Origin of the sequence: Actinomadura rayongensis (assembly GCF_009831215.1) — a bacterium.
Classification (GTDB): domain Bacteria; phylum Actinomycetota; class Actinomycetes; order Streptosporangiales; family Streptosporangiaceae; genus Spirillospora; species Spirillospora rayongensis.
The window spans coordinates 227,105-284,275 of sequence record NZ_WUTW01000004.1; the positions used below are offsets into that span (position 1 = coordinate 227,105).

51 protein-coding genes (2 of these 51 only partly in view) are annotated in these 57,171 nt (G+C 74.1%); 31 read left to right on the forward strand and 20 right to left on the reverse strand.

What is annotated here, in order from left to right; translation table 11 throughout:
* From GQ466_RS20290 to GQ466_RS20310, 5 genes are all read left to right on the forward strand, one after another.
* Positions 1 to 1,016, forward strand: partial view of an acetyl-CoA C-acyltransferase gene (locus GQ466_RS20290; protein ID WP_161104569.1) — the 3' portion only. The gene continues 187 nt to the left of window position 1, outside the view; 1,016 of the gene's 1,203 nt are visible here — the last part of the coding sequence; its start codon lies beyond the left edge, outside the window; it ends in the stop codon at positions 1,014 to 1,016.
* A complete protein-coding gene (locus GQ466_RS20295; protein WP_161104570.1) occupies positions 1,013 to 3,127 on the forward strand; it encodes a 3-hydroxyacyl-CoA dehydrogenase NAD-binding domain-containing protein in 2,115 nt (704 codons plus the stop codon). Before GQ466_RS20290 ends, GQ466_RS20295 begins: the two co-directional genes overlap by 4 nt.
* Before the next feature lie 171 nt (positions 3,128 to 3,298).
* A complete protein-coding gene (locus GQ466_RS20300; protein WP_161104571.1) occupies positions 3,299 to 4,828 on the forward strand; it encodes an amino acid permease in 1,530 nt (509 codons plus the stop codon).
* A gap of 42 nt (positions 4,829 to 4,870) precedes the next feature.
* Entirely contained in the window at positions 4,871 to 6,220 is a 1,350-nt protein-coding gene (locus GQ466_RS20305) for an FAD-dependent oxidoreductase (protein WP_202420813.1), read from the forward strand.
* Between the two features lie 242 nt (positions 6,221 to 6,462).
* Complete coding sequence (locus GQ466_RS20310) at positions 6,463 to 6,828, forward strand: hypothetical protein (protein ID WP_161104572.1); 366 nt, start codon at positions 6,463 to 6,465, stop codon at positions 6,826 to 6,828.
* A 38-nt stretch (positions 6,829 to 6,866) separates the two neighbouring features.
* On the opposite strand, the gene dxs is transcribed toward GQ466_RS20310, so the two are convergent.
* Positions 6,867 to 8,792, reverse strand: coding sequence for a 1-deoxy-D-xylulose-5-phosphate synthase (dxs, locus tag GQ466_RS20315; RefSeq protein WP_161104573.1), 1,926 nt, complete (start codon positions 8,790 to 8,792; stop codon positions 6,867 to 6,869).
* 153 nt (positions 8,793 to 8,945) lie between these two features.
* Between dxs and idi the strand changes: the two genes are divergently transcribed.
* Positions 8,946 to 9,521, forward strand: a complete 576-nt coding sequence (gene idi, locus GQ466_RS20320; RefSeq protein WP_161104574.1) for an isopentenyl-diphosphate Delta-isomerase — start codon at positions 8,946 to 8,948, stop codon at positions 9,519 to 9,521.
* A 321-nt stretch (positions 9,522 to 9,842) separates the two neighbouring features.
* A complete protein-coding gene (locus GQ466_RS20325) occupies positions 9,843 to 10,283 on the forward strand; it encodes an ASCH domain-containing protein (RefSeq protein ID WP_161104575.1) in 441 nt (146 codons plus the stop codon).
* Here GQ466_RS20325 and GQ466_RS20330 read toward each other — a convergent pair.
* Genes GQ466_RS20330 through GQ466_RS20345 form a run of 4 tightly spaced genes read right to left on the reverse strand, consistent with a single transcriptional unit; the run spans position 10,280 to position 13,203 of the window.
* Positions 10,280 to 10,855, reverse strand: coding sequence for a uracil-DNA glycosylase family protein (locus GQ466_RS20330; RefSeq protein ID WP_161104576.1), 576 nt, complete (start codon positions 10,853 to 10,855; stop codon positions 10,280 to 10,282). The two genes, GQ466_RS20325 and GQ466_RS20330, sit on opposite strands and share 4 nt — an antisense overlap.
* Positions 10,852 to 11,574: a sulfite exporter TauE/SafE family protein gene (locus tag GQ466_RS20335; RefSeq protein WP_161104577.1), complete on the reverse strand. Its 723-nt coding sequence runs from the start codon at positions 11,572 to 11,574 to the stop codon at positions 10,852 to 10,854. Before GQ466_RS20335 ends, GQ466_RS20330 begins: the two co-directional genes overlap by 4 nt.
* A gap of 49 nt (positions 11,575 to 11,623) precedes the next feature.
* Positions 11,624 to 12,562 carry an aldo/keto reductase gene (locus tag GQ466_RS20340; protein ID WP_161104578.1) on the reverse strand — a complete coding sequence of 313 codons (939 nt, stop codon included), beginning with the start codon at positions 12,560 to 12,562 and terminating at the stop codon, positions 11,624 to 11,626.
* Between the two features lie 41 nt (positions 12,563 to 12,603).
* Positions 12,604 to 13,203 carry a TetR/AcrR family transcriptional regulator gene (locus GQ466_RS20345; RefSeq protein WP_161104579.1) on the reverse strand — a complete coding sequence of 200 codons (600 nt, stop codon included), beginning with the start codon at positions 13,201 to 13,203 and terminating at the stop codon, positions 12,604 to 12,606.
* A gap of 78 nt (positions 13,204 to 13,281) precedes the next feature.
* On the opposite strand from GQ466_RS20345, the gene GQ466_RS20350 reads away from it, so the two are divergent.
* The gene (locus GQ466_RS20350) at positions 13,282 to 13,983 is read left to right on the forward strand and encodes an SDR family oxidoreductase (RefSeq protein WP_161104580.1); all 702 of its coding nucleotides are present in this window, start codon (positions 13,282 to 13,284) and stop codon (positions 13,981 to 13,983) included.
* A 55-nt stretch (positions 13,984 to 14,038) separates the two neighbouring features.
* Here GQ466_RS20350 and acnA read toward each other — a convergent pair whose 3' ends face one another.
* Entirely contained in the window at positions 14,039 to 16,804 is a 2,766-nt protein-coding gene (gene acnA / locus GQ466_RS20355; RefSeq protein ID WP_161104581.1) for an aconitate hydratase AcnA, read from the reverse strand.
* Positions 16,805 to 17,159: 355 nt separating this feature from the next.
* Between acnA and GQ466_RS20360 the strand changes: the two genes are divergently transcribed.
* Positions 17,160 to 17,840: a PadR family transcriptional regulator gene (locus GQ466_RS20360; RefSeq protein ID WP_161104582.1), complete on the forward strand. Its 681-nt coding sequence runs from the start codon at positions 17,160 to 17,162 to the stop codon at positions 17,838 to 17,840.
* Entirely contained in the window at positions 17,837 to 18,331 is a 495-nt protein-coding gene (locus GQ466_RS20365) for a DUF1707 domain-containing protein (RefSeq protein ID WP_161104583.1), read from the forward strand. The genes GQ466_RS20360 and GQ466_RS20365 overlap by 4 nt, the downstream gene beginning before the upstream one ends.
* On the opposite strand, the gene GQ466_RS20370 is transcribed toward GQ466_RS20365, so the two are convergent.
* The 4 genes from GQ466_RS20370 to edd form a co-directional block, all read right to left on the reverse strand.
* Positions 18,328 to 18,939: a response regulator transcription factor gene (locus GQ466_RS20370; protein ID WP_161104584.1), complete on the reverse strand. Its 612-nt coding sequence runs from the start codon at positions 18,937 to 18,939 to the stop codon at positions 18,328 to 18,330. The genes GQ466_RS20365 and GQ466_RS20370 overlap by 4 nt on opposite strands.
* Positions 18,940 to 19,004: 65 nt before the next feature.
* A complete protein-coding gene (gene eda / locus GQ466_RS20375; protein WP_161104585.1) occupies positions 19,005 to 19,625 on the reverse strand; it encodes a bifunctional 4-hydroxy-2-oxoglutarate aldolase/2-dehydro-3-deoxy-phosphogluconate aldolase in 621 nt (206 codons plus the stop codon).
* Complete coding sequence (gene glk, locus GQ466_RS20380; RefSeq protein ID WP_161104586.1) at positions 19,622 to 20,578, reverse strand: glucokinase; 957 nt, start codon at positions 20,576 to 20,578, stop codon at positions 19,622 to 19,624. Before glk ends, eda begins: the two co-directional genes overlap by 4 nt.
* Positions 20,575 to 22,389 carry a phosphogluconate dehydratase gene (gene edd / locus GQ466_RS20385; protein ID WP_161104587.1) on the reverse strand — a complete coding sequence of 605 codons (1,815 nt, stop codon included), beginning with the start codon at positions 22,387 to 22,389 and terminating at the stop codon, positions 20,575 to 20,577. The genes glk and edd overlap by 4 nt, the downstream gene beginning before the upstream one ends.
* Before the next feature lie 152 nt (positions 22,390 to 22,541).
* On the opposite strand from edd, the gene GQ466_RS20390 reads away from it, so the two are divergent.
* Positions 22,542 to 23,657 carry an ROK family protein gene (locus GQ466_RS20390; protein ID WP_161104588.1) on the forward strand — a complete coding sequence of 372 codons (1,116 nt, stop codon included), beginning with the start codon at positions 22,542 to 22,544 and terminating at the stop codon, positions 23,655 to 23,657.
* Here GQ466_RS20390 and GQ466_RS20395 read toward each other — a convergent pair.
* Complete coding sequence (locus GQ466_RS20395; protein WP_161104589.1) at positions 23,654 to 24,295, reverse strand: mechanosensitive ion channel domain-containing protein; 642 nt, start codon at positions 24,293 to 24,295, stop codon at positions 23,654 to 23,656. The two genes, GQ466_RS20390 and GQ466_RS20395, sit on opposite strands and share 4 nt — an antisense overlap.
* 175 nt (positions 24,296 to 24,470) lie before the next feature.
* On the opposite strand from GQ466_RS20395, the gene GQ466_RS20400 reads away from it, so the two are divergent.
* Positions 24,471 to 25,556: a baeRF2 domain-containing protein gene (locus GQ466_RS20400; RefSeq protein WP_202420815.1), complete on the forward strand. Its 1,086-nt coding sequence runs from the start codon at positions 24,471 to 24,473 to the stop codon at positions 25,554 to 25,556.
* Between the two features lie 66 nt (positions 25,557 to 25,622).
* Here the strand turns inward: GQ466_RS20400 and GQ466_RS20405 are convergent, their stop codons facing one another.
* The 3 genes from GQ466_RS20405 to GQ466_RS30935 all read right to left on the reverse strand — a co-directional run bounded on the left by GQ466_RS20405 (position 25,623) and on the right by GQ466_RS30935 (position 27,520).
* Entirely contained in the window at positions 25,623 to 25,940 is a 318-nt protein-coding gene (locus GQ466_RS20405) for a hypothetical protein (RefSeq protein ID WP_202420816.1), read from the reverse strand.
* A gap of 156 nt (positions 25,941 to 26,096) precedes the next feature.
* Entirely contained in the window at positions 26,097 to 26,858 is a 762-nt protein-coding gene (locus tag GQ466_RS30930) for a nucleotidyltransferase domain-containing protein (RefSeq protein ID WP_337193554.1), read from the reverse strand.
* Entirely contained in the window at positions 26,855 to 27,520 is a 666-nt protein-coding gene (locus tag GQ466_RS30935; protein ID WP_202420817.1) for a nucleotidyltransferase domain-containing protein, read from the reverse strand. The genes GQ466_RS30930 and GQ466_RS30935 overlap by 4 nt, the downstream gene beginning before the upstream one ends.
* 85 nt (positions 27,521 to 27,605) lie before the next feature.
* Between GQ466_RS30935 and GQ466_RS20415 the strand changes: the two genes are divergently transcribed.
* The 11 genes from GQ466_RS20415 (at position 27,606) to GQ466_RS20465 (ending at position 40,695) form a co-directional block, all read left to right on the forward strand.
* Positions 27,606 to 29,201 (forward strand): glycoside hydrolase family 13 protein, encoded by a 1,596-nt coding sequence (locus tag GQ466_RS20415; protein WP_161104590.1) that lies wholly within the window; start codon positions 27,606 to 27,608, stop codon positions 29,199 to 29,201.
* A gap of 55 nt (positions 29,202 to 29,256) precedes the next feature.
* A complete protein-coding gene (locus tag GQ466_RS20420) occupies positions 29,257 to 30,501 on the forward strand; it encodes an ABC transporter substrate-binding protein (RefSeq protein ID WP_161104591.1) in 1,245 nt (414 codons plus the stop codon).
* The gene (locus GQ466_RS20425; protein WP_161104592.1) at positions 30,501 to 31,388 is read left to right on the forward strand and encodes a carbohydrate ABC transporter permease; all 888 of its coding nucleotides are present in this window, start codon (positions 30,501 to 30,503) and stop codon (positions 31,386 to 31,388) included. The genes GQ466_RS20420 and GQ466_RS20425 overlap by 1 nt, the downstream gene beginning before the upstream one ends.
* Positions 31,385 to 32,209 carry a carbohydrate ABC transporter permease gene (locus GQ466_RS20430; RefSeq protein ID WP_337193555.1) on the forward strand — a complete coding sequence of 275 codons (825 nt, stop codon included), beginning with the start codon at positions 31,385 to 31,387 and terminating at the stop codon, positions 32,207 to 32,209. The genes GQ466_RS20425 and GQ466_RS20430 overlap by 4 nt, the downstream gene beginning before the upstream one ends.
* Positions 32,210 to 32,504: 295 nt before the next feature.
* Positions 32,505 to 32,876 carry a DurN family substrate-assisted peptide maturase gene (locus GQ466_RS20435; RefSeq protein WP_161104593.1) on the forward strand — a complete coding sequence of 124 codons (372 nt, stop codon included), beginning with the start codon at positions 32,505 to 32,507 and terminating at the stop codon, positions 32,874 to 32,876.
* A 39-nt stretch (positions 32,877 to 32,915) separates the two neighbouring features.
* Complete coding sequence (locus GQ466_RS20440) at positions 32,916 to 33,158, forward strand: cinnamycin family lantibiotic (RefSeq protein WP_161104594.1); 243 nt, start codon at positions 32,916 to 32,918, stop codon at positions 33,156 to 33,158.
* A gap of 119 nt (positions 33,159 to 33,277) precedes the next feature.
* The gene (locus tag GQ466_RS20445) at positions 33,278 to 36,502 is read left to right on the forward strand and encodes a type 2 lanthipeptide synthetase LanM (protein WP_161104595.1); all 3,225 of its coding nucleotides are present in this window, start codon (positions 33,278 to 33,280) and stop codon (positions 36,500 to 36,502) included.
* Between the two features lie 4 nt (positions 36,503 to 36,506).
* On the forward strand, positions 36,507 to 37,394 hold the full coding sequence (locus tag GQ466_RS20450) for a Nif11 family protein (RefSeq protein ID WP_161104596.1): 888 nt from the start codon (positions 36,507 to 36,509) through the stop codon (positions 37,392 to 37,394).
* A complete protein-coding gene (locus GQ466_RS31820) occupies positions 37,391 to 39,244 on the forward strand; it encodes an ATP-binding cassette domain-containing protein (RefSeq protein WP_161104597.1) in 1,854 nt (617 codons plus the stop codon). Before GQ466_RS20450 ends, GQ466_RS31820 begins: the two co-directional genes overlap by 4 nt.
* 270 nt (positions 39,245 to 39,514) lie before the next feature.
* Positions 39,515 to 40,348, forward strand: coding sequence for a phosphotransferase family protein (locus tag GQ466_RS20460; RefSeq protein WP_237418185.1), 834 nt, complete (start codon positions 39,515 to 39,517; stop codon positions 40,346 to 40,348).
* Between the two features lie 83 nt (positions 40,349 to 40,431).
* Positions 40,432 to 40,695 carry a TFIIB-type zinc ribbon-containing protein gene (locus tag GQ466_RS20465; protein WP_103565565.1) on the forward strand — a complete coding sequence of 88 codons (264 nt, stop codon included), beginning with the start codon at positions 40,432 to 40,434 and terminating at the stop codon, positions 40,693 to 40,695.
* A 50-nt stretch (positions 40,696 to 40,745) separates the two neighbouring features.
* On the opposite strand, the gene GQ466_RS20470 is transcribed toward GQ466_RS20465, so the two are convergent.
* From GQ466_RS20470 to GQ466_RS20480, 3 genes are read right to left on the reverse strand one after another with little or no spacing between them, the layout of a single operon-like run.
* On the reverse strand, positions 40,746 to 43,286 hold the full coding sequence (locus GQ466_RS20470) for a polynucleotide kinase-phosphatase (RefSeq protein ID WP_161104599.1): 2,541 nt from the start codon (positions 43,284 to 43,286) through the stop codon (positions 40,746 to 40,748).
* Positions 43,283 to 44,656, reverse strand: coding sequence for a 3' terminal RNA ribose 2'-O-methyltransferase Hen1 (locus tag GQ466_RS20475; protein WP_161104600.1), 1,374 nt, complete (start codon positions 44,654 to 44,656; stop codon positions 43,283 to 43,285). Before GQ466_RS20475 ends, GQ466_RS20470 begins: the two co-directional genes overlap by 4 nt.
* Positions 44,657 to 44,702: 46 nt before the next feature.
* The gene (locus tag GQ466_RS20480; protein ID WP_161104601.1) at positions 44,703 to 45,854 is read right to left on the reverse strand and encodes a DUF3152 domain-containing protein; all 1,152 of its coding nucleotides are present in this window, start codon (positions 45,852 to 45,854) and stop codon (positions 44,703 to 44,705) included.
* 107 nt (positions 45,855 to 45,961) lie between these two features.
* Between GQ466_RS20480 and GQ466_RS20485 the strand changes: the two genes are divergently transcribed.
* Positions 45,962 to 46,798 carry a TIGR02452 family protein gene (locus GQ466_RS20485; RefSeq protein WP_161104602.1) on the forward strand — a complete coding sequence of 279 codons (837 nt, stop codon included), beginning with the start codon at positions 45,962 to 45,964 and terminating at the stop codon, positions 46,796 to 46,798.
* Here the strand turns inward: GQ466_RS20485 and GQ466_RS20490 are convergent.
* The gene (locus GQ466_RS20490) at positions 46,786 to 47,508 is read right to left on the reverse strand and encodes a TetR/AcrR family transcriptional regulator (protein WP_161104603.1); all 723 of its coding nucleotides are present in this window, start codon (positions 47,506 to 47,508) and stop codon (positions 46,786 to 46,788) included. The two genes, GQ466_RS20485 and GQ466_RS20490, sit on opposite strands and share 13 nt — an antisense overlap.
* A gap of 187 nt (positions 47,509 to 47,695) precedes the next feature.
* On the opposite strand from GQ466_RS20490, the gene GQ466_RS20495 reads away from it, so the two are divergent.
* The 5 genes from GQ466_RS20495 to GQ466_RS20510 all read left to right on the forward strand — a co-directional run bounded on the left by GQ466_RS20495 (position 47,696) and on the right by GQ466_RS20510 (position 52,909).
* Entirely contained in the window at positions 47,696 to 49,432 is a 1,737-nt protein-coding gene (locus GQ466_RS20495; RefSeq protein ID WP_161104604.1) for an MFS transporter, read from the forward strand.
* 160 nt (positions 49,433 to 49,592) lie between these two features.
* Positions 49,593 to 50,621 carry a DUF1906 domain-containing protein gene (locus GQ466_RS20500; protein ID WP_161104605.1) on the forward strand — a complete coding sequence of 343 codons (1,029 nt, stop codon included), beginning with the start codon at positions 49,593 to 49,595 and terminating at the stop codon, positions 50,619 to 50,621.
* 110 nt (positions 50,622 to 50,731) lie between these two features.
* Positions 50,732 to 50,857 carry a hypothetical protein gene (locus GQ466_RS32435; RefSeq protein ID WP_272918069.1) on the forward strand — a complete coding sequence of 42 codons (126 nt, stop codon included), beginning with the start codon at positions 50,732 to 50,734 and terminating at the stop codon, positions 50,855 to 50,857.
* A 78-nt stretch (positions 50,858 to 50,935) separates the two neighbouring features.
* Positions 50,936 to 51,649, forward strand: a complete 714-nt coding sequence (locus tag GQ466_RS20505) for a CHAP domain-containing protein (RefSeq protein WP_161104606.1) — start codon at positions 50,936 to 50,938, stop codon at positions 51,647 to 51,649.
* A 315-nt stretch (positions 51,650 to 51,964) separates the two neighbouring features.
* Entirely contained in the window at positions 51,965 to 52,909 is a 945-nt protein-coding gene (locus GQ466_RS20510; protein WP_161104607.1) for a hypothetical protein, read from the forward strand.
* Between the two features lie 21 nt (positions 52,910 to 52,930).
* Here GQ466_RS20510 and GQ466_RS20515 read toward each other — a convergent pair whose 3' ends face one another.
* Together GQ466_RS20515 and GQ466_RS20520 are read right to left on the reverse strand one after the other, a co-directional pair.
* The gene (locus tag GQ466_RS20515) at positions 52,931 to 54,268 is read right to left on the reverse strand and encodes a class I SAM-dependent RNA methyltransferase (protein ID WP_337193556.1); all 1,338 of its coding nucleotides are present in this window, start codon (positions 54,266 to 54,268) and stop codon (positions 52,931 to 52,933) included.
* Complete coding sequence (locus GQ466_RS20520) at positions 54,261 to 56,309, reverse strand: amino acid permease (protein WP_161104608.1); 2,049 nt, start codon at positions 56,307 to 56,309, stop codon at positions 54,261 to 54,263. Before GQ466_RS20520 ends, GQ466_RS20515 begins: the two co-directional genes overlap by 8 nt.
* Positions 56,310 to 56,486: 177 nt before the next feature.
* Here GQ466_RS20520 and GQ466_RS20525 point away from each other — a divergent pair, with 177 nt between their 5' ends.
* The gene (locus GQ466_RS20525; protein ID WP_161104609.1) at positions 56,487 to 57,152 is read left to right on the forward strand and encodes an NAD-binding protein; all 666 of its coding nucleotides are present in this window, start codon (positions 56,487 to 56,489) and stop codon (positions 57,150 to 57,152) included.
* Positions 57,152 to 57,171, forward strand: partial view of a potassium channel family protein gene (locus tag GQ466_RS20530; protein WP_161104610.1) — the beginning only. 640 nt of this gene lie beyond the right edge of the window; 20 of the gene's 660 nt are visible here — the first part of the coding sequence; its start codon is at positions 57,152 to 57,154; the stop codon falls past the right edge of the window. Before GQ466_RS20525 ends, GQ466_RS20530 begins: the two co-directional genes overlap by 1 nt.

Genomic DNA, 57,171 nt, shown 5'->3' on the forward strand with positions numbered 1-57,171 from the left:
CCACCCAGACCGGCGACCAGGGCCTGACCATCGGACGGTCCGCCGCCGTCCTCGCCGGGCTGCCCAAGAGCGTGCCCGGCTACGCCATCGACCGCATGTGCGCGGGCGCGATGACGGCCGTCACGACGACCGGGGCCGGGATCTCCTTCGGCTCCTACGACGTCGTGATCGCCGGCGGCGTCGAGCACATGGGACGGCACCCGATGGGCGAGGGCGTCGACCCGAACCCGCGCTTCCTCGCCGACCGGCTCGTGGACCCGTCCGCGCTGGTCATGGGCTCCACCGCCGAGAACCTGCACGACCGGTTCCCCGGCATCACCAAGGAGCGCGCGGACGCCTACGCCGTCCGCAGCCAGCAGAAGGTCGCCGCCGCCTACGCCGCCGGGAAGATCCAGCCGGACCTGGTGCCGACCGCGATCCGCTCGGTGGAGAAGGGCTACGGCCTCGCGACCGCCGACGAGCCGCCGCGTCCGGGCACCACGCTGGAGGACCTGGCCAAGCTCAAGACGCCGTTCCGGCCGCACGGCAACGTCACCGCCGGCAACGCGGCGGGCCTGAACGACGGCGCGACCGCGTGCCTGCTCGCCGCCGAGGACGTCGCCCGCGAACTCGGCCTCGCGCCGAAGATGCGGCTGGTCGACTTCTCCTTCGCGGGCGTCGAGCCCGAGGTCATGGGCGTCGGGCCGGTCCCGGCGACCGAGAAGCTGCTCGCCCGCAACTCACTGACGATGGACGACATCGGCCTCATCGAGATCAACGAGGCGTTCGCCGTCCAGGTGCTCGCGTTCCTGGAGCACTTCAAGATCGCCGACGACGACGCGCGGGTGAACCCGTGGGGCGGCGCGATCGCGCTCGGCCACCCGCTGGCCTCGTCCGGCGTCCGGCTGATGAACCAGCTCGCGCGGCTGTTCGAGGAGCGCACCGACGTCCGGTACGGCCTCACCACCATGTGCGTCGGCATGGGCATGGGCGGGACCGTCCTCTGGGAGAACGTGAACTGGGAGGGCGCGAAGTGAGTACCGTCGAGACGTGGCGCTCGCTGCTGGCGAGCGAGGATCGCAACGCGGACGAAGTCGTTACGCACGCCCGCGTGCGCGACGTCGAACTGCCGTTCGGCGCGGGGACCCTCGCGCTGATCACGCTGGACAACGGCTTCGACCACACCAAGCCGAGCACGTTCGGTCCGCGCGGCCTGCTCGCGCTGAACGACGCCCTCGACCAGATCGAGGCCCGCGACGACCTCGTGGCGGTCGGCGTCACGGGCAAGCCGTTCATCTTCGCCGTCGGCGCCGACCTCAACGGGGTCCCGTCCGTGCGCGACAAGGACGAGGCCCGTCTCGTCGCCCGGCTCGGGCACGACGTGTTCCGGCGGCTGGGCGAGCTGAGCGTCCCGTCGTTCGCGTACTACAACGGCGCGGCGATGGGCGGCGGCGTCGAGATCGGCCTGCACTGCACCTACCGGACGATCTCGGCGGGCGTCCCGGCGTTCGCGCTGCCCGAGGCGTTCCTCGGGCTCGTCCCGGGCTGGGGCGGGACGTACCTGCTGCCGAACCTCGTCGGCGCCGAGAAGGCGATCAAGGTCGTCATCGACAACCCGCTCGCGCAGAACCGCATGCTCCGCGGCAAGCAGGCGTACGAGCTGGGCATCGCGGACGCGATCTTCGAGTCGGCCGACTTCCTGGAGGAGTCGCTGACCTGGACCGCCCGCGTCCTGAAGGGCGAGATCGAGGTCACGCGCCCCGAGGTCGACAAGGGCAAGGCGTGGGACGACGCCGTCGCGCTCGCCCGCTGGAACCTGGACGGCAAGCTGCACGGCGCCGCGCCGTCCTACGTCCGGGCGATCGAGCTGATCGCGGCGGCCAAGGACCGCAGCCGCGACGAGGGCTTCGCCGCCGAGGACGAGGCCCTGGCCGACCTCATCCTGAGCGACGAGCTGCGCGCCGGGCTGTACGCGTTCGACCTGACGCAGAAGCGCGCCAAGAAGCCGGCGGGCGCGCCCGCCAAGGAGCTGGCCCGCAAGGTCACCAAGGTCGGCGTCGTCGGCGCGGGCCTGATGGCGTCCCAGCTCGCGCTGCTGTTCGCGCGGCGGCTTGAGGTCCCGGTCGTCCTGACCGACCTGGACCAGGAGCGGCTGGACAAGGGCGTCGGCTACGCGCACGGCGAGGTCGACAAGCTGCTCGCCAAGGGCCGCGTGTCGGCCGACAAGGCGAACCGGCTGAAGGCCCTCATCACCGGGTCGCTGACGAAGGACGCGTTCGCCGACGCCGACTTCGTCATCGAGGCGGTCTTCGAGGAGATGTCGGTCAAGCAGAAGGTGTTCGCCGAGGTCGAGGAGCACGTCTCCCCCGAGTGCGTCCTCGCGACCAACACCTCGTCGCTGTCGGTGTCGGAGATGGCGTCCAAGCTCGCGCACCCCGAGCGGGTCGTCGGCTTCCACTTCTTCAACCCGGTCGCGGTGCTGCCGCTGCTGGAGATCGTCCGGGGCGAGCGGACCGACGACGCGGCGCTGGCGACGGCGTTCGCGGTCGGAAAGCAGCTCAAGAAGTCGTCGGTGCTGGTCAAGGACGCCCCGGCGTTCGTGGTCAACCGGATCCTGCTGCGCCTGATGGCCGAGATCATCCAGACCGTGGACGAGGGCACGCCGATCGACGTGGCCGAGCGCGCCGCCGCGCCGCTCGGGCTGCCGATGCCGCCGTTCGTCCTCATGGGGCTGGTCGGCCCGGCGATCGCGCTGCACGTCAACGAGACGCTGCACGGGAAGTTCCCCGAGCGGTTCCCGCTGTCGGAGAAGTTCGCCAAGTTCGTCGCGGCGGGCAAGCGCGGCGTGTACCAGCCGGACTTCACGCTGGACCCGGAGGCGGTCGCGCTGTTCGGCGGCGGGACGAACCCGTCCACCGAGGAGCAGGTGCTGGAGCGGGCGCTGAACGGGCTCGCCGAGGAGATCCGGATCATGCTGGACGAGGGCGTCGTCGCGGCGCCCGAGGACATCGACCTGTGCATGATCCTCGGCGCGGGCTGGCCGTTCCACCTCGGCGGCATCACCCCGTACCTGGACCGTGCGGGGATCGCGGAGAAGGCGGCGGGCGGCCGGTTCCTGGAGCCGGGCGTCGCATCGGTTTCGCGATAACGGCCAAAGTGCCATTTAATCGGCGCCGAATTGCGCGAGGAAGAGGCGTTCCGCCATCAGCGGAACGCCTCTTTCCCGTCATATCGCCGCGTTCCGGCCGTGTCGACGTTTGGCCCTCCTTCCTCGGGTGATCAAGACTGCGACGGCGGTCCCCGGACGAAGGAGGGCGCGGTGCAACTCCTGCGCACCAAGACGGTCGAACAGTCGATCCGCGACACCGAGGAGCCCGAGCACCGGCTCCGCCGCGATCTGTCGGCGCTCGACCTGACCGTCTTCGGCGTGGGCGTCATCATCGGCACCGGGATCTTCGTCCTCACCGGCCAGGTCGCCAAGGAGAAGGCCGGGCCCGCCGTCGCGATCTCCTTCATCCTCGCCGCCGTCGTCTGCGGCCTGGCCGCGCTCTGCTACGCCGAGTTCTCCTCGACCGTCCCGGTCGCCGGATCGGCCTACACGTTTTCCTACGCCACGCTCGGCGAGTTCCCCGCCTGGATCATCGGCTGGGACCTCATCCTCGAACTGGCCCTCGGCGCGGCCGTCGTCGCCGTCGGCTGGTCCGGGTACGCCGCGTCGCTGCTGGACACCATCGGGGCGCCGCTGCCCGCCGCGATCAGCCATCCGCCCGGCGAGCACGGCGGCGTCGTCAACGTCCCGGCGATCCTGCTGGTCTTCGCCGTCACGATCCTGCTGGTCACGGGCACGAAGGTGTCCTCGCGGGTCAACGCCGTCGTCGTCGGGATCAAGGTCGCGGTGGTCTTCCTCGTGATCATCGCCGGGCTGTTCTTCGTCAAGGGCGCCAACTACACGCCGTTCATCCCGCCGGAGAAGACCACCGGTTCGGTGTCGGGCGGCGGGGCGCCGCTGATCCAGGTCCTGTTCGGGATCCCGCCGGTCGCGTTCGGCTGGCTCGGGATCTTCGCCGCCGTCGCCGTCGTGTTCTTCGCCTACATCGGGTTCGACGTCGTCGCGACCGCCGCCGAGGAGGCCCGCAACCCCCAGCGCGACGTCCCGATCGGGCTGATCGGCTCGCTCGTCGTCACGGCCGTGCTGTACGCGGTCGTGTCGCTCGTCGTGGTCGGGATGCAGAACTACAAACAGCTCAGCGCGGACGCGCCGCTCGCGGACGCGTTCCGGGCCGTCGGCCACCCCGGGTTCGCGACGGTCATCAGCATCGGCGCGGTCGCGGGCCTCACGACCGTCGTGCTCATCCTGCTGCTCGGGCAGAGCCGGGTGTTCTTCGCGATGAGCCGGGACGGGCTGCTGCCCGCCTGGCTCGCCACCGTCCACCCCCGGTTCGGCACGCCCTACCGCTCCACGATCCTCATGGGCGCGATCGTCGCGGTGCTGTCGGGCTTCATCCCGCTCGCCAAGCTCGCCGAACTCGTCAACATCGGGACGCTGTTCGCGTTCTGCCTGGTGTCGGTGGGCGTGGTGATCCTGCGCCGCACCCGTCCCGACCTGCACCGGGCGTTCCGCGCGCCGTTCGTCCCGGTGGTGCCCGCGCTCGCCATGCTCGGGTGTCTTTTCGTGATGCTCAACCTTCCCCTGGAGACATGGTTGCGGTTCGTGGCCTGGATGGTCCTCGGGACCGTCCTGTATCTCGCGTACGGCTACCGGCACAGCCGTGTGGGGCTTGCGCGCACCCCCGCCGCCACCCCCACCGACCCGCTGAGCGGCACATCTCCCATCGACCCGGTCGGTTGACCCGGGGTGCGGTGACGCTCTGCGCCTGTGCACAATGCCCGCATGGTGGATCCTGTGCGCGTCGCAGTCATCGGGTCGGGCCCGGCTGGGCTCTACTCCGCCGAAGCACTCGTCAAGCAGTCCGGGGGGACGGTCCGCGTCGACGTCATCGACCGGCTCCCGACGCCGTACGGCCTCGTCCGGTACGGCGTCGCCCCCGACCACACCTCGATCAAGTCGATCGCCCGCTACCTCCAGCGCGTCCTGGAGGACAACGCCGTCCGGTTCCTCGGCTGCCTCGAACTCGGCACCGACATCACCCGTGAGGACCTGCTGAGCTGCTACGACGCCGTCGTCTACGCGACCGGCGCGATGGTGGACCGGCGCCTCGGCGTCCCCGGCGAGGACCTGCCCGGCAGCGTCGCCGCCACCGACTTCGTCAACTGGTACTGCGGCCACCCCGACGCCGCCGACCACGCCTTCGACCTCGGCGTCGAGGACGTCGCGGTCATCGGCGTCGGGAACGTCGCCGTGGACGTCGTGCGGATCCTCGCCAAGTCCGCCGACGAGCTGCGCTCCACCGACGTCCCGCAGCAGGTGCTCGACGCCCTGGCCGCCAGCCGCGTCCGGCGCGTCCACCTCATCGGGCGGCGCGGCCCCGCGCAGGCCAAGTTCACCACCAAGGAGGCCCGCGAGCTGGGCGAACTGCCCGGCGCCGGGATCCACGTCGACCCCGCCGACCTCGCGCTCGACCCCGCCGACGCGGCGCACGCCGAGCGGGACCGCAAGGTGCGCGGCAACCTCGCCGTCCTCGCCGGGTGGACCGGCGAGCCGCCGGCGGACCGGCCGCGCCGCATCGACGTGCGGTTCTGGCGCGCGCCCGTCGAGATCGTCGGCACCGGCCGCGTCGAGGCGCTGCGGCTGGAGCGCACCCGCCCCGACGGCGCCGGACGCGTCGTCGGCACCGGGGAGTTCGAGACGCTGCCCGCCGGGCTCGTGCTGCGCTCGGTCGGGTACCAGAGCGTCCCGCTGCCGGGCGTGCCGTTCGACGAGCGGGCGTCGATCGTCCCCAACGACGGCGGGCGCGTCGTCGGCCCGGACGGCGCGCCCGTCCCCCGCGAGTACGTCGCGGGCTGGGTCAAGCGCGGCCCGACCGGCGTCGTCGGCACCAACAAGTCCGACGCGGCCGAGACCGTCGCCCGCCTGCTCGCCGACCTGGAGAAGGAGCGGCCCGCCGCGCCCGTCCGCAGCGTCGAGGACCTGCTCGCCGAGCGCGGCCTCGCCACGGTCGCCTACCGGGACTGGCTGAACCTCGACGCGGCCGAGCAGGAGCTGGCCCGCTCGCTCGGGCGCGGCGAACGCGTGAAGCTCGCCCGCTGGGACGCCATGCGCGCCGCGTGCACCCCGACCTGAGCCCCGTCCGAGCCGCGTGCGGGCCGCAGTCCGAGCCGCAGTCCGAGCGCCGTCCGAGCCGCGCCCGGGCCGCAATTCGAGCGCCGTCCGGGCGGCGGCCGAGGCGCGTTCCGCGCGGGGGACGGCGACACGCCGGTCCCGGCCGTGGATCGGTCGGCCGGACGGGCGCTCCGCCGACCGATCCACGGCGCGCCAGCGGGGAACATGTGACGTGGACCGCACCAGGGCGCTACGGTGCGCGTGTGACCGACGGTCCAGAGCTGCTCGGATTTCCGCCGCCCGCCGCGCTGCCCGACCTGCGCTGGCTCGGCCCGGACTATGTCGCCGTGCTGGTCGGCGACCTGACCCGGGGCCTGCTGCGCCAGGACGCCGGCACGCGCGTCATGGGCGTGCGGTGCGCAGGCGAGCCCGACCTGCGCGCGTCCGTCGACGCGGCCGGGGTGATCCGGTCCCACGACGCCCGCTTCGAGCTGCAGGTGTTCGTCCAGGACGGCGCGGGACGCCCCTGGCGGCTGCGCGGCCACTGGACGTACTCCGGCCGCGACCTCGGCACCGAGGCCGCGTCCGTCACCCACTCCTGGCGGCTCAGCGACGCCGAGGGCGTGTGAGCGGCCCGCGGGACGCGTCCGTCCCGCGGGGCACCGGCTCACTCGTGGGCGGCCGACGCGCGCTCGCTGTCCTCCCCGGTGTCGGCGAGCTGCGTGGCGGCCTCGGTGACGTCCCGGGCGAGGCCCTGCGGGGTCAGCCCGAGGTCGGCGAGGATCTGCGCCCGCGACGCGTGGTCCAGGAACTCCTGCGGGATGCCGAACGTCCGGACGGGCACGTCGTTGCCGCGGTCGCGCAGCAGCCGCGCCACCGCGTCCCCGACGGCGCCGGTGCGGCCGTTGTCCTCCACGACCGCGACGAGCGAGTGCGCGGCGGCCAGCGCGACCAGCGCGTCGTCCAGCGGCTTCACCCAGCGCGGGTCGACGACCGTGACGCCGATGCCCTGCGCGGCGATCAGCTCGGCCGCGGCGACCGCCGTCGTCGCCATCGCGCCCGCCGCGACCAGCAGCACGCGCATCCCGTTGGTGCCGTCGTGCCGGGCGAGGACGTCCAGCGCCCCGATCCGCTCCAGCGCGGGCAGGTCGTCGGCGGCGGCGCCCTTGGGGTACCGGATGGCGGTCGGGCCGTCGGTGACGGCGACGCACTCGCGCAGCAACTCGCGCAGCCGCGCCCCGTCGCGCGGCACCGCGATCCGCAGGCCGGGCACGAGGTTCAGGATCGACAGGTCCCACATGCCGTTGTGGCTGGCGCCGTCGTCGCCGGTCACGCCGGAGCGGTCGAGCGCGAACGTGACGGGCAGGCGGTGCAGCGCGACGTCCATGAGCACCTGGTCGAACGCGCGGTTCAGGAACGTGGCGTACAGCGCGACGACCGGGTGCAGGCCCCCGGCGGCCAGGCCCGCGGCGGACGTGGCGGCGTGCTGCTCGGCGATGCCGACGTCGTACACGCGGTCGGGGTAGGCCTCGGCGAAGGGCGCGAGCCCGACCGGGTGCAGCATCGCGGCGGTGATCGCGACGACATCGGACCGTTCCGCCCCGATTTCCACCATCTCGGCGCCGAACACCGACGTCCAGGACGGCCCGCCGCCCTTGCTGACGGACCGGCCGGTGGCGGGGTCGAACGCGCCGCCGCCGTGCATGCAGTCCTCGGTGTCGTTCTCGGCGGGCGCGTAGCCCCGGCCCTTCTGGGTGATCGCGTGGACGATCACCGGCCGGCCGAAGTCGCGGGCGCGGCGCAGCGCGTCCTCGACGGCCGCCGCGTCGTGGCCGTCGATCGGGCCGACGTACTTCATGCCGAGGTCCTCGAACATCGCCTGCGGCTGCAGGACGTCCTTGAGGCCCTTCTTGATGCCGTGCAGCGCCTCGTAGGCGGCGTGCCCGACGACCGGCGCGCGCGGGACGGTCTTCTTGATCAGGTCCAGGGCCTGCTCGTAGCCCCGGGTGACGCGCAGCCCCGCCAGGTGGCTGGCGAGCCCGCCGATCGTCGGCGAGTAGGAGCGGCCGTTGTCGTTGACGACGATGATCACCGGCCGGTCCACGCCCGCCGCGATGTTGTTCAGCGCCTCCCAGCACATGCCGCCGGTGAGCGCGCCGTCGCCGACGACGGCGACCACGGCCCGGTCGGTCTCGCCGCGGAGCTGGAACGCTTTGGCAAGGCCGTCGGCGTAGGACAGCGCGGTCGAGGCGTGGGAGTTCTCGATCAGGTCGTGCTCGGACTCGGCCCGGCTCGGATAACCCGAAAGGCCGCCGCGCCGACGGAGGTCCGTGAAGTCGTGGCGGCCGGTCAGCATCTTGTGAACGTAGGCCTGGTGACCGGTATCGAAAAGGATCTTGTCGTGCGGCGAGGAGAAGACGCGGTGCAGGGCGATCGTCAGCTCGACGACCCCGAGGTTGGGTCCGAGGTGGCCGCCGGTCCTGGCGACGGCGCTCACCAGGGCCTCCCGTATCTCCGCCGCGAGATGAGGCAGTTGCGTGGCGTCCAGTCGTTTGAGGTCGCGCGGACCTTTGATCGACTCCAGCAGGGTCACGCGTTTCAACTCCTCCAGCAGGGCCTCGTCGGCCTCTGTTCGTCGGGCCGTTTCGAGTTTAGTCCGGTCACGTCCGCGCGGTGTCCCTGGCCACTGGGCCGCCGGGATCACCACACATCATCCGCATAACAACGATGAGGTCGGGGAACGCATATGGATGTAGAAGAAATCGTTCTGCTGAACGAGGCGGACGAAGCGGTCGGAACCGCTCCCAAGCTCGCGAGTCACCATCAGGAGACGCCGTACCATCTGGCGTTCTCGGCCTACGTGACCGACCCGGCGGGCCGCGTCCTCATCACGCGGCGGGCGCTCGGCAAGAAGACCTTCCCCGGCGTCTGGACCGGGAGCTGCTGCGGCCACCCCGCGCCCGGCGAGCGGCTGCGCGCGGCGGTCGCCCGGCGGCTCGGCGAGGAGCTGGGGGTGACCCCGGACACGATCACCCCGGTTCTTCCCGCCTTCCGTTACCGCGCCGTGGCGGAGGACGGGACGGTCGAGTACGAGCGCTGCCCGGTCGTCCGCGTCACCACCGCGGGGACCGGCGTCCGGCCCAACCCCGACGAGGTGGAGGACGCCGAGTGGTGGCCGTGGGACGAGTGCGTCGCGCTGGTCGGCCGTCCCGAGTCGTCGCCGTGGTACCGGCTGCAGATGGCCGAACTCGTCCCGCTCGGCCCGCCCGCGCGGTGGCCCGACCCGGGGACGGAGGGCCTGCCGCCCGCCGTGCTGTGGTGAGCGCGGGCTGAGGAGCGGGGGCCGCGCGCCGTCCGTCCGGGGCGCCGGGCGGACGGCCGGGGCCGTCGGTGAATCGACGGCGGGAGCGGCGGGGCGAAGGGTTTTTCGGCACCGCCCGGCGGACGGCGGCGGGGTGCGCCCTCTTGCCAGGGACGCGTAAGGTGTGAGAAATCATCTTATGCATGATTTGCCGTTCGGAAGTGATTTTCCGACGTGACCTTTCCCAACGGACACACCGTCCCCGCCGGTCGGAGCGTTTTGCCCTACCTTTCCGGCCGAGCGCCCGACGACGGAAGCCCGCCCAGCCCCGGAGGTGACCGCGTGCAGGCGATCAGTGTCCAGCAGCCGTGGGCCTTCGCCATCGCGCGCGGCGGCAAGCCGGTCTCCAACCAGCCGGTGCCGACCGCGTACCGGGGGCCGCTGCTCGTCCACGCGTCCATGCGGGTGGACCTCAAGGCGTGCGACTCGCCGCTCGTGCAGGGCGCGGGCTGGGACCCGCGCGACCCGCTGGCGACGATCGGCGCCGTCATCGCGGTCGCCGAGCTGACCGGCGTCTGCGCCAGCGCGGCGCGGGGGCTCGGCGTCTGCCGGTGCGGGCCGTGGGCCGACGACGACGCCTACCACTGGCAGCTCGGGGACGTCCGTCCGCTCCCCCGGCCGATCGTCGCGCTCGGCCGGACGGACCTCTGGGAGCCGACGGCGACGCTGGTCGCCGAGGTCCGGGCGATGCTCGCGGCGGCGGCCGTCCCGCGCGTCCTCTAGCCGGCGGCGGCGCGCAGCCGGGAGAACTCGGCGACGAGCGAGCCCCGGAACGCGCGGGGCGACGGCTCCAGCGTCCAGCCCGCGTTGAGGCCGCTCGGGTTCGGCAGGATCCACAGCCGGGCGTTCCCGATGCGCTCCTCCTGCGGGCCGATCTTCGCGCGGGGGCGGCCGAACGCCGTCCGGTAGGCCGTGACGCCCGCGATCGCGATCCAGTTCGGCGCGTGCTCGGCGACGAGCGCGGCGAGGCGTTCGGCGCCCGCGCGCAGCTCGTCGTCGGTCAGCTCGTCGGCGCGGGCAGTGGCGCGCGGCGCGATGTTGGTGATGCCGAGGCCGAGCGCGGGCAGCAGGTGCTGCTCGGCGGGCGCGAACTGGCGGGGCGTGAAGCCCGAGCGGTGCAGGGCGGGCCAGAAGCGGTTGCCGGGCCGGGCGAAGTGCAGCCCGGTCGCGGCCGAGTACAGGCCGGGGTTGATGCCGCTGAACAGGACGTGCAGGGGCTCGCCGGCGGCGGGCAGGACGTCCGGGACGAACCGGCCGTGCGCGGCGGCGATCTCCGCCTTGGTGGGGGGCGTCACCCGGCCAGACTACGCACGATCAAGGTCACCGCCGACGTGCCGACGACGACCAGCACCGCGATCCGCATCCGTCCCGCGTCCAGGTACCGCCGGACGGGCCCGGCGAGCACGAACCCGGCGAGCACGAACGGCGTGAGCGCCAGCCCGGCCGTCACCTGCCGCGCCGGCAGCTGCCCGACCGCGCCGAGCGTGAGCAGCGAGACGAGCGCGCCGACCGTGAAGAACACCGCGAGCGTGGCGCGGACGCGCGGCCCGCTGTCGCGCTGGTAGAGCAGCGCGATGGGCGGCCCGCCGATCCCGGACGCCGTCCCGGTCGCGCCCGCGACGAGCCCGGCGGCGCCGAGCGTGCCGGGGTTGCGCGGGACGGTCGCCGTCCACAGCGTCGCGGCGAGCGCGGCGAGGACGACCCCGCCGATCATCGCCTCCAGCGCCCGGTCCGGCACCGCCGCGACCACCCAGACGCCGAGCGGCGTCCCGGCGGCGCGCCCGGCGAACGCCCAGCGGAGACCGCGCAGGTCGGCGTGCCGGACCTCGCGGGTCAGGGTCGCGAGCGGCAGGAACACCGCCGCGACGAGGATCGCGCCCGGCATCAGGTCCGGGAAGACGAGCGTCACCACCGGCGTCGCGACCAGGCCGACGCCGAGGCCGACGCTGCTCTGCACGATCGCGCCGAGCAGCGCGGCCAGGCCGCCCACCAGCAGGAATTCCAGAGTCGGCATAACGCCGCAGGACAGTACACCCTCGGCTTACCGACCAGATGGACAGGGATCAGGCGGACGCCGCGGTGAGCGCGTCCACCTCCTCCGCCGTCAGCTCGATCTCCGGGAACGCGAGCAGCGGGCCGAGCTGCTCGACCGTCCGCGCGGACGCGATCGGCGCCACGACGGTCGGCCGCGTCGCCAGCCACGCCAGCGCGATCGACGGGACCGGGACGTCCCGCTCCCGGGCGATGGCGTCCAGCGCCGCGAGCACCTTCGGCCCGCGCTCAGTCTCCAGGTACTGGGCGGCGCGGCCCGCGCGGGCGCTGTCCACGGTCTGGCCCGGACGGTACTTGCCCGTCAGGAACCCCGCCGCCAGCGCGAAGTAGGGCAGCGACACGAGCCCGAGCCGGGCGGCGGTGTCCAGCGGCGGCCCCTCGTAGGCGTCGCGCTCGACGAGGTTGTAGTGCGGCTGGAGCGCGACGTAGCGGGCCCTGCCCTCGGCCTCGCTGAACGCGACGGACGCGGCCAGCCGGTCCGGCTCGATGTTGGACGCGGCGATCTCGCGGACCTTCCCGGCCCGGACGAGGTCGTCCAGCGCCGTGACGATCTCCTCCACCGGCACGTCCGGGTCGTCGAAGTGCGTGTAGAGCAGGTCGATCCGGTCGGTCCCGAGGCGCCGCAGCGAGGCGTCGGCGGCGGCCTTCAGCGTCTCGGGCTTCAGCCCCATGAAGTCGGGGTGCCGACCGACCTTGGTCGCGATGACCACGTCGTCGCGGTTGCCGCGCGCCGCCAGCCACTCGCCGATGATCGTCTCGGACTCGCCGCCCCGGTTGCCGGGCGCGAACGCGCTGTAGACGTCGGCGGTGTCCACGAAGTTGCCGCCGCCCGCGACATAGCCGTCCAGCACGGCGAAGGACGTCGCGCGGTCGGCCGTCCAGCCGAACACGTTGCCGCCGAGCGCGAGCGGGAAGACGTTCAGGGATCCTATGGTTTTCAGGTCTGCCATACCTGGATCCAATCTCCGGAACCGGACCGGTTATTCCGCCCCTACCCGTCCGCCGCCCCGCGAAGCTGGCGGACGAGCCCGGCCGCGAGCCGGTCGGCCACCGGGTCGTCCAGCGGCGCGCTACCGACCAGGCAGCGGTACCACAGGACGCCGAAGACCTGGTCGACGGCGAGGTCGAGGTCGGCGTCCGGCCCGATCTCGTCCCGGGCGGCGACCAGGACGTCCCGCAGCGCCCGGCGGCGGCGCGCGACGAACTCCTCCATCAGCGCGCGGGCGGCGGGGTCGCGCTGCGCCTCGGCCATCGTCGCGCGCAGCGCCGCCCGGGTGCCGTCCGGCCCGGCCGCGCGGAACGTCGCGCGGACGAACGCGGCGAGGTCGCCGGCGAGCGTCCCGGTGGCGGGCGCGGGGACCTCGGCCGCCGCGCGCTCGGCCAGGGCCTCCAGCAGCATCGCGCCCTTGGACGGCCACCACCGGTAGATCGTCTGCCGCCCGACCCCGGCGGCGGCGGCGATGGTGTCGACCGTCACCGGGCCGCCGCCGGACCGCCCGAGCTGGTCGACCGCGACGTCGAGGATGGCGCGCCGGGCGGCCTCGTTGCGGCGCCGGCCGGTGTGCGGACGGCGCTCCGCGTCCTTCTCCATGCGGAGATCCTAATTGACGAGACCAGAAGTCTCGGTGAATACTTGTCGAGACGCTAAGTCTTGACAAAGGGGGATCCGATGACCGCACGACGCGTACTGATCATGGGCGGCGGCTCGGGGATCGGCGCGGCCACCGCCGCGCTGTTCGCCGCGCGGGGCGCCGAGGTCGTCATCACCGGGCGCGACGAGGCCCGCCTCGCCGCGACCGCCGGCGAAAAGATCACCGCGCGGCGCCTGGACGCCGCCGTCGACGACGACGTCACCGCGTTCTTCGCCGGGGACGCCGAGTACGACGACCTGGTCCTCGCGCTCAGCGGCGGCGCGGGCGCCGGCCCGTTCGCCGACCTGGACCTGGCCGGGCTGCGCCGAGCGTTCGATGAGAAGTTCTGGCTCCACCTGGGCGTCCTTCAGGCGGCCCTGCCCCGGTTGCGCGGTTCGGTCACGTTCATCACCGCGTCGTCGGCGCGCGCCGCGCTGGCCGGGACGGCGGGCCTGGCGGCCGTGAACGGGGCGCTGGAGGCGATGGTCGGGCCGCTGGCGACCGAGCTGGCCCCGCTGCGGGTGAACGCGGTCTCCCCCGGCGTCGTCGCGACGCCGTGGTGGGACGGGCTGCCCGCCGACCAGCGGGAGGCGATGTTCGCCGAGCACGCCGCCAAACTGCCGGTCGGCCGGATCGGACGTCCCGAGGACGTCGCCGAGGCCGTCGTGTTCGCCGCGACCAACGGGTTCACGACCGGGCAGGTCATCGCGGTCAACGGCGGGCTGTCGCTCGCGTCCTGAGAAGGCGGAAGGGCCGCCCCCCGCGATCGGGGGGCGGCCCTTCGGCGTTCGGTGGCTACTTGCGCAGCAGGTTCCGCAGGACGTACTGCATGATCCCGCCGTTGCGGTAGTAGTCGGCCTCGCCGGGGGTGTCGATCCGGACGACGGCGGTGAACTCCTTGTCGTCGGCCTTCACCGTGACCGTCTCGGGGATCCCGCCCTCGTTGAGCTTCTCGACCCCGACGATGTCGAAGGTCTCGGTGCCCGTCAGGCCGAGCGACTCCGCCGACTCGCCGGCGGCGAACTGCAGCGGCAGGACGCCCATGCCGATGAGGTTCGAGCGGTGGATGCGCTCGTAGGACTGCGCGATGACGGCGCGGACGCCGAGCAGCGCGGTGCCCTTGGCGGCCCAGTCGCGCGAGGACCCCGAGCCGTACTCCTTGCCCGCGAGGACGACGAGCGGGGTGCTCTGCGCGGCGTAGTTCTGCGCCGCGTCGTAGATGTAGGACTGCGGCCCGCCGTCCTGGGTGAAGTCGCGGGTGAAGCCGCCCTCGACGCCGTCCAGGAGCTGGTTGCGCAGCCGGATGTTGGCGAACGTGCCGCGGATCATCACCTCGTGGTTCCCGCGCCGGGAGCCGTAGGAGTTGAAGTCGCGGACCTCGACGCCGTTGGCCTGGAGGTACTGCGCGGCCGGGGTGCCGACCTTGATCGAGCCCGCCGGGGAGATGTGGTCGGTGGTGACCGAGTCGCCGAGCTTGGCGAGCACGCGCGCGCCGTGGATGTCGGTGACCGGGGCCGGCTCGTGCGCCATGCCGTCGAAGTACGGCGCCTTGCGGACGTAGGTGGAGTTCGGGTCCCACTCGAACGTCCCGCCGGTCGGGATGTCGAGGCCGCGCCAGCGCTCGTCGCCCTTGAACACGTCGGCGTAGTTCTTCGTGAACATGTCCTGGCCGATGGACGAGGTGACGATCTCGGCGACCTCCTCCGGCGCGGGCCAGAGGTCGCGCAGGTACACCGGGCCGTCGGCGCCCTCGGCGATCGGGTCGTTGAGGATGTCGATGTCCATCGTCCCGGCCAGCGCGTAGGCGATGACCAGCGGCGGGGACGCCAGGTAGTTCATCTTCACGTCGGGGCTGATGCGGCCCTCGAAGTTGCGGTTGCCCGACAGGACGGCCGTGACGGCGAGGTCGTTGTCGTTGACCGCCTTGGAGATCTCCGGCTGGAGCGGTCCGGTGTTGCCGATGCAGGTCGTGCAGCCGTACCCGACGAGGTTGTAGCCGATCTTGTCGAGGTAGGGCGTGAGGCCCGCGCGCTCCAGGTAGTCGGTGACGGCCTGGGAGCCGGGCGCCAGCGAGGTCTTCACCCACGGCTTGCGGGTGAGGCCCTTCTCGACGGCCTTCTTGGCGAGCAGGCCCGCGCCGACCATCACGTACGGGTTGGAGGTGTTGGTGCACGACGTGATGGCCGCGACGGCGACCGCGCCGTGGTCCAGCTCGAACTCGGTGCCGTCGCCGAGCTTGACGGTGACCGGGTTGTGCGGCCGGGACCCGACGGTCGCGGCGGCGGCGCGCGGCCGGTCGGCCGGACTGGTCTGGCTGTTGGCGGGCGAGTCCGACGCGGGGAAGGACTCGTCGCTGGCCTCGTCCGCCGGGCCGAAGCCGGTCGTGACGTAGTTGCGGACGTCGCGGCGCCAGGTGGCCTTGGCGTCCGACACCGCGATGCGGTCCTGCGGGCGCTTCGGCCCGGCCAGCGACGGGACGACCGTCGCGAGGTCCAGCTCCAGGTACTCGGAGAACTCCGGCTCGGCGGACGGCTCCAGCCAGAGGCCCTGCTCCTTGGCGTACGCCTCGACCAGCGCGATCTGCTCCTCGCCGCGGCCGGTGAGGCGCAGGTAGGACAGCGTCTCGCCGTCGATCGGGAAGATCGCGCAGGTGGAGCCGAACTCGGGGCTCATGTTGCCGATCGTGGCGCGGTTGGCCAGCGGCAGCGCGGCGACGCCCTCGCCGTAGAACTCGACGAACTTGCCGACCACGCCGTGCTGGCGCAGCATCTCGGTGATCGTGAGGACGAGGTCGGTCGCGGTGGTGCCCGCGGGCAGCTCGCCGGTCAGCTTGAAGCCGACGACGCGCGGGATGAGCATGGAGATCGGCTGGCCGAGCATCGCGGCCTCGGCCTCGATGCCGCCGACGCCCCAGCCGAGCACGCCGATGCCGTTCTCCATCGTCGTGTGCGAGTCGGTGCCGACGCACGTGTCCGGGTAGGCGATGCCGTCGCGGTCGAACACGACGCGCGCCAGGTGCTCGATGTTCACCTGGTGGACGATGCCGGTGCCGGGCGGGACAACCTTGAACTCGTCGAACGCGGTCTGGCCCCAGCGCAGGAACTGGTAGCGCTCCTTGTTGCGCTCGTACTCGACCTGGACGTTGCGCTCGAACGCGTCCGGCGTGCCGAAGTAGTCGACGATGACGGAGTGGTCGATGACCATCTCGGCGGGCGCCAGCGGGTTGATCTTCGTCGGGTCGCCGCCGAGGTCGCGGACGGCCTCGCGCATCGTGGCGAGGTCGACCACGCACGGCACGCCGGTGAAGTCCTGCATGATCACGCGGGCCGGGGTGAACTGGATCTCGCGGCTCGGCTGGGCGGAGGCGTCCCACCCGGCGAGCGCGCGGATGTGGTCGGCGGTGACGTTGGCACCGTCCTCGGTGCGCAGCAGGTTCTCCAGCAGGACCTTGAGGCTGTACGGGAGCCTGGCCGAGCCCTCGACGGCGTCCAGCCGGAAGATCTCGTAGGACCTGTCGCCCACCTGCAGCGTGCTACGGCTGCCGAAGCTGTTCGCGGACACGGACTCCTCCTCCGTCACCACCGCGCGGTCCGGTCCGGGACACGACGGCGCGGCGCAATCTCTGGCTGTGGCGACCCCGCGAGCGGCCCGGGTCCCGGGGGGCGTTCCTCCGGGCCTCGGCCGCAGGGCCTCGTCTCTTCCCTGCATCCTGCCGTAGTCGCGGTCCCGGACATGACCCGGGTCCGCCTAACTTCCGCAGGAATTCTCTTGACGTCAAGCTATCTCTGATTTATCTCGACATCAAGTTACCCGGTGGGGCGGGGATCCCGGGAACTCCTCTTCCGTTCCGAGCGCTGTCGATATATCGTTACTGTATCGCGAAGGCTCACAGACGGATCGAGAGAAGGAGACGACGATGCGCGGATCCCGCGGCGCCGGTCCCGACCCGTGGCAGGCCCTGGGCGCGTTCGCCCTCGGCGCCAAGGCGGCCCGGCACCTGCACGGCCACGTCCACGGACCCGGGGCCCACGAGGGCGGCTTCGGGATCGGGGTCGGCGGCCCGTTCGGCTTCGGCGGGTTCGGGGGCGGACGTCCGTCCAAGGCCCCGCGCGGGAACGTCCGGGCGGCGATCCTCAGCCTGCTCGCCGAGGAGCCCCGCAACGGCTACCAGATCATCCAGGAGATCGAGGAGCGCAGCGGCGGCGGCTGGCGGCCGAGCCCCGGCGCCGTCTACCCGGCGCTCCAGCAGCTCGCCGACGAGGGCCTGATCGAGGGCGAGGAGGAGGGCGGACGCCGCACCTTCCGGCTCACCGACGCGGGCCGCGCCCACGCCGCCGAGCACGCCGACGAACTGGCCGAGCCGTGGGCGGCGATGACGCCCGCGTTCGGGGAGAACGTCCCGGACCTGTTCAAGGAGGCCGCGCAGACGGGCGCGGCGGTCATGCAGGTCGTCCGGTCGGGCTCGCCGGACCAGGTGGCGCGGGCGGGCGCGGTGCTCGCCGACGCGCGCCGCGACCTCTACCGCATCCTCGCCGGGGACGCCCCCGCCGACGGCACCCCCGACGCCCCCGCCGCGGACCCGGAGGAGCACCCGTGAGCACCGACGACCTGCGCATCGGGGACGCCGAGCGCGACGCCGTCGCGACGGCCCTGCACGACCACTTCGTGCAGGGCCGGCTGGACCGCGAGGAGCTGGACGAGCGGCTGGACGGCGTCCTCTCCGCCAGGACCACCGGGGACCTGCGGCGCATCGTCGCGGACCTGCCCGAGCCGAACGGCCTGCCCGAGCCGGAGTTCCCCGCGTTCCCGTGGGGGCCGCTGGCCGGACGCGAGATGCAGCACGCGATGCGGCAGGCCATGCGCGCGCAGGCGCGGGCGCAGCGCGACCTGCACCGGGGCATGCGGCACGGGCACCCGCACGGGCGACGGCGCGTGATGTTCCCCGTCATGGCGCTGGTGTTCACCGCGCTGCTGTGGACGGCCGGGATCGGCACGGCGTTCGCCGCCGTGTTCACGCTCGCGCTGGTGGCCTGGACGGGACGCGCGTTCGCCCACGCCCGGCGGCACCACGGCTCGCAGCGGGTCTAGAGCCCCGCCGCGAAGGCGAGCAGCCCCGCCTCGACCCGGTCGGCGCACCCGAGCCGGCCGACGACGCGGGCGACGTCCCGGTCGGCGGATCCGCGCCGCAGCCGCAGGCACCGCGCGATCTGCCGATCGGACAGGCCCTCCCCGAGACAGGCGAGCACGGCGGCGTCCGCCTCCGACAGCGCCCGCACCCGGCCGAGCGCGGCCGGGCCGGGCGGCTCGCCGGGACCGAGCACGATCCGTCCGACCGCCGCCGCGCGGACCGCGTCGGCGAGCGCGGCCCCGGTGAGCGCACCGGGCACGAACCCGCGCGCGCCCGCGCGCAGCGCCCGCAGGACGTGCCGGTCGGGCCGCTCGCCCGTCAGCACGAGCACGGCGGGCGCCCGCTCCCGGCCGAGCAGCCCGGCGAGCACGGCCAGCCCCTCGCGGGGCGGCCCGAGGTCGAGCAGGACGACGTCGGGCGGCTCGTCGGACGTTTCGGCCAGCCCGGCATCGGTCAGCGCAGCGGCCAGCCGTCCGGCGACCGCCGGGTCGCGCGCGGCCACCCGGACCCGGGGGACGGACGGTGCGGACGAAGCGGGCGGGGTCCCGCCCGTACGACGGAAGGGCACGCCGACCACGGTAGACGTCGCGCCGGAGAACACAACCCCTCCGCGGGGGAACGTCCCGGTGACCGTCAGCGGAGCGCGGCGGCGGCCCGGGCCAGCTCCTCGATCCGCGCCCAGTCCCCGGCGGCGATCGCGTCGCGCGGCGTCAGCCACGTCCCGCCGACGCAGCCGACGTTCGGCAGCGCGAGGTAGCCGGGCGCGTTCGCGACCGTCACGCCGCCGGTCGGGCAGAACCGGACCTGGGGCAGCGGGCCGCCGAGCGCCTTGAGGTACGGAATGCCGCCCGCCGCCTCGGCGGGGAAGAACTTCAGGGCCGTCACGCCCTCTTCGAGCAGGGCCAGGGCCTCGGACGCCGTCGCGACGCCCGGCAGGAACGGCACGCCGGTGTCGGCCATCGCGGCGCGCAGCGCGGGCGTGCAGCCGGGGCTGACGAGGAACCGGGCGCCCGCCTTGGCGGCCTGCTCGGCGTCCGCGCGGCGCACGACGGTGCCCGCGCCGACGACCGCGTCCGGGACCTCGGCGGCGACGCGCTCGATCGCGGGCAGCGCGGCGGGCGTGCGCAGCGTCAGCTCGATCACCGGCAGGCCGCCCGCCACGAGGGCGCGGGCGAGCGGGACGGCGGCGTCCGCGTCGTCCAGGACGACCACCGGCACCACCGGGGCGAGGTCGAGCAGAGAGTCGGCGTTCACGCGGCCTCCAGGGCGAGTTTGGCGGCGGCCCCGGCGAGCGCCGGGCCGGGATGGACGATCAGCCGGGTCGGGATCGCGGCCACGTAGTCGCCGACCGGCGGCTTGGCCTCGAACCGCGTCCGGAACGCGGACGCGCGCAGCGCCCCGGCGATGCGCGGCAGGATGCCGCCGCCGAGGTAGACGCCGCCGCGCGCGCCGAGCGTCAGCGCGACGTTGCCCGCGTACGAGCCGAGCAGCGCGCAGAACGTCGCGACGGCCTCCGCGCAGCGCGGGTCGTCCTCGCGCGCGCAGATGTGCGCGGCGGTGAGCGGACGGGCCGGGTCGCCGTCGAGCACCGCCAGATACCGGTACAGGCGGGCGAGTCCGTTACCGGACAGCAGCAGCTCGGCGGCGCCCGACCCGTGCTCGGCGCGCAGCAGCCGCACGACCTCGATCTCGCGGTCGGTGGCGGCGGGCGCGTCGACCTGGCCGCCCTCGCCGGGCAGCGGCACCCAGCCGGACGGCGTGCGCACGAGGCCCGCCGTGCCGAGCCCGGTGCCGGGGCCGACGACGGCGAGCGGCCCGTCGCCGGACGGGACCGGCGGGCCGATGTCCGTCACGTCGGACGGCCCGAGGACGGGCAGCGCGCGGGCGAGGGCCTCGAAGTCGTTGATGACGTCCACGTGCGGGATGCCGAGCCGGACGGCGACGCCTTCGGCGGTGTCGGCGGGCCAGCCCGCGTTGGTGAGCCGGAACCGTCCGCCCGCGACGGGACCCGCGACGGCCAGGCACGCGGCGGCGGGCCGGACCCCGGACGCGTGCCGCTGCAGGTAGGCGGCGGCGGTCTCGGCGAGCCCGGCGTGCCCGGCGGTGGGCAGGACGGCGAGGCGCTCGGGCGGGGCGCCGGGGCCGTCCAGCAGCGCGAAGCGGGCGTTGGTGCCGCCGATGTCGGCGACCAGCCAGGGGCGCGTCACCGGAACGTCGCCCCGCCCAGCTCGGCGGGGCCGACCGCGGCGCGGAACGCGGCGAACAGCTCGCGCCCGGTGCCGGCCGCCGGCCCGGGAGCGCCCCCGGCGGGCTCCCGGGCGGCCAGTTCGTCGTCGGGGACGAGCACTTCGAGCAGGCCCTTGTCGGCGTCGAGCCGGACGACGTCGCCGTCGCGGACCTTCGCCAGCGGCCCGCCCGCCGCCGCCTCGGGCGACACGTGGATCGCGGCGGGCACCGAGCCGGACGCCCCCGACATCCGCCCGTCGGTGACGAGCGCGACGCGGTGCCCCCGGTCCTGGAGGACGGCCAGCGGCGGGGTGAGCTTGTGCAGCTCGGGCATCCCGTTGGCGTGCGGCCCCTGGAAGCGGACGACGGCCACGAGGTCGTGCTCCAGCTCGCCCGCCCTGAACGCGCGCTGCAACTCGTCCTGCGACGAGAACACGCGGGCGGGCGCCTCCACGACGCGGCGCTCGGCCGCGACCGCCGACACCTTGACGACCGCGCGGCCGAGGTTGCCGGTCACGGTGTGCAGGCCGCCGTGCTCGTCGAACGGGTCGGCGACGGGACGCAGCACGGCCGGGTCGCCGGACTCGGCGGGGACGGGCGTGTAGGCGAGGGCGTCGCCGTCCAGCGCGGGGACGGAGCGGTAGTCCTCCAGCGTCGCGCCGCCGACCGTGCGGGCGTCGGCGTGCAGCAGGCCCGCGTCGATCAGCTCGCCGATGAGGAACGCCGTTCCGCCCGCGGCGTGGAAGTGGTTCACGTCGGCGGTGCCGTTGGGGTAGAGCCGGGTGAGCAGCGGCGTGACGCGGGACAGCTCGTCGAAGTCGTCCCAGGTCAGCTCCAGGCCCGCGGCGGCGGCCATCGCGACCAGGTGCAGCGTGTGGTTGGTGGACCCGCCGGTGGCCAGCAGCGCGACGACGGCGTTGGCGAACGCCCGCTCGTCCAGCAGCTCCCCGACCGGCGTGTAGGCGTCGCCGAGCGCGGTCAGCTCCAGGACGCGGCGCCCGGCGGCGTCGGTGAGCGCGTCGCGCAGCGGGGTGCCCGGCGGGACGAAGCTCGCGCCCGGCAGGTGCAGGCCCATGACCTCCATGAGGAGCTGGTTGGAGTTCGCGGTGCCGTAGAACGTGCAGGTGCCCGGCGAGTGGTACGACTTGGCCTCGGCGGCGAGCAGCTCGTCGCGGCCGATCTCCCCGGCGGCGTGGCGCTTGCGGACGGCGGCCTTCTCGGCGTTCGGCAGCCCGGACGCCATCGGCCCGGCCGGGACGAGGATCGCGGGCAGGTGCCCGAAGCTCAGCGCCCCGATCACCAGCCCGGGGACGATCTTGTCGCAGACGCCGAGCAGCAGCGCCCCGTCGAACATGTCGTGCGACAGCGCGATCGCGGTGGCCATCGCGACGACGTCCCGGCTGAACAGCGACAGCTCCATGCCCGCGCGGCCCTGGGTGATGCCGTCGCACATCGCGGGCACGCCGCCCGCGAACTGCGCGGTGCCGCCCGCCGCCGCGATCGCGGCCTTGAGCCGGTCGGGGTAGTCCTTGAGCGGCTGGTGCGCCGACAGCATGTCGTTGTAGGCGGACACGATCGCGATGTTCGGGGTGGCCGCGCCGCGCAGCAGCAGCTTGTCGCCGGGCGAGCAGGCGGCGAAGCCGTGGGCGAGGTTGGCACAGCCGAGCGCGCCGCGCGCGGGCCCGGCCAGGCGGGCGTCCGCTATCCGGTCCAGGTACGCGGCGCGGGTCGCGGCGCTGCGCTCGGCGATCCGGGCGGTGACGCGGGCGAGGACGGGATGCGGACTGCTCACGGGTGACGCTCCTCGGGGCGGGATCGGGCGGCGTGCCGCAACCTACCGAGACATCGGCGATCGCGACAAGCGTACTTTCGCAGCCCAGCTGACAAAAGACCCGAACTTGCACCAAATGGACGAACCGAATTCGGCCGTGCTTCACTGGCGGCATGACCAGACGTCCGGCCACCGGCGGCGACCTGCTGCGCCTCGTCCGCGTCGAGGGCATCGGCACGCGCGCCGAACTCGGCCGCGTCACCGGCCTGTCGCGGCCCGCCGTCGCCGCGCGCGTCGCCGCGCTGCTCGCCGCCGGGCTGCTCACCGAGCGCGCGGACGGGCCGTCCACCGGCGGCCGGCCGCCCGCGCGGCTGGAGTTCGACGCGTCCGGCGGGACGGTCCTGGTCGCCAACCTCGGGCACTCGCGCGGCCAGCTCGCCGTCTGCGACCTCGCCGGCCGGGTCGTCCTCAGCGCCGACGCCGACCTGCCGCCCGGCGCGTCCCCGGCGGCGGCGCTGCCCCGGCTGCTGGACGGCTGGGACGACCTGCTCGCCAAGCTCGACGCCCCGCGCGTCCCGGTGCGCGGCGCGGGCCTCGGCGTGCCGGACGCGGTCGAGGCGGGCCGGTGGGCGGGCTTCGACCCGTCCCCGGCCGTCGCCGAACGGTTCGGCGTCCCGGCGTTCCTGGACAACGAGGTGAACGCGGCGGCGCTCGGCGAGCACCACGCGGGCGCGGCGCGCGGGGCGGGCGACGTCCTGTTCGTCAAGCTGTCCACCGGCATCGGCGCCGGGCTGATCATGGGCGGGCGGATCCAGCGCGGCGCGTTCGGCGCGGCGGGCGAGATCGGGCACATCGCGGTCGCGGGCGGCGGCGGGGCGCCCTGCCGGTGCGGCGCGACCGACTGCCTGGAGGCCGTCGCGGGCGGCGCGGCGCTGCTGGCCCGCTCCCCCGCCGCCGACCTGGCCGCGCTGTCGGCGCTGGCCCGCGCGGGCGACCCGGACGCGGTCGCGCTCGTCCGCGAGGCGGGCGGACGGATCGGCACCGTCATCGCGGGCGCGGTGAACCTGCTGAACCCCGAGCTGGTCGTCCTCGGCGGCGACCTCACCGGCGCCTACGAGCCGCTGGTCGCGGGCGTCCGGGCCGAGGTCTACCGGCGCGCGACGGCCCCGGCGACGAGCCGGCTGCGGATCGAGCCGAGCGCGCTCGGCGACGCGGCGGGCCTGATCGGCTGCGCGGCGATGGTGCTGGACCGCATCCTCGCGCCCGCCGCCGTCGACGCCACGCTTTAGGCGTTCTCGGCCGGGTCGTCGGAGAAGGTGTCGACGTCCGGCGCGTGGTGGGTGATCGCGGCGAGCTGCATCTGGGTGTTGGGGACGGAGACCCGTCCCTCCTTGCTGTCCATCTCGACGTAGAGCAGGCCGATCTGCTGGACGACGCCCACCAGCGGCCCCCCGAGCGGGCCGGACCGGATCGTCACCTGGTCGCCGATCGCGAACGGCCGCGCGTAGAGCATGACGATCCCGGCGAACACGTTCGCGAGCGTCTGCTGCCCCGCGATGCCGAGCAGCGCGCCGATGACCGCGCCGCCGAGGATGAGCTGCCCGATCGGCACCCGGACGAGCGTCAGCGCCACCAGGATGACGAGCATCCCGCCGACCAGCACCACCGACACGCGGGCGAGCCCGGCGCGGGAGTCGCCGAGCACCGAGAGCGTCACGCGGCGGGTCTCCTCGCCGAGGCGGAACGTCGCCGCGAGCCCGGCCACGCAGAACACGAGGGCGCCGAACCAGGCGAGGATCCGCGTCCAGACCGGGCCCTTCGCCGGGTCGCCGATCCAGGACAGGACGCCGGCGGCGGTCGCGACCGACGCGAAGACGGTGAACTTGCCGAGGCGCAACCGCACGGGCAGCCGGGCCGTCATGTGCATGGTCCTGCCCTCCCCGGGTCGCCGCCGACGCTTCGGGGATGTCCGCGACCGTGGTGCCGGTAACCCAAGGCAAGATCAAGAATGCACGGGCGAGGCTCGCAAAATGGTGGCAACCGGGCATCAGATTCCAGGCCGAACAGCGATTAACCGGACGCCAGACGTGTATCGGTACCGCATGGACCTCGCTTTCCTTCGACCGTTGTACGAGTCCGGCGGACCCGTGGCGTCGGCCTGCCTGGACACCACGCGCGACACGCCCGACGCGGAGAAGATGATCGAGCTGCGCTGGCGGGCGCTGCGCGAGGACCTCGCGCGGCAGGGCGCGGACGACGCGACGCTCGACGCGATGGAGTCGGTGGCCGGGGGCGTCCGGGGGATCGGCGGGCCGCAGGGCGAGGCGGTGTTCGCGGCGGACGGCGAGGTGCTGGCCGTCCACACGATGGCGAGCCCGCCCGTCCGCGACCGCGCGTCCTGGCTGCCCGTGCCCGACCCGTTCGACCTCGTGCTGGACCGCGGCCGGCTGCTCCCCTACGTGGTGGCGGCCGTCGACCGCGAGGGCGCGGACGTGTTCGCCTACGACGTCGCGGTGCCCGACCCGGCGACGGCGCGGTTCTTCAACGGCGGCACTTTGCACGTCCACAAGGTCCGGGGCGGCGGGATGGCCAGCAGCCACTACCAGCGGCACTCGGAGAACGTGTGGGAGAAGAACGCCGAGCAGGTCGCGCAGGACGTGGCGCGGGCCGTCCGGGACGTCGGCGCCGCCGTCGTGTTCGTGGGCGGCGACCAGCGCGCGATCGGCCTGCTGCGCGCCCACCTGGACGCGCTCGAACCGCCGGTCGTGGAACTGCCCGGCGGACGCGCCGACCACGACGCGGCCGGGGCGCTGCGCGCGTCCGTGGACGCCGCGCTGGAGGACGTGACGGCCCGCAGCCGCGAGGACGTCATCGACGACTTCCACGACCGCATCTCGCAGGGCACGGCCGTGGACAACGCGCCCGGCACGCTGCGCGCGCTCACCGACGGCCAGGTGGAGACGCTGCTGCTCGGCGCCGAGCGGGACGGGGAGCCGTGGCTGTACGGGTCGCCGGACGAGCCGCGCGCGCTCGCGACCGTCGCCTCCGCGCTGCCCGCCGCCGCCGACGGCGCCCTGCACGCCCCGGCGACGCCGCTGATGCTGCGCTCGGCCGTCCTCGGCGACGCGGGGTTCAGCGAGCTGACCGACGGCGCGGGCACCGCCGCCACCCTGCGCTTCGCGCTCTGACGCCGGGAAAACGGGCGGGGCCGCGGCGAGCGTCGCGCTCGCCGCGGCCCCGTGGCCGGCCGGACGTCAGCGGGTGTTGGGCAGCCCGTGCGGGTCGTGCGGCTTGTGCGGCTTGCCGTGCTCGTACTTGTCACCGTCGCGGTGCACGTTGATCTGGCTGTGCTGGTTGGTGACCGCGGAGCCGTTGTAGCAGTCGCCGTGCTCGTCGACGACCGAGAGCAGGTTCTTGAGGACCGCCCCCAGCGCCGCGACGTCCAGGTCGCGGCAGAACTGGACGTTGACGAGGGAGTTGGTCTTCGGGTCGTCGGCCTGGGCCGGGCCCGCGGTGAGGGCCGTCAGGCCCGCCGCGCCGATGAGGCCCGTGACGAGCAGTCGCTTGAGCACGTGTTCTCCATTCCGCGTTACGTCTCGGACCGGGGGTTCGTTCGTCGGCCCACCGGCCACACCCGGAGATCGTGGGGCACACGGCACGGGCGGATCACGGGTTCCACGCGGCCTTGAATCAAACCTTGCCGTCCGTCGACCTCCGCTTGCCCTACGTCACCGTTGCATTGCCAGGCGTATCCGGACAACAAAGGCATGCAGGTCAGGGCGGGCGGGCGGTTCGTCGGGCAGCGGGGAACCGTCCCGCTCGTCCTCCAGCCGGTCGGCGAGCGCGGCCACGTCGGCGGCCAGCCGCGCCCGGGACGGGGCGTCCGCCGGGAGCGTCCCGAGTTCGGCCTCCCGCTTGGCCGCGATCAGCTCGGTCAGGTACGCCGGGCCGTACTCGGGGGCGAGCCGGGTCAGGTCCGCCTCGACCTCGCCGGTCCGCATCAGGTGGACGCCCGTCGCGAGCGCGCGGAAGGCGTAGAGCAGCGGCTTCAGCCGTCCGGTCTCCTCGAACGCGCGCCACCGGCCGCGCCCGAACCCGAGGTAGTGGTGGGCGAACCGCGTCGTGACGATGCCGGGCAGGTGGCCGAGCAGCTCCTCGTGCAGCGGCGACGACGCGACGACGAGCGGCGAGGCGAGCTGCTCCAGGACGTCGCCGCTGCGCCGCAGCAGCAGCCGGCAGAACTTCGCGAGGTCGTGGGTGACGACGTCGGCCTCGACGCCGTCGTGGTCCCACATGCGGGTGAACGTCTCCGGCGGCTCGGCGAGGCCGACGACGTCCGCGAGCGGCAGCAGGTGCATCCCGCGCAGGTCCACGTCGGAGTCGCGGGACGGGAAGCCGTACAGGTGCGCGCCGCTCACGGTCACGAACGCGCGCGGGTAGGGGTGGGCGCCGGTCAGCGCGTCGGCCAGGCCGGAGGGCAGCGGGTTCACGCGCGCACGCTCCGCCGCCGCACGGACGCCAGCAGGTCGTCCACCCGCGCCCGGTCGGGCTCGGCGGGCAGCGCGGCGCCGTCCGGCCACGCCGCGACGAGCCGGTCCCGCCACGCCTCGACCTCCGGCCAGGAAACCTCGCCGCGCCGCACGGCGAGCAGCCGGTCGCGGTGCTCGGCGACGTCCACGAGCGGTTCGCCGTGCCGCGCGAGGTGGTTGCCGCTGATGAGCAGCCGCAGCATGTGCATGACGTGCTTCCAGCGCGAGGCCCCGCCGCCGCGCAGCCCGGCCTTCGCCTTGGCGAACTGGGCGTCGGCGTAGCGCAGGAACGTCTCGGTGGCGCGGCGCGACGGGAACGCGTCCCGGACGGCCAGCAGCTCGGCGCCGACGGGCGTGACGTGCTCGGTCAGCGGCGACCACAGCACTTCCAGCACCGTGGGGTTGGACGCGAGCGCCAGCGCGCAGAAGCGCTCGATCTCCCACGAGAACTGCTCGGGCCGGGGGCCGTCCAGATGCGTCGGCGGCTTGTCCAGGCGCCAGAAGCGTTCGGCGGGGAGGGCGAAGACGCCGCGCCGGTCCACATCGCTGTCCTCGGTGGCGAGGCCGTACGCGCGGGACCCGACGACGACCGACAGGACCGTGTGGGCGGGGAATTCGAGCATCCGTGCAGAGTCCCGCAACCCGCGCATGGACGACAACTCGGATCCCCGCGAGGGTGGAGGGGTGCCCCCGACCGAAAGGCCCCCGATGACGCAGCCCCCGTCCGTCCCCGCCGGCTCGTGGTGGCGGGACGCGGTGATCTACGAGGTGTACGTCCGCAGCTTCGCCGACGCGGGCGGGGACGGCGTCGGGGACCTGCCCGGCGTCCGGTCCCGGCTGCCCTACCTGCGGCGGCTCGGCGTGGACGCGCTGTGGCTGACGCCGTTCTACCCGTCCCCGATGGCCGATTTCGGGTACGACGTCGCCGACTACCGCGACGTGGACCCGGTGTTCGGGACGCTGGACGACGCCCGCGCGCTCGTCGCCGACGCCCACGCGCACGGGTTGCGGATCCTCGTGGACCTCGTCCCGAACCACACCTCCGACGCCCATCGGTGGTTCCGCGCCGCGCTCGCCGCCGCGCCCGGATCGCCCGAGCGCGACCGGTACGTCTTCCGGGACGGGCGCGGCGCGGAGGGTTCGGAGCCGCCGAACGACTGGCGGTCGGTGTTCGGCGGGCCGGCGTGGCGCCGCGTCCCGGACGGGCAGTGGTACCTGCACCTGTTCGCGCCCGAGCAGCCGGACCTGAACTGGTCGAACGCGGAGGTGCGGGACGAGTTCGCCGACGTCCTGCGGTTCTGGCTGGACCTCGGCGTGGACGGCTTCCGCGTCGACGTCGCGCACGGCATGGTCAAGGCGGCCGGGCTGCCCGACGCCGGTCCCGACCAGGGCCTGGACGTGCCGTACTTCGACCGGGACGGCGTGCACGAGCTGCACCGCGCGTTCCGGCGGATCCTCGACTCCTACCCCGGCGGGCGGATCGGCGTGGCGGAGGCGTGGGCGCCGACGAACGAGCGGCTGGCGCTGTACGTCCGCCCGGACGAGATGCACCAGGCGTTCAACTTCCACTACCTGACGACGCCGTGGGACGCCGGGGCGCTGCGGGCCGCGATCGACGCGTCGCTCGCCACGGCCGGGGCGGTCGGCGCGCCCGCGACGTGGGTGCTGTCCAACCACGACGTCCACCGGCACGTCACCCGGTACGGCGGCGGGGCGGCGGGGCTCGCGCGCGCCCGCGCCGCCGCGCTGCTGACCCTCGCGCTGCCCGGCTCGGCGTACCTGTACCAGGGCGAGGAGCTGGGGCTGCCCGAGGTCCTGGACCTGCCGCCGGAGGTCTGCCACGACCCGCAGGCCCGGCGCGGGGACGGCGCCGGACGCGACGGGTGCCGCGTGCCGATCCCGTGGTCGGGCGACGCGCCGCCGTTCGGGTTCTCCACCGGGACGAGCTGGCTGCCGATGCCGCCGGAGTGGCGGTCGCTGACCGTCGCGGCGCAGGACGGCGACCCCGCGTCCACGCTGTCGCTGTACCGGGACGCGCTGCGGCTGCGGCGCGAGCATCCCGCGCTCGGCGACGGGCCGCCGCCGCGCTGGCTCGACGCGCCTCCGGGCGTGCTCGTGTTCGTCCGGGAGGCGGGCGGCCGGGCTCTCGGGTGCGCGGTGAACGCCGGGTCCGCGCCCGTGCGGGTGGCCGCCGGGCCGGTGCTGCTCGCCAGCGGGCCGGTGACGGCGTCCGGCGGCGTCCTGGAGCTGCCGCCGGACACGGCCGCCTGGTGGGAAGGTGACCGTTCCGTCACGGAGCGTTGACGGCGGTGCTCGTCGCGGCCTCTCCTGTGGGAAACGCTCACGAGAGGGGCACGCGATGCTCAGGGGACTCGCCGCCGTGGCGCTGCTCGCGGCGGGCTGCGCGCCCGGCGACGGCCGGACGCTCCTCACCGTCGACCTCTTCGGCGAGTTCGGCTACGAGCGGCTGTACCGCGAGTACGAGGCGGCGCATCCGGAGATACGCGTCCGGCAGCGTCGCATCTCGGTGCTGGACGACTACGCGCCCCGCCTGCGGCAGCGGATCGCCACCGGCCACGGCGCCGGGGACGTCGTCGCGCTCGAAGAGGGCCTGCTGCCCGCCTTCCTGCGGCGGCCCGAACGGTTCGTGGACCTGTCGGCGTACGGCGGCCGGGCGCTGGAACCGTACTTCCTGCCGTGGAAGTGGCGCATGGGCGTCGCGGCCGACGGGCGGCTCGTCGGCCTCGGCACCGACATCGGCCCGCTCGCGCTCTGCTACCGGCCGGACCTGTTCGCCCGCGCCGGGCTGCCGACCGCCCGGGACGCCGTCGCGCGGCTCTGGCCGACCTGGGACGCCTACTACCGGACGGGCCTGGCGTTCGAGCGCCGCCTGCCGGGCGTCCGGTGGCTCGACGGCCCGACCGCCGTGTTCCGCGCGGCGCTGCTCCAGGAGGCGGGGCGCGGGCCCGGTTTCACCTACTTCGACCGGAGCGGACGGCTCGTGTTCGCGTCCAACCCGGCCGTCCGGACGGCGTTCGCGACGGCCCTGCGGTTCGAGCGGGCCCGGCTGACCGCCGACCTCCAGGTGTTCACGCCGTCCTGGCAGACCGCGCTGCGCCGCGACCGGTTCGCGACCGTCCCGTGCCCGGCGTGGATGCTCGGCGGGCTCGCGGCGTTCTCCGGCGGGCGCGGCCGGTGGGACGTCGCGACCGCGCCCGGCGGGGCCGGCTCGTGGGGCGGGTCCTGGCTCGCGGTGCCCCGGCAGACCCGGCATCCGGCGCGGGCCGCCGCGCTCGCGGCGTTCCTGACGAGCCCGCACGGCCAGGTCGCGGCGTTCCGGGCGCGGAGCACGTTCCCGTCCTCGCCGCAGGCGGCCCGCGACCCGGTCGTCGCGGGCAGCGCGAACGCCTTCTTCGGCGGGGCGCCCACCGGGCGGATCTTCGGGGCCGTCGCCGCGCGGGTCCGGCCGGTGTACCTCGGGCCGCGCAACGAGGACGTCCGGGTCGCGGTGGACGACGTCCTGCTCTCGGTCGGGCAGGGCCGGCTCGCGGCGCGCGACGCCTGGCCCCGCGCCGTCCGGGCCGCCGCCAAGGCCGCGCGCTGATGCGCCGGTCCACGCCGTACCTGCTCGTCGCGCCGTTCTTCCTGCTGTTCCTGGCGTTCGGGGCGTTCCCGCTGCTGTTCACGCTGTGGATGGCGCTGCACGACTGGGAACTCGGGTCCGGGACGCGCCGGTGGGTCGGGCTCGGCAACTTCCGCTACCTCGCGACGGACGCCGACTTCTGGCACGCCGTGGTGAACACGGCCGGGATCTTCGCGCTGTCGACCGTCCCGCAGCTGCTCGCGGCGCTCGTCCTGGCCGACCTGCTCGACCGGCGGCTGCGCGGCGCCGCCGCGCTCCGCGTCGCGCTGGCCGCGCCGCTCGTCACCGCGACGGCGGCGGTCGCGCTCGTCTTCACGCAGCTGTTCGACTCTGATCACGGGCTCGTCAACGGGCTGCTCGGCCTGGTCGGCGTCCCGCCGGTCGACTGGCAGGGCGGGCGCCTCGCGTCCTGGACGGCCCTCGCCGCGATGGTGGACTGGCGCTGGACGGGCAACAACGCGCTGATCTACCTGGCCGCGCTCCAGGCCGTCCCGCGCGAGCTGTACGAGGCCGCCGCGCTGGACGGGGCGTCGCCCGCGCGCCGGTTCTGGACGATCACCGTCCCGCTGCTGCGCCCGACGATCGTGTTCACGGCCGTCGTCTCGACCGTCGGGGGGCTCCAGCTGTTCACCGAGCCGACGCTGTTCGGCGCGGCGGGCGCGCACCGGATGGACGGCGGCGCGCAGCACCAGTTCCAGACCGTCACGATGTACCTGTTCGAGAGCGCGTTCGGGCAGGACCGGTACGGCTACGGCGCGGCGGTCGCGTGGGCGCTGTTCCTGCTGATCGTCACGTTCGCGCTGCTCAACGCGCTGGTCCTGCGGCGCCGGACGGGCGGCGCGCGGTGACGGCCCGCCGCGCCGGCCCGCTGACGCGGATCGCCCTCGCGGTAGCCCTGCTGCTGACGGCCGCGCCGGTGTACTGGATGGTCGTCGTGGCGTCCCGGACGAGCGCGGAGGCGGCCGACGTCCCGCCGCCGCTGCTGCCCGGCGGGCACTTCGCGGAGAACGTCCGGCGCCTGTTCGCCAACCCCGACGCCCACTTCGCGCGCGGCCTGCTGAACTCGGTGCTCGTGTCGGGCTGCGTGGCGCTCGGGACCGTCCTGCTTGGGTCGCTCGCCGGGTTCGCGTTCGCCAAGCTGCGCTTCCGGGGCCGCGACGCGCTGCTGCTGACGGTGCTCGCGACGATGATGGTCCCGGTCCAGACGGGCGTGGTCCCGCTCTACCTGATCATGCTGCGGCTGCACTGGCAGGACGGCCTCCAGGCGGTGACCGTGCCCTTCCTCGTCACCGGCTTCGGCGTCTTCCTGATGCGCCAGGCCGCCCGCGACGTCCCCGACGCCCTCATCGAGGCGGCCCGCGTGGACGGCTGCACGACCCTCGGCGTCTACCGCCACGTCGTCCTGCCCGTCCTGCGCCCCGCCGCGGGCGTCCTCGGCCTCCTGACCTTCGCGCAGACCTGGAACGACTTCCTCTGGCCGCTCGTCGTCCTCAGCCCCGACGACCCGACCGTCCAGCTGTCCCTGAACAACCTGGCGACGGCTTACTACAACGACTACGCCCTGATGTTCGCGGGCGCGTCCGTGGCCGTCCTTCCGCCCCTGGCCCTCTTCGCCGTCCTCGGCCCGCGCATCGTCCGCGCCGTCCTCTCCGGTGCCGTCAAAGGCTGAGAGCGCGGCCGGAATGTCAAGGGGGAAGTTGTCGGTCTTTGTCGGAGAAGAGGGCGCTCCGTGACGCGATTCCGGGGCAGAATTTCCTTTTCTCATGATCATTTTTAAGACCAAAGAAGTGTTCTTGACTAACCCTTGACGTTTATCCGTGGTTGCGGACTGCGACAGCGGACATACAGAGAGTGGCCGCCCGGTCCCACCCCCGACCACGCACGACCGGACCACGACCGGAGCACGGCCCCAACGCGACCACAGGGCTCCGCCCGCCGATCCCTGCCCGGAAGGGGGCATTCGCATGAGGTCTGGACCCAAGCCGGACAGCGATCTCACGAAGCACCGCAACATCGACACCGTGCGCCAGCTCCAGCACCTCATGGTGCTGTGCGAGCTGCTGCCGCCGGGGAGCAAGCTGCACGAGGCCCTCACGATCGCGCTGTCGATCAACGAGGAGAGCCTGCCGGGCCGCATCCGCCCGGTCCGCGACCTCCACCCGCTGACCACCAAGACCTGGCTGGAGTCCCTCTGGGATCCGGACCTCATCTCCCCGGAGGAGATGGAGCTGGTCGCGTGGCAGAACAACAAGGCCAAAATGGACGCCGCCGTCGAGGAGATGCAGAAGATCGAACGGCGGCTCGGAATACGTCTGGCCACTGAGAAGATCCAGTAGCCGGCGAACCAGGTAAAAATTCACAAAGGAGGAAAGACCATGTCCCCGAGCACCATTCTGCGGCAGGCCGCCGCGGACGCCGAGTTCCGCGCCGAACTGCTCGACAACCCCGAGGTCTTCGGCGTCGCCGCCGGCACGGTCCCCGAGTCGGTGGAGCAGCAGGACGAGGCGTCCCTCAACTACTGGACCGAGGGCGTCGCCGCCGTGGACGCCTACGCGTGCTCCAGCACGTGTACGTCCGGGCCGTTCACCTTCGCGTGCGACGGCACCACCAAGGGCTGACGTCGGGCTGACGGACCGCACCACCCCGGCCGCGTAGGCCGGGCGCCCCATCCGGTGGGCCGGCCTCGCGTCGGCCCACCGGCCTGTTCCCTCCCCCGTCCTTCCGAGGAGCCGCGCGCGTGAACCCGAGCTACCCCGCGGACATCGCCGCCCGCGCCGCCACCCTGGCCGAGCGCGCGCGGATCGTCGCCGCGTTGCCCCCGCCCGCCGCGACCGGCCCGCTGGAGCCGTTCGACGCCTGGAAGATCGACCGGCTGGCCGGACGCCTCGCGCAGCGGTTCGCGAAGGAGGGCCGCCGCCAGGGCGGTCCCGCGCGGCACACCGGCGCGTCGCTGACCGACGTCCTCACCGCCTACCGGCGGCACGAACGGGCGCTCGGCGACGCCGACGGGCCGCTCGGCCGCGCCCTGGCCGACCTGCACGGCGACTGGCTGCCGACCTATCGGGGCGCATTGGACGCGTTCCAGCGGCCCTTCGACGCGGACGCCGACGGCGCGGCCGACGCGGCGGCGGGCTGGCGGGAGCCTGAGGTGTATTACGGCAGGCTCGCCATCGCGTGCGAGCCGTTCCTCGTCGAGCTGGGCCGCCGCCTCACGTCCGTCCTCGACGCGGGCGGGCTCGCCATCGCGCCGCGCGTCGTCGCGGCCTTCCAGGAGCACCTGCTCGATCGGTTCGCGCTCGCGCTGGCCTGGGCCGTGGAGGCCGACGCGAAGGTCTACTGCCGCCTGCGCGACATCGACCCCGAGACCTCGACCCGCGAGGACTACCTCGCCTACCTGGACAAGACGTTCGCCGACGCCGCGTCCTACCACCGCTTCTACCTGGAGTACCCGGTCCTCGGGCGCTGGCTCGCGCACGTCACCGACCTGCTCGCCGCGCACGGCCGCGAGCTGGCCGTGCGGCTGCGGGCGGACGCGGCGGCGATCGGGGACGCGTTCTTCGGCCGTCCGCTCGGCGCCGTCCGCGACATCGGGCTCGGCGGCTCGGACGCGCACGCGGGCGCGCGCGGCGTCGTCATGGTGGACGCCGAGCTGGACGACGGCACCCCGGCGCCGTTCGTCTACAAGCCGCGCTGCGTGCGGGGCGAGGCCGCGCTGCAGGGCCTGCTCGCGCGGCTGCGCGCCGACGGCGTGGTGGGCTTCGCCGAGCGCGCCGTGCTGCCCCGCGACGGGTACGGGTACGAGGCGCTGATCCCGTCCGGGCGCAACCGGGTGGCGACGCGCGCCGAGGCGGCCCGCGTCTACACCGAGCTGGGCGGCTACCTGGCGATCTTCTACGTGCTCGGCGGCGGCGACCTGCACTTCGAGAACGTCCTCGTCGCGGACGGGCACGCGTTCATCTGCGACTGCGAGACCGTGCTCGGCGCGCTCCCCAAAGGCCAGCCGCGCCCGGCCGGGACGCTGATGGACTCGGTGTTCAAGACGGGCCTGATCGAGTGGCCCGCCGCCCCCGACGCGGCCGAGACCGGGATGCGGCTCAGCGGCTACTCCGGCGGCGACGCCTACGAGATCCCGATGCCGATCCCGAAGGTCGACGACCGGCCGCTGTCGTTCAGCGCGTCCGTCACGCACCGGACGGGCCTGCGCGTCGAGCCGGGCGCCGCGAACCGGGTGTTCGTCGGCGACGAGCTGACCCGCGCCGAGGACTTCGTGGCCGAGATCAAGGACGGGTTCGGCCGCGTCCACCGCTGGTTCCAGGAGGACCCCGAGCGCGCGGCGGCGTGCGTCACCGACCTGTTCGACGGGACGCGCGTCCGGTTCGTCAACTGGAGCACGCAGATCTACGTGCAGTTGCTGTCGGCGGCGCGGCACCCCAAGTGCCTGATGGAGCCGCTGGAGGTGGACCTGCTGTTCAACACCGTCCGGACGTTCCCCCGCAACTGGGACCAGGACGGCGTGCTCCCCGCCTACGAGCTGGAGTCGATGTGGCGGCTGGACGTCCCGCTGTTCTGGGTGGACGCCGCCGACGACCGGCTCGTCCACGACCACCGCGCGGTGATCCCCGCGACGCTGGAGGCCGGGCCGCTGGAGCACGCCGCCGCGCGGATCCGGCGGCTGACCCCGGAGAACCGCGCCCAGCAGGACCAGTACATCGCGGCCGGGCTGTCGGGCGGCGACGTCACCAGCGGCGACTTCGCCGCCACCTGCGTGGCGCAGGCGGCGGGCCTCGGCCAGCGGCTGTGCGCGATGCTCCGCGCGCCGGACGCGCCCGCCCCGTGGATCTCCTACATCATCCGGCCGGACGGCCGCGACGAGGTCGACATCGAGGGCGACCTGTACAACGGCTCGGCGGGCATCGCCCTGTTCCTGGCGTACCTGAACGACCTGGACCCGCGGCCGGAGTTCCGCACGGCGGCGCGGCGCGCGCTCGACCACGCCCTGGCCGACGGCGACCGCGACCGCATCGGCGCGTTCCCCGGCCTCGGCGGCCTGATCTACACGCTGCTGCACCTGCACCGGCTGTGGGGCGACCGGGCGCTGCTCGACCAGGCCGTCGCGATGGCCGAGACGCTGGACGGCCGCATCGAGCGGGACCCGCACCTGGACGTCTTCCACGGCGTCGCCGGGCTCATCCCGATCCTGCTCGCGCTGGACGACGTCACCGGCGGCGACCGGGGCACCGCGCTGGCGCACCGCTGCGCGGCCCACCTGCTGCGGCACGCGCGCGACCGGGGCGACGGGCTGTCGTGGTCCAACAGCGATCCCCGGGTCGTCCTGGACGACCTCACGGGCCTGTCGCACGGCAGCGCCGGCATCGGCTGGGCGCTGATCCTGCTCGGCACCCGCACCGGCCGCGACGAGTACGTCGACGCGGGCCGCCGCGCGTTCGCCTACGAGACCCGCCACTTCGACCCCGACGCGCAGGACTGGTACGACCTGCGGACCGTCCCGGGCGGCCCGACCCGGCACGGGCGCCACTACGCCAACGCCTGGTGCAACGGCGCGTCCGGCATCGGCCTGACCCGCATCGCGAGCTGGGCGCTGCTCGGCGGCGACGACGAGCTGCTGCTCACCGAGGCCCACCAGGCGCTCACCGCGACGATGCGCAACTACCCGCGCCTCGCCAACGACTCGCTCTGCCACGGCCGCACCGGCAACGCCGAGCTGTTCCTGCGGTACGCGCTGCTGCGCGACCAGCCCGCGTTCCGGCTGGAGGCCAACGTCCAGGTGCAGAGCCAGTGGCGCGACCTGGACCAGGCGCGGCCCGGTCCCGAGGCCGGGTTCTTCCCCGGGCTGATGCTCGGCATGGCCGGGTTCGGGCTGCACTTCCTGCGGCTGGCGCGGCCCGAGCGCGTCCCGTCCGTCCTGCTCCTCGACCCGCCGCCCGCCCGAACCAAGGAGTGACACCGTGTCCGTCGAGTCCTGTACCGAGTTCCTGCGCGTGATCGGCGACGATCCGGGCCTGCGGCGCCAGTTCCGCGCGATGACCGGGGTCGCGGAGATGATCCGGCTCGGGCGCGTCCACGGGTTCGCGTTCGACGGCGGCGACCTGGCCGCGGCGGCGGCCACCGACGCCGCCGCCCGGCTCGTCCCGCCCGCGCCGCGCCGCGCGGAGCGGCCCGTGCCCGGGTTCCACCACTACGAGTTCGCGCTGGAGGAGATCCCGGGGTTCGCGCCGGTGCTGGACGAGCTGCCGCACCTGAAGATCCGGCCGGACACCGTCGACCTGGACGCGTTCGACCGCGACTTCCGCGCCGACGACCTGCGCTCGACGTCCGCCGCCCCGGCGAGCGCGGAGTTCGCGCGCTGGCGGACGGGCGCCGGCGCCCCGGCCGGCCCGAACGACGCCCGCCACTTCCACCTCGTCAACCTGGACGACCACGTCGACCACCCCGCCTACGACGGCTACCTCGCCGCGAAGAACCGCACGGTGGCGGCGCTGGAGAAGGTCTTCGGCGACGAGGTCCGCTTCTCGGGCAGCATGTGGTACCCGCCGTCGTCGTACCGGCTCTGGCACACCAACGAGTCGCAGCCGGGCTGGCGCATGTACCTGATCGACTTCGACGCGCCCTTCGACGACCCGGCCGACACGTCGTTCTTCCGCTACCAGCGGCCCGGCACGTCCGAGCTGGTCACGCTGCCGGAGCGGCCCCGCCTCGCGCGGTTCTTCCGGATCGGGCAGGAGCCGGAGCGGCTGTTCTGGCACTGCATCGTCAACCCGACCCGGCGGCACCGCTGGAGCTTCGGCTTCGTCGTCCCCGACTCCTGGACCGACGCTCTGGAGGCCCGCCGGTGAGGGTGCAGCCGGATGCTCCCCTGGCGCCGCCGGTCACAGGCTCGCCCGCGATCCGTGCGACGGGGCTGACCAAGCGGTACCCGGACGTCACCGCCGTGGACGGGCTGGACCTGTCGGTCGCGGCCGGGGAGAGCTTCGGCTTCCTCGGGCCGAACGGCGCGGGCAAGTCCACGACGATCGCGATGCTGTGCACGCTGGCCGTGCCGACCGCCGGGACGGTCGAGATCGACGGCCACGACACCCGCACCGACGCCGTGGCCGCGCGCCGCAGCATCGGGCTGATCTTCCAGGAGTCGACGCTCGACGCGGAGCTGACGGCGGCGGAGAACCTGCGCTTCCACGCCGATCTGTACGACGTCCCGGCCGCGCTGGTGCCCGGGCGGGTGGACGAGACGCTGGCGCTGGTCGGGCTCAGCGACGCCCGCGACCGGTTCGTCCGGACGTTCTCCGGCGGGATGCGGCGGCGGCTGGAGATCGCGCGGGCGCTGCTGCACCGGCCGCGGATCCTGTTCCTGGACGAGCCCACGATCGGCCTGGACCCGCAGTCGCGCGCCCAGGTCTGGCGCCACCTGCACCGGATCCGCGAGCGCGAGAGCGTCACGCTGTTCCTCACCACGCACTACCTGGACGAGGCCGAGCAGTGCGACCGCGTCGCCATCCTCGACGCGGGCCGGATCGTCGCGCAGGGCCCGCCCGCCGAGCTGAAGGCCGTCCTCGGCGCCGACCGGGTGGACCTGCGCACCGACGACGACGCGGCGGCGGCGCGGCTGCTGCGGACGCGCTTCGGGCTGACCGTGGCCGAGACGCCCGGCGGCCTGTCGTTCACCGCGACCGACAGCGCCCGGATCCTGCCCCGGCTGTTCGCCGAGCTGGACGTGCCCGTCTACGAGGCGCGCGTCACCCCGCCGACGCTGGACGACGTGTTCCTGCACCACACCGGGCACCGGATCCGCGCCGAAGGGGCGTCCGAGGGGCCGCCCGACCCGGCCGGGGACGACGCGCCGCCGCCGGTGCCCGCGCCGCGTCCGGCGCCCGAGGTCGCGTCCGGCGGGTTCCGCGCGGAGCTGCGCGCGCTGCGGATGGTGTGGCGGCGGGAGATGCTGCACTTCCTGCGGGACCGGGCGGGCACCGTGCTCTCGCTGTTCCAGCCGCTGCTGTTCCTGTTCATCCTCGGCGTCGGGCTGGCCGGGCTGATGGCGGGGCCGAGCAGCCGGTCCTACCAGGTGTTCCTGTTCTCGGGCGCGCTGGTGACGGCGTCGCAGGCGCCCGCGCTGCGCGTCGGGTCGGCGCTCCTGTGGGACCGCCGCAGCGGGTTCCTGCGGGAGATGCTGGCCGGGCCCGTCCACCGGGGCACGCTGCTGCTCGGCATCTGCCTCGGCGGGACGACCGTCGCGACGTGCCAGGCCGGGCTGCTGCTCGGCGCGGGCGCGCTGATCGGCGTGCCGCCCGATCCGGGGCTGCTGGTGCTGCTGGCGGCCGAGCTGGCGCTGACGGCGCTGGCGATGACCGTGCTCGGGGTGGTGCTGGCGATGGTCGTCCGGCCGCAGACGTACGGGACGGCGCTGACCGTCCTCATGGCCCCGCTGATGTTCCTGTCCGGCTCGGTGTTCCCGCTGTCGGCGATGCCGGGCTGGATGGAGGCGGTCGCGCTGGTCAACCCGTTCACCTACGCGGTGGACGCGATGCACCGCACGATGGCGGTCTACCTGGCCGACGCGCCCGCGTCCCTGTTCGCGCCGGTGGCCTGGGGGTCGTGGCACCCGCCGGTCGTGCTGGAGGCGCTGATGCTCGCGGGGCTCGCGGCGCTCGGCCTGGCCTGGGCCGCGCGCCGGTTCTCCCGGCTGGACTGACGCCCGACCGGACGCCCGACCGGACGCACGACCGGACGCGCGGCGGGACGCGCGGGCGGACGCGCGGGCGGACGCGCGGGCGGACGCGCGGGCGCGTCCCGCCGGCCCCCGCACGGCGGGACGCGCCCGGGTCGCACCGGGGCGGCGCGCCGCGGGGAGGAGGGCGGCGCGCGCTCGCCCGGTGTCGGATTCGACCCTAGAACGATCGTTCTGGGCGCGGCAATCCTCATGCCGACATCGGCCACGGAGCGGACGGGCCATACTGATCCGATGGACATCGCGCGGCTCGCCGCCCTCGGCCGGGACGCGGGCGGCACCGGCGAGCCGGACGTCCTCTACGACCGGCACGGGGTGCTCGTCGTCCGGGTCGGCGCGGTCGTCGTCAAGCTGCACCAGGCCGACCGGGAGGCGGGCCCGGCGCTGGCCCGGCGGCTGGACGCGGCCCGCGCGCTGCCCGGCATCGCGCTCGCGCCCCTCGGCCCGCCGCACCGCCTGGACGGACGGGCCGTGACCGTGTGGCCGTACGCCGAGCCCGTCCGTCCCGAGGCGCCGCCGTGGACCGAGGCCGGCCGGCTGCTCGCCGCGCTGCACCGCTCCCCCGTCCCGCCGGACGCGCCGCCGTGGGGCCGCCCGGGACGTGTCGCGCGCGTCGTCGGCCGCCTCGCCCCCGGCACGGAGACCGACGTGATCCGGCGGGCGTTCGCGGCGCTCCCCGCCTGGATCCGGGACGGCACCGCCCCGCCCGACGACGGGAAGGTCCTGATCCACGGCGACTGGCACCTCGGCCAGATGGTCCGCGCGGAAACGGGCTGGCTGCTCATCGACGTCGAGGACCTCGGCGTCGGCGACCCCGCGTGGGACCTCGCCCGTCCGGCGGCGCTGTACGCGGCGGGCGTCCTCGGCACCGACGCCTGGACGGCCTTCCTCGACGGCTACGGACCGTCCCCGCACACCGACCTCTGGGCCGCCCTGGACGAACCCGCGCGCGCCCTGGCGATCCAGATCGCCGCGACGTGCGTCCAATCGGCACGGGAGGAGGACCGGGACCTGGACGACGCCGAGACCGCGATGGTGGACGCCTGCGCACGGATCATCCGCGCGTGAGGACGCTTCCCGGCATGACGTGGTGCCCGGGCTCCCCTACATTTACCCTCAATCTGGGGATCTGATGGAAGGACGACACAGCGATGCACTGTCCCAAGTGCCGTGGCGTGATGCGGACCTACACGCGTAACGGCGTCCACATCGAGCAATGCGACAACTGCCGGGGGATCTTCCTGGACTACGGCGAGCTGGAGGCGCTCAGCCGGATGGAGGCGACGCACCACGCGCCGCCCCCGCCGCCCTCCGCGCCCGCGTGGGGCGCCCCGGCGGTCCACCACCATCACCACCAGGGCCACCACCGCCCGCACCACGGCGGCGGCGTCTTCCACATGCTGTTCTCGACCTGAGAACCGCGCGGCGTCCCGTCACGCGACCGTGACGGGACGCCCGGCACGCCTCACAGGCGCGGGTCGACCGGCTCGGACTCCAGCGCCAGCACCCCGAACACCGGCTGGTGCCGCCGCCACAGCGGCTCCCCGGCGACGAGCCGTTCCAGCGCCTCCACGCCGAGCGCGTGCTCGCGCGACGCGAGCGAGCGCTTGCGGCCGAGCGCGCGGCGGCGCAGGACGTCCAGGGTCCCCGGCTCGGTGTAGTCGGGGCCGTAGATGATGCGCAGGTACTCGCGGCCCCGGCACTTCAGGCCCGGCTGGACCGTCCGGCCGGACGGCGCCGGGCCGAGCGGCTTGACGACCATGCCCTCGCCGCCGCGCCCGGTCAGGTCCGTCCACCACGCGGTGGCGGCGGCCTCGGACGCGGGGTCGGCGAGGTCCACGACGACGGACGCGGTCGGCGCGAGGAGCCCCGACGCGTCCGCCGCGACGAGCCGCGCCGCGATCTCCAGGTGCCAGTCGTGCCCGCGCGCCACCGCGTGGACGGCGCCCTCCCCGGCGAGGATCTGGAACGGGGCGAGGCGGACGCCGTCCAGGCCGTCCACCGGCGCGCAGTAGCGGGCGTACGCGGCGCGGAACAGCGCGGCGTTCGCGGCGCGGCGCTCGATGTGCGCGCCGAGGCCGCCGACGTCCACGCCGCGCGCGGCGGCGCGGGCGAGCAGGTCCGCCGCGCGGGGCAGCGCGGCGCGGGCGGCGGCGCCGGTCGCGGCGTACTGGGACCGGACGAGGTCCAGCGCCTTGGCCGACCAGGGCAGCAGTTCGGCGTCCAGCACGAGCCAGCCGGTGTCCAGCTCGTCCCACAGCCCGGCCGCGCCGATCGCCGCGCGGACGCGGTCCAGGAGCCCGGCGGTGAGGTCGGGCGACCGGAAGAACGCGCGGCCGGTGCGGGTGTAGACGGCGCCGGAACTGCCGTCGTCCACGCCGAACCGCGCGGCGGCGACGGCCGCGTCGCGCGCGACCACGACGACCGCCCGCGACCCCATGTGCTTCTCCTCGCACACGACGCGCTCCAGCCCGGCGGAGCGGTAGGCGGCCAGCGCCTCGGCCGGGTGCTCCAGGCGGCCGGGCAGCTCGGACGTCGCGGCGGGCGCCATCGTCGGCGGCAGGTAGACGAGCCAGCGCGGGTCGATCGTGAAGCGGCTCATCACCTCCAGCGCGGCGAGCGCGTTCTCCTCCCGGACGGCGACGCGGCCGAGCAGCCGGGTCTCGACGCCGCCCGCGTCCAGCACGTCCCCGATCTTGAGCAGCCCGGTCGCGCGCGCCGGCCCCTCGGTGAGCGGACGGACCGGCGCGTACCAGACCTCCCGGGCGGGCCGGGAGACCAGCTCGCGCTCGGGGTAGCGCAGCGCGGTGAGCCGCCCGCCGAACACGGCGCCGGTGTCCAGGCAGATCGTGTTGTTGACCCACTCGGCGTCCGGTACGGGCGTGTGGCCGTAGACGACCGTCGCGGCGCCCCGGTAGTCCAGCGCCCACGGGTACCGGACGGGCAGCCCGTACTCGTCGGTCTCGCCGGTCGTCTCGCCGTAGAGCGCGAACGAGCGCACCCGTCCGGACGCGCGGCCGTGGTAGGCCTCCTTGAGGCCCGCGTGCGCGACGACGAGGCGTCCGCCGTCCAGGACGTAGTGGCTGATCAGCCCGTCCATGAACGCGAGCGTGGCGGCCCGGAACTCCTCGGTCTCGGCGGCGAGCTGCTCCAGCGACTCGGCGAGCCCGTGCGCGACCCGCACCTTGCGGCCCTTCAGCGCGCGCACGAGCTTGGCCTCGTGGTTGCCGGTGACGCACAGCGCCGTCCCGGCGGCGGCCATGCCCATGACGAGCCGCAGCACGCCGGGCGTGTCGGGGCCGCGGTCGACGAGGTCGCCGACGAACACGGCGGTGCGGCCCTCCGGGTGCCGCGCGCCGCACGGACGGCCGGCCGCGTCGTGCTCCACCGCGTAGCCGAGGTCGCCGAGCAGGTCGACCAGCTCGGCGCGGCAGCCGTGGACGTCGCCGACGACGTCGAACGGCCCGGTCAGCTCGCGCCGGTCGTTCCACGGCCGCTCGGGGACGAGCACCGCCGCGTCGATCTCGTCCACGCCGGTCAGGACGTGGACGCGCTTGAACTCGCGGTGCAGCGACTTCAGGCCGCGCCGCAGCTCACGGCGCTGCCGGGGCACGACGTGCGGCGCCAGGTCCCGGTCGGGACGGGCCGCGTTGCGCTCCACGGCGACGTGCTCGGGGACGTCCAGCACGATCGCGCACGCCAGCGCGTCCTGGTCGCGGGCGACGGCGAGCAGCGACTCGCGCGACCGCGGCTGGACGTTGGTGGCGTCCACGACGGTGAGCAGCCCGCGCCGCAGCCGCGTCCGGACGATGTGGTGCAGCAGCTCGAACGCGTCGCCGGTCGCGGCCTGGTCGCTCTCGTCGTCGCTCACGGCCGCGCGGCAGAAGTCGGACGAAACGACCTGCGTCGGCCGGAAGTGCCGCCGGGCGAAGTGGGACTTGCCCGACCCGGACACGCCGACCAGCACGACGAGCCCGGTCGCGGGGATCTTCAGTTCCCTGGTCATCGGGTGAAAACTCCCATCTGGGTCGGGGCGCCGACCTCGGGGTCGTGGTCGCCGACGCCCACGAACCGGACGCGGTAGCCGTGCTCGGCGGCGACGCGCTCGCTCCACGCGGCGAACTCGGCGCGCGTCCACTCGAAGCGGTGGTCGGGGTGGCGGAGCGCGCCGGGCGCCAGGCCCGCGTACCGGACGTTGTGCTCGGCGTTCGGCGTCGTCACGATCACGACGCGGGGCCGCGCGTCGCCGAACACCACCTGCTCGACCGCGCCGAGCCGGGGCGGGTCGATGTGCTCGACGACCTCCATGAGCACGGCGGCGTCGTAGCCGTGGAACCGCGCGTCGGCGTAGGTCAGCGCGCCCTGGAACACGCCGCGGAACCGGTCGGCGCGGTGCTTGGCGGCGCGCCGGCGGGCGATCTCGACGGCGCGCCAGGACACGTCCGCGCCGCCGACGCCGGTGAACGCGGCGTCGGCGAGCAGGCGGGCGAGCAGCCGGCCCTGGCCGCAGCCGAGGTCGAGGACGGTCGTCGCCTCCTCGCGGCGCAGCTCGTCCAGGACGGCCCGGATCCGGTGCTCGGCCAGCGTCGTCGGCGTCTCGTCCTCGGGCGCGGCGGGGTCCAGGGCCTCGTCGGGCGCGTCGTCGGCGTCGGCGAGGCGGCCGAGCGCGGCCCGGACGAGCGTCCGGCGGTTCGCCAGGTAGCGGCGGACGATCGCCGCGCGCTCGGGGTGCGCGGCGAGCCAGCCGTCGCCCGCGCGGATCAGCTTGTCGACCTCGTCGGGCGCGAGCCAGTAGTGCTTGGCCTCGTCCAGCACCGGCAGCAGGACGTAGAGCTGGTTGAGCGCGTCGGCGAGCCGGACGGTCCCGGTCAGCGTCAGCGTCACGTACCGGGAGTCGCCCCACTCGGGGAACTCGGGGTCCAGCGGGACGGGCTCGGCGGCGACCGTCCAGCCGAGCGGCGCGAACAGGCGCTCGGCGCGGGCGGGCCCGCCCCGGCACGGCAGCGCGGGCAGCGCGATCTCCAGCGGGAGCGGCGCGGCGGCCAGGTCCGGCCGGGCGTCGCAGCGTCCGCGCATCGCGGTCCGGTACACGCCCGCCAGCGCGGACGCCAGCAGCGACGACGCCGCGTAGGGCCGGTCGTTGACGTACTGGCCGAGGGAGAAGTCGGGGACGTTCCCGCCGCGCGTCCGGACGAGCCGCACCGGGTCCACGTCGAGCAGCAGCGCGGCGGTGCAGCGCCCGGCGTCGGCCTCGGGGTAGAAGACGTGGGCGGTGCCGTACGCCTGCTCGAACCGCTGGGCCTTGTCCGGATGCTTGTGCAGGAGGAAGCCGAGGTCGGTGGCGGGCGCGGCGGTCGTGGTGATCGTGAGCAGCACGCCGGTCAGTGTGACGGAACCGGCCGCCCGTCTTCACCCGGTTTGTTTACGGTTGTTCGGGGCCCGCGACGAAGCGTCCGTGCGCGTCGTACGGCCAGGCGTTGGCGCGGCAGCCGTTCAGCCCGGCGATCTGGTCCTGCATGACGGGCGCGGGCCGGCCGTCGCCCCCGCACGTCCGGTGCCCGGCGCCGAAGTGGTGGCCCAGCTCGTGGTTGAGCAGGAAGGCCCGGTAGTTCTCGGCCGACGACCGGAACGGCGCGGACGGCGCCAGCCAGCGGCCGAGGTTGACGACGACCTGACGGCCCGCCGCGCAGTTCACCGAGGCGTCGGCCGTCAGCCCGTAGGCGCGGCAGATCCGCTCGGCGGTCGGCGCGGACGCGAGGCGGACGGCGAAGTCCACCTTGCCCGTCGCCACCCGGCGGAACGAGCGCTTGCCGCTCGCCGTCCAGCCGCGCGCGTCGGCGAGCACGCGGTCCACTTCGCGGGCGAACAGGGCCGGGCTGAGGCCGAGGCCGCCCTCCACCTCGACCCGGTACCGGACGAGCCTGCCGTGCCCGAACGTCGGCGGCGGCACGGCGGCCGGGGCGCGCAGGAACGTGCCGGTGCCGCGCTCGGAGTGCGCGACCGGCGCGTCCGGCGGCGCGGTGTCGGCGAACCCGGACGGGCCGCCGGACGCGGCGGGCGAGGCGACCGAGCCGGGCGGGGCCGCGCGGACCGTCCCGGCGCCCTCGAACGGGACGTCGCTCGGCGGGCCGCTCGACATGACCCCCCACGCGACGAACGCGCCGATGCCGGTGGCGGTGACGGCGGTCAGGGAGCCGATGCCGAGGACGAGGTTGCGGATGCGGCTGCGCCGGGCCACGCCGAACGCGCGGTCCAGGTCGCCGCCGATGCCGAGGACGCCGTCGACCGCGAACGAGTCGGTGGTCCCGGAACGGTCCGGATCGAGCAGGGCGTCCAGCTCGGGGTCGCCGTCCGGCGGCTCCTGTCCGTAGGGCGGCTGACCGGGCGGCTCCTGGTCGAACGGCGGCGTTTCATAGGGCGACGGATCGAACGGAGCCGCTTGGTACGGTGCCGCGTCGTGCGGGGCCTGCTCGCGGGGGGCGAGCGGCTCCGGCGGGGGTGCGCCGCGGCGGTGCGATCGAGCGCGCCGCCGCCCGGGGCGAGGAGCATCTGGCTGCATGGCGCAGCTCAGCATGCCAGAAACCGGGGCGTCCATTGATCAGATCCCCCAAGGCGGCACCGGACGCCCGGTGGCATAACACGTGGCCACGGTGTCCGAAAAGCAGCAGAATGAGCCGCACGATGAGCAGAAATCCGCGCCGCGCGATCGCGCAGCAGACCGTCGAGATCCTTGACCACGGCTCCTACCGCGCCCCGTCCGGGCACGTCGTGGAGCTGGCCGGGCGGGTCGCCGCCGCCGTGGCCGGGACCGTCCTGTACCGGCCGGACGAGCTGGACGCGCTGGTGCGCGTCCCGTCCGCCGCGCCCGCCCTGCCGACGCGGATCGAGGTCACCGGCGAGACGACGCTGGCCGCCGCGCGCCGCCTGACCGGCGCCGACGCGCCCCCGCTCGCGCTGAACTTCGCGTCCGCGAAGAACCCGGGCGGCGGCTTCCTGCGCGGCGCGCACGCCCAGGAGGAAGGACTCGCGCGGTCGTCGGCGCTGTACGCGTCGCTGCGCGCGGCCCCGGAGTACTACGCGTTCCACCGCGCGCAGGGCGACCTGCTCTACAGCGACCACATGATCTACTCGCCGTCCGTCCCGGTGTTCCGCGCCGACGACGGGACGCTCCTGGACGCGCCCTACGACGTCGCGTTCGTCACCTCGGCCGCGCCGAACCGGGGCGCGATCCGTGAGAAGGAACACGCGGCGCGCGTTCCGGCGGCGCTCACGACGCGCGCCGCGAAGGTGCTCGCGGTCGCGGCGGCGCACGGGCACGCGCGGCTCGTGCTCGGCGCGTGGGGCTGCGGCGTGTTCGGCAACGACCCGGCCGAGGTCGCGGCGGTGTTCGCGGCGCTGCTGCGGCCGGGCGGCGCGTTCGCCGGACGGTTCGAGCACGTCGTGTTCGCCGTCTGGGACACCGCGCCGGGCGCGCCGCGTCAGGTCGCGTTCGAGCGGGAGTTCGCTCAGGGGACGTAGGACGCGAGGCCGCGGATGAAGATGTCCAGGCCGAACAGGAAGCGCTCGTCGCCGTCGCCCTCGGTCAGCTCGTCCACCATCGCGACGATGTTGGGGTAGCGGGCGGGCGGCAGCGCGTGGAAGTAGTCCCGGATCGGGCCGATCTTGTCCTCGTACATCCGCTGGCCGTCCTCGGGGCCGAACGCCTTCGCGGTGTAGATCGTCCCCTCGATGACGTCGGCGTCGATGTACATCGCGAGCGTGTCGAGCGCCATCGCGGCGATCTTGGGCGGGACGCCGCCCGCGAGCAGGATCGCGAGCATCCGCTCGGCGCCGAGCAGCAGGTTCGGGCCGAGCGGGATGGAGCCGAGCGAGACCCGGGCGATGTCGCGGTGCGCGGACAGGACGCGGCGCGACTCCAGCGCCGACTCCTTGATCAGCTCGCGCCAGCGCGCCGGGTCGGGCTCGGGCAGCCGGATCTCGGCCGCGACGCGGTCGAGCATGAGGTCGTACAGCTCGTCCTTGCTCCCGACGTGCGCGTAGAGCGAGGCCGGGCCGGTGCCGAGTTCCTGCGCGACGCGGCGCATCGTAACGGCGTCCAGGCCCTCGGCGTCGAGGACGCGGATGCCGGTCTCGACGATGAGGTCCACGGTCAGCGGGCGGCGCGGTTCGCGCGTCCGGCGCGGACGGCGGCCGGGCGGGGTGGGCATCGGAACCTCGACGTCGGACATGCCGGACCTCCAATGTCGCGATACATCTTGATTTTCGCGACTCGCGATATATCGTGTCCCTGGGATCGAGCCCCCGTGGCGGGGCACTCCCGATCTCGTTACGAACATCGTACTTGACACGAACACTGTTCGCGACTACGAATTACGTTCGTTGACTACGAACACCGTTCCCCCCTCGGAGGCACCGATGACCGACACCGCTTCCGGCGGACCCCCCGCGTCCGCCCTCGCCGAGACGGCCTACCGCTGGCGCTGGGTCGCCCTGCTCGTCGTCCTCGCGGGCGAGATCATGGACATGCTCGACGCGCTCGTCACCACGATCGCCTCCCCCGCGATCCGCGCCGACCTCGGCGGCACCGCCGCCACCATCCAGTGGCTCGCCGCCGGGTACACCCTCGCGATGGCCATCGGCCTCATCACCGGCGGACGCCTCGGCGACCTCTACGGCCGCAAGCAGATGTTCGTCATCGGCGCGGCCGGGTTCACCGTCGGGTCGCTGCTGTGCGGCGTCGCCGCGTCGCCCGGGATGCTGATCGGCGCGCGCGTCGTCCAGGGCTTGTTCGGCGCCGTCATGCTGCCGCAGGGCATCGGCATGATCCGCCGCATGTTCCCGCCCAAGGAGATGGGCACCGCGTTCGGCCTGTTCGGGCCGATCATGGGCCTGTCCTCGATCGGCGGCCCCGTCCTCGCGGGCTGGCTGGTGGACGCCGACCTCTTCGGCACCGGCTGGCGCATGATCTTCCTGATCAACCTGCCGCTCGGCCTCGCCGCCGTGATCGCGGGCATCCTGTTCCTGCCGTCCGGACGGTCGGAGGAGGCCACCCGGCTCGACCTGCTCGGCGCGATCCTCGCCGGCGCGGGCGCGGCGCTGCTGGTCTACCCGCTCGTGCAGGGCCGTGAGCTGGGCTGGCCCGCCTGGACGTTCGCGATGATCGCCGGCGCCGTCGCCGTGTTCGGCCTGTTCGGCTGGTACCAGGCGCGGCGGCAGCGGACGGGCGGCGACCCGCTCGTCACCCCGAGCCTGTTCCGCAAGCGCGGCTTCACCGGCGGGCTCGTCGTCGGCCTCGTGTTCTTCTCCGGCATGACCGGCTTCGCGCTGACGCTGTCGCTGTACTTCCAGCTCGGGCTCGGCTACTCGGCGCTCAAGGCCGGGCTCAGCCAGATCCCCTGGTCGGTCGGCATGATCGCCGGGTTCGTCGGCGCGCAGGCCCTGGAGCGCTTCGGCCGCCACGTGATCCACGCCGGGACGGTCGTCATGGCGGCGGGCACCGTCGGCGTCGTCGCCACCCTCCAGATCGCCGGCATCGGCATGACGCCCTGGCAGCTCGCGCCCGCGCTCATCGCCACCGGGCTCGGCATGGGGCTGCTCATGGCGCCGTTCTTCGGGATCGTCATCTCCGGCGTCGAACCGCACGAGACCGGCTCGGCGGGCGGCACGCTCACCGCGATCCAGCAGCTCGGCAGCTCGCTGGGCGCCGCCGTCCTCGGGACGATCTTCTTCGGCCTGCTCGGCAGCGGCGTCGCCACCGCCGTCGACCACGACGCGCCGTCGCTGAGGACGCGGCTCGCGGCCGTCTCGGTCGCCGCCGCCGACCAGGACCGGATCGCGTCCGCGCTGCGCGCCTGCGGGCACGACCGCGCGAGCGCCGACGACGCCGAGGCCGTCCCCGCGTCGTGCGCGCGGCTGGAGCAGACCGTCCGGACCGTCCGGTCGTCGGACCCGGCCGCCGTGCAGCGGACCGTCGGGACCGCCGGGAAGGACGCCGCCGGGCACGGGTTCTCCGACGCCATGACCGCCACGCTGTGGGTCGTGGTCGGGATGCTCGGGCTGACATTCGTCGCGGCCTTCCTGCTGCCGATGCGCGCCCGGCCCGAGGACGAGGACGAGAACGCCGGCATCGGCGCCGTCCCCGCCTCCGTCTGACGTCCGGCCGCCGACGGCGCGTCCCGCTTTCGGGACGCGCCGTCGCCGCGTTCCGAAGGTCACCCAAATGTCGCCCCGGCGGTCTTGGTCAAACCGCTGCGATCACGGAGGGCAGCGGGTTTTAATCGGAGAGCAACGGGTTCCGGCACCGGGAGGGTACATGTCCGTATTCGGCGTGGACTACGCGTGGGGCCGGCCGGGAGTGGCGGCGCTGAAGAAGGCCGGGGTCGACTTCGTGTGCCGCTACTTCTCGCACGATTCGTCCGGCAAGAACCTCACGCGGGCCGAGGCCGAACAACTCTGCGAGGGCGGCTTCTGGCTCGTCGCCGTCTGGGAGAGCACCGCGAGCCGCGCGCTCCAGGGCCGGGACGCGGGCGCCGCCGACGCCAAGGAGGCCGAGCGGCAGGCCGCCGCCTGCGGGATGCCCGACGACCGGCCGATCTACTTCGCCGTGGACTTCGACGCCTCGTCCGGCCAGCAGAAGAAGATCAACGCCTATCTGGACGGCGCGGCGAGCGTCCTCGGCACCGACCGCGTCGGGATCTACGCGGGCTACGGCCCGGTCAAACGGGCGTTCGACGCGGGCAAGATCGCCTACGGCTGGCAGACCTACGCCTGGTCCGGCGGCAAGTGGGACGGCCGCGCCCAGATCCAGCAGTACTCCAACGATCACGTGATCAACGGCGTCGGGCTCGACTACGACCGCGCCGTGAAGGCCGACTACGGGCAGTGGCGCATCGGCGTCTCACCCGGAAAGGACGACATGCCCGACTATGTCTCGGTCGGCGCCACCGCCGCCCAGCAGCTCAAGCCCGGCGAATGGACGACCGTCGCCTTCGACAAGGACTACTCCGACGCCGAGCACCAGCACTCCGACGAGGGCGGCCCGAGCGTCCTGTGGGGCCCCGCGCGCTACGCGCTGACCGCGAGCGTGACGCTGGACGGCGTCCCGCAGGGCACCCGGGTCCAGGCGCGGGCCATCGAGGTCAAGGCCGACGACACGTCCAAGTTCACGGTCGCCGCCACGCAGGACTTCGTCTCGGCGGGCGAGGACACGGCGCTGGTGTTCGCCATGTCCGCCGACACCGTGGACGACGGCTACCGCGTCCGCTTCCAGGTGAAGCAGTTCGGCAAGGACGCGGCGAAGCTCTCCTCCGCCGGCGCGAAGGTCCTCTTCTGGCGCCTGTGACCGCGCCGGTCATGTGCGGGCCGGTCAATTGAGGGCGGCGGGGACGCCGCCGAAACTGGTCCCCAGTGGGCCGGCCGACCGTGCGCCGGCCCGGCACGGAAGGGGATCCGATGACCGACGCACCACCCGACGAGGCCGTCCTGACGGCCCGTGTGGACCGCAACCCGGACGCGCACCGGGCGACCGAGCCGGACGAGGACGCCGTCCTCGCCGCCCTGTACGGCCCGGGAGCCTGACATGCGCCGACGCCACGACGACCCGCGCGGAAGCGGCCGGCTAACCCGGCCGCTTCCGCGCTTCACGGGGGCGGCGCGATGACGGCCGCCGCCCTGCTGGCCGAGGCACGGCGCTGGCTCGGCACCCGCGGCCGGCCGAACGCCCTGACGCGCGCCTACGCGTCCCGCAACGGCGCGGACTACCTGGCGACGGCCTGGTGCGACATCGCCGTCACCGAGTGGGCGCGGCGCTCGGGCGACGCCGCCGCCGTCCTGCCCGCCGGGGACCGCGCCTACACGGTGTGGCACGCCCGCGATTTTCAGCGCGCGGGCCGCTGGCACGCCGGGACGACCGCGAACGTCGACGCGGCGCGCCCCGGCGACATCGTGTTCTTCGACTGGGGCGCCTCGGACTCCCTCGACGCGATCGACCACGTCGGCGTCGTGGAGCGGGTGCTCGGCGGCGGACGGGTGCAGACCATCGAGGGCAACACGGCCGACGCCGTGCTGCGCCGCGTGCGGTCCGCGTCCGTCATCGCCGGTTACGGACGTCCCGCCTACCCGACCGCCTCCCCCTGGATGGTGAAGACCGTGAAGGACCTGCCGCTGCTGAAGAAGGGCGCGACCGGCGAGCACGTGCAGACGCTGCGCGGCCTGCTGCTCGCCCGCTCCCACCCCGAGATCAGGTCCGTGGAGGGCCCGTTCGACGAGACCGTCCGCAGGGCCGTCGTCGCCGTCCAGAAGTGGGGCGGGGTCGCGGCCGACGGCGAGGTCGGCCCGCAGACCTGGCCGGTCCTGCTCCGCGTGCGGTAGCCCGCCGCGCAGGCCGTCCGGCCCCCGCCGTGCGCCCCCGGGCGCGCGCCGTCCGGCGTCGCGTTCTCCCGGGGTGACCAGTGGACGGGCGGCCGGGCGGCGGTCGGCGACCGTCGGGCCGAAGATCGCAAACCGTCCCGCACTCTACGACACCGAGCGTCACTCAGCGCGACGATCATTCGGCAAAAGAACCGGCGTGTCCGCACACGGCGAGCCGTGGGTGGCGTTTCCTGTTCCGGTCCGCCACGTCCGCGAATCGCTCACCCGGAGCACGCCATGCGCCCGTTCAGCGCACCTACGACGGTCATTTCCGCCATGACCATTCTCGTCGTGTCCCTCGCGGTCCCGGCGCACGCCCGGGCGACGCCGCTGCCGCTCGGCAAGGCCAATTACGCGATGGCCGTGGGCTCGCTCGAAGCGGACTCGACGCAGAACTGGGTGCGCCTGGCGCAGTACACGTTCAGCGGCGACGGCAGGGTCGTCCAGCAGTACTGGCAGTGGTCGCAGCGCGTCCACGTGCCCCGGAGCAGCACGGGGATCACCGCGCAGGACTGCGCCGGACGCGACTGCACCGTCCTCACGGCCGCCGGATGGGAGACCGCCGACGCGTCACAGACGTTGCGCGGGACGTTCACCACGAAGGACGACACCCTGACCATCAACTGGAGCAATGACCACGAGGAATCCTGGAAACTGAGCGCCGCGTCCGCGGGAAAGCTGGTGGGCGCCGAACTGACGGACAACGATTTCGACGCCACCCACGGTTTCGGCAACGGCAGCAACGCGAGCTGGACGATCCGCACCCCGGCGGCCACGGTGAAAGCCGCCGACTGGACGACGATGAAACACCGCTACGCCCTCTGGAAGACGACCTACGATCCCGACCTCGGTTATGAGGGCTACATCGACCAGGGCGACGGCGAACCCTTCTGGGCCAGGGAATGGCACATCTGCACCGACAAGCGCTGTCTGGGCGCCAAGACCAGCGCGAGCGACACCATTCACACCGCCTACTACATCGCCCCGGCCAACGCCGCGCCCGCCCACCGCCGCGACACCCTCTGGCACTGGCACACCGAGCTGGCCGACGCCCGCGGCGAAACCTGCTACTCCGGGAACTCGCACGTCAAGCCGATGATCCAGGTCCTCGACGACGACGGCCGCTTCCATGGCTGGGTCGGCGTCGAGGCCTCCCTCAACCAGACCACGCAGGCGGGCCCCGACGACGACGACATCGGCGTCTTCCGCATTCTCGGCTGACCGCCGTGAATTCCGGTGGCGTCAGCCCCGGACGAGCGTCGCCAGCAATTCCACATGCTGGGTCATGGGAAATGCGTCGAAAGCGCGGAGGCTTTCCAGGGTCCAGCCGCGCTCGCCGAAGTAGGAGAGGTCGCGGGCGAGGGTGGCCGGGTCGCAGGAGACGTAGGCGATCTTGCGGGTGGCCAGCGCCGCGACGCGGTCGACCACCTCGCGGCCCGCGCCGGTGCGGGGCGGGTCGAGGACGACCAGGTCCGCGCCGCGCGTCCGGGCGCCGCCGCGGTGGCCGGTGCCCGAGCGCTTGTTCTGGGTGCGCGACGAGCCGTCCGCCCGGCCGAACTCCAGGTCCCCGACGACCTCCTCGACGGCGCCGCGCTCGATCGACACCTGCGGCAGGTCCCGGACGTTGAACCGCGCGTCCCGCACCGCCGGGCCGTCGGACTCGACGCCGACGACCAGGCCGCCGGAGCCGACGCGCTCGCCGAGGAACGCCGTGAACAGGCCCGCGCCGCAGTACAGGTCCACGACGACGTCGCCGGGCTTGGGCTCCAGGGCGTCCAGGACGGCGTCCACCAGCAGCGGCGCCGCGCCCGGGTGGACCTGCCAGAACCCGCCGCCCGTCACCTGGAACAGCCGGTCGCGGACCTGCTCGCGCACGAACGGGACGGTCGCGCCGGGCTCGGGACGGCCCCGGACGAGCCGCACCGGCACGTCCAGCCGGGGCACCCGCGCGGTGCGCTTGCCGCGCAGGACGACCACCCGGTCCCCCGTGGCGGCCGACACGACGCCCTCGACCGACGCGGTCCCCGGCCAGCGGTGCCGCTCGATGCCCATCAGCTCGACGCCGGGGTGCGCGATGAGGCACTCGTCCACCGGCTCGATGTCGTGCGACCGGTGCTTGCGGAGGCCGACCGCGCCGCCCTCCACGGAGAACTGGACGCGCGTGCGCCAGCCGAGGCCGGGGGCGGGCACGAAGTCGTCGGACTCGGGGTAGGGGACCTCCTCGACCACGACGGTCCGCTCGATCCCGGCGACGCGGCGCAGCTGCTCCTCGATCACCGTGGCCTTCAGCGCGCGCTGGGCGGGCAGCGCGACGTGCTGCCAGTCGCAGCCGCCGCAGCGGCCGGGCCCGGAGAACGGGCAGGGCGCCGGGACGCGGTCCGGGGACGCGACGACGATCTCCTCGGCGTCCGCGCGGAGGAACTTCTTGGAGACGTCCGTGACGCGGGCGCGGACCTTCTCGCCGGGCAGCGCGTGCCGCACGAACACCACCCGGCCTTCGTGCCGGGCCACGCAGAAGCCGCCATTGGCGACATTGCCCACGTCGAGGTCGAGCAGGTCACCGGGTCGCAGATCAGTCACGGTCCGAAACGATACCGGCACCGGAGACCGTCCCGTCCCGGTCGCGCGGCGGGCGCGGCGGACGGCGCGAGGCCCCCGGCGCGGCGCGCTCGGCGCGGCCCTTCAGCCGGTCGGACGAGTGGAGCTGCCACGCCACGCTCGTCACCATGACGCCGGGCTGGAACAGCAGCCGCCCCTTGAGCCGCAGTGCGCTCTGGTTGTGGAGCAGCGTCTCCCACCAGTGGCCGACGACGTACTCGGGGATGAACACCGTCACGACGTCGCGGGGGCTGCGCCGCCGGACGCTCTTGACGTACTCCAGGACGGGCCGGGTGACCTCGCGGAACGGCGAGTCGAGGATCTTGAGCGGGACGGAGGTGTCCAGCGCGTCCCACTCCTCCTGGAGCCGGCGCGACTCCTCGGCGTCCACCGCGACCGTGACGGCCTCCAGCGTGGACGGCCGGGTGACCTGCGCGTACGCCAGCGCCCGCAGCGTCGGCTTGTGGATCTTGGAGACGAGGACGATCGCGTGGTTGCGGGCGGGCAGCGCGACGTCCTCGCCGGACGGCACCAGCTCCGCCGCGACCCGGTCGTAGTGCCGCCGGATCCCGCGCATCATCGCGAACAGCACCGGCATGGCGATCACGACGATGTAGGCGCCGAGCGCGAACTTGGTGATCAGGACGACCAGCAGGACGATCCCGGTGAGCGTCGCGCCGAACGCGTTGATCGACCGGGAGACGACCATGCGGCGGCGCTGCGCCGGGTCCCGCTCGTCGCGCAGCAGCCGGTTCCAGTGCCGGACCATGCCGATCTGGCTGACGGTGAACGAGACGAACACGCCGACGGTGTAGAGCGGGATCAGCTTGGTGACCGACGCGTCGTAGGCGTAGATCAGCACGCCCGCCGCCGCCGCGAGCAGGATGATGCCGTTGCTGAACGCGAGCCGGTCGCCGCGGGTGTGGAGCTGGCGCGGCAGGTACCGGTTCTGGGCGAGGACGGACCCGAGCACGGGGAACCCGTTGAACGCGGTGTTCGCGGCGAGGAACAGGATCAGCGCCGTCATCACGGTGACCAGCGCGAACCCGGGGGTGAACCCGCTGAACACGGTGTGCGCGACCTGGGCGATGACGGGGTCGGCGTCGGTGACCTCGCGGCCCGTGCTCGGGTTGATCAGGTGGCTGCCCTGCGCCGGGTCGGCGAACTTGGCGTGGGTGGCGTAGGCGAGGGCCGTCACGCCGCCGAACATCACCGTGGCGACGCCGCCGAGCGCCAGCAGCGTCTTCGCGGCGTTCTCGCCCTTCGGCTTGCGGAACGCCGGGACGCCGTTGCTGATCGACTCGACGCCCGTCAGCGCCGCGCAGCCGGACGAGAACGCCCGCAGCAGCAGGAAGATCAGCGCGAACCCGCCGACGTTGCTCTCGTTGCCGGTGACCTGGAAGTGCGCGGTCTCGGCGTTCAGGTCCACCCCGAACGCCAGCCGCACCGCGCCCCACATCAGCATGGTGACGATCGCGAACATGAACAGATAGGTCGGGACCGCGAACGCGACGCCCGCCTCCTTGAGCCCCCGCAGGTTCCCGATCGTCAGCAGGACGACGATCACGATCGCGACCAGCACCTCGTGCGGCTGGAGGAACTTCAGCAGCGCGCCCAGGTTCTCGACCCCGGACGACACCGACACCGCGACCGTCATGACGTAGTCGACGAGCAGCGCCGACGCGACCAGCAGCCCCCAGTTGGAGCCGAGGTTGGTCGTGGCGACCTCGAAGTCGCCGCCGCCGCTCTGGTAGGCGCGGACGTTCTGCCGGTAGGACGCGACGACGGTGAGCAGGATCACCACGACGGCCGCCGCGATCCACGGCGTGTAGTGGTACATGACCAGCCCGCCCGCGGCGAGGGCCAGCATGATCTCCTGGGGGGCGTAGGCCACCGACGACAGGGCGTCGCTGGCGAAGATGGGGAGCGCGATGCGCTTGCGCAGCAGTTGCTCGTGCTGGCTGGCACTGCTCAGCGCGCGCCCCAGCAGGAGCCGCTTGGCGAAGTCCGGAACGGTCGGCACGCAGCAGACTCTAGCCGTTGCCTCCGACGGCGCTCCGGCGCGCCCCGTCCGGCCGCCGGACGGCTGGCGGCGCCCCGTCCCGGGTAGTACTCGCCGGGGTGCATGTGTAGCTTGTCAGGCTGCGAGGAACCAGGGAGCGACGTGCAGGTGTGCACGCGTACCGGGGAAGGGACGACCGTGCATATCGTGATCATGGGGTGCGGACGGGTGGGGTCGACGCTCGCCCACATCCTGGAGGACAAAGGCCACTCGGTGGCCGTGATCGACCAGAACCCGGAGGCGTTCCGCAAGCTGCGCGCCGGGTTCAAGGGCCGGCGCGTCACCGGGTTCGGCTTCGACCGGGACGTGATCGCCGAGGCCGGGATCGAGAAGGCGTCCGCGTTCGTGGCCGTCAGCAGCGGCGACAACTCCAACATCATCTCGGCGCGGGTGGCGCGCGAGACGTTCGGCGTCGACAACGTGGTGGCCCGCATCTACGACCCGCGCCGCGCCGAGGTCTACCAGCGGCTGGGCATCCCGACGGTCGCGACGGTCCGCTGGACGGCCGACCAGATCCTGCGGCGCCTGCTCCCCGAGGGCGCCGAGCCGCTGTGGCGGGACCCGTCGGGCCAGGTCGTCCTCGCCGAGGTCGAGACGGGCGCGACGTGGGTGGGCGAGCGCGTCGCGGACCTGGAGGAGGCGGCGCGCACCCGCGTCGCGTTCCTCACCCGGATGGGCGACGCGCTCGTCCCGCGCGCCGACACCGTCATCCAGGACGGCGACATCGTCCATGTGGTGGCGCGGGCGGACGAGCTGGAACGGATCAACGCGGCCGTCGCCGCGCGCACGGAGGGGGACGCCTGATGCGGGTCGCGATCGCGGG

Coding starts and splice junctions, on each gene's coding strand:
- GQ466_RS20305 (WP_202420813.1), top strand. CDS start 4,871: ATGGTGGATCCTGTGCGCGTCGCAGTCATCGGGTCGGGCCCGGCTGGG.
- idi (WP_161104574.1), top strand. CDS start 8,946: ATGGATGTAGAAGAAATCGTTCTGCTGAACGAGGCGGACGAAGCGGTC.
- GQ466_RS20335 (WP_161104577.1), bottom strand. CDS start 11,574: ATGCCGACTCTGGAATTCCTGCTGGTGGGCGGCCTGGCCGCGCTGCTC.
- GQ466_RS20340 (WP_161104578.1), bottom strand. CDS start 12,562: ATGGCAGACCTGAAAACCATAGGATCCCTGAACGTCTTCCCGCTCGCG.
- GQ466_RS20345 (WP_161104579.1), bottom strand. CDS start 13,203: ATGGAGAAGGACGCGGAGCGCCGTCCGCACACCGGCCGGCGCCGCAAC.
- GQ466_RS20350 (WP_161104580.1), top strand. CDS start 13,282: ATGACCGCACGACGCGTACTGATCATGGGCGGCGGCTCGGGGATCGGC.
- GQ466_RS20360 (WP_161104582.1), top strand. CDS start 17,160: ATGCGCGGATCCCGCGGCGCCGGTCCCGACCCGTGGCAGGCCCTGGGC.
- GQ466_RS20390 (WP_161104588.1), top strand. CDS start 22,542: ATGACCAGACGTCCGGCCACCGGCGGCGACCTGCTGCGCCTCGTCCGC.
- GQ466_RS20395 (WP_161104589.1), bottom strand. CDS start 24,295: ATGCACATGACGGCCCGGCTGCCCGTGCGGTTGCGCCTCGGCAAGTTC.
- GQ466_RS20400 (WP_202420815.1), top strand. CDS start 24,471: ATGGACCTCGCTTTCCTTCGACCGTTGTACGAGTCCGGCGGACCCGTG.
- GQ466_RS30935 (WP_202420817.1), bottom strand. CDS start 27,520: ATGCTCGAATTCCCCGCCCACACGGTCCTGTCGGTCGTCGTCGGGTCC.
- GQ466_RS20415 (WP_161104590.1), top strand. CDS start 27,606: ATGACGCAGCCCCCGTCCGTCCCCGCCGGCTCGTGGTGGCGGGACGCG.
- GQ466_RS20420 (WP_161104591.1), top strand. CDS start 29,257: ATGCTCAGGGGACTCGCCGCCGTGGCGCTGCTCGCGGCGGGCTGCGCG.
- GQ466_RS20425 (WP_161104592.1), top strand. CDS start 30,501: ATGCGCCGGTCCACGCCGTACCTGCTCGTCGCGCCGTTCTTCCTGCTG.
- GQ466_RS20435 (WP_161104593.1), top strand. CDS start 32,505: ATGAGGTCTGGACCCAAGCCGGACAGCGATCTCACGAAGCACCGCAAC.
- GQ466_RS20440 (WP_161104594.1), top strand. CDS start 32,916: ATGTCCCCGAGCACCATTCTGCGGCAGGCCGCCGCGGACGCCGAGTTC.
- GQ466_RS20460 (WP_237418185.1), top strand. CDS start 39,515: ATGGACATCGCGCGGCTCGCCGCCCTCGGCCGGGACGCGGGCGGCACC.
- GQ466_RS20465 (WP_103565565.1), top strand. CDS start 40,432: ATGCACTGTCCCAAGTGCCGTGGCGTGATGCGGACCTACACGCGTAAC.
- GQ466_RS20470 (WP_161104599.1), bottom strand. CDS start 43,286: ATGACCAGGGAACTGAAGATCCCCGCGACCGGGCTCGTCGTGCTGGTC.
- GQ466_RS20480 (WP_161104601.1), bottom strand. CDS start 45,854: ATGCTGAGCTGCGCCATGCAGCCAGATGCTCCTCGCCCCGGGCGGCGG.
- GQ466_RS20485 (WP_161104602.1), top strand. CDS start 45,962: ATGAGCAGAAATCCGCGCCGCGCGATCGCGCAGCAGACCGTCGAGATC.
- GQ466_RS20490 (WP_161104603.1), bottom strand. CDS start 47,508: ATGTCCGACGTCGAGGTTCCGATGCCCACCCCGCCCGGCCGCCGTCCG.
- GQ466_RS20495 (WP_161104604.1), top strand. CDS start 47,696: ATGACCGACACCGCTTCCGGCGGACCCCCCGCGTCCGCCCTCGCCGAG.
- GQ466_RS20500 (WP_161104605.1), top strand. CDS start 49,593: ATGTCCGTATTCGGCGTGGACTACGCGTGGGGCCGGCCGGGAGTGGCG.
- GQ466_RS32435 (WP_272918069.1), top strand. CDS start 50,732: ATGACCGACGCACCACCCGACGAGGCCGTCCTGACGGCCCGTGTGGAC.
- GQ466_RS20505 (WP_161104606.1), top strand. CDS start 50,936: ATGACGGCCGCCGCCCTGCTGGCCGAGGCACGGCGCTGGCTCGGCACC.
- GQ466_RS20510 (WP_161104607.1), top strand. CDS start 51,965: ATGACCATTCTCGTCGTGTCCCTCGCGGTCCCGGCGCACGCCCGGGCG.